This window comes from Streptomyces sp. NPDC029216 (genome assembly GCF_040648015.1).
Lineage (GTDB): Bacteria > Actinomycetota > Actinomycetes > Streptomycetales > Streptomycetaceae > Streptomyces.
The window spans coordinates 1-44,113 of the sequence record NZ_JBEZWL010000057.1 but is presented as its reverse complement, the minus strand read 5'-3'; the positions used below and the strand labels follow the sequence as shown (position 1 = coordinate 44,113).

The window sequence follows — 44,113 nt, the reverse complement described above, 5'->3', positions numbered from 1 at the left end:
GCTCGGGGCCGGCGGCCGCCGGGCCCTGGGAAGCCGTCATCGCCGCGGCCACCAGGGCCGAGACAAGTGCCGCGGCCGCGCCCCGGCGCAGGCCGCGTCCGAATATTCGTGCCGACATGAGCGGGACCCTCCACTGGACGTCCGAACGTCCGCGTGACCCTACGTCAACTCCCTGCACAGGGCACGCACTACGGGCAGCACATTCACCACATCCCCACGTCCCTGCGCAGCTCACGCATACTGTCCCGGCAGTCGGCAACCCCAGGGAGGCACCGTGCCGTTCACTCTCAGCCACGCGGCCGCGGTACTTCCGGCCATCCGCCGCACGGGCCGCGCCCGGGGGCCGCTGGTCGCCTCGGCGCTGGTGCTGGGGTCGTTCGCGCCGGACTTCTTCTTCTTCGCGGACGCGGTCGTCGGCGGCCTCATGGGTTACGGCACGTTCACCCACTCCCTGCTGGGCGTGGCCTCGGCGGACGCCGTCATCACCGCCGCCCTCGCCGCGTACTGGCTGCTGCTGCGCGAGCCGCTGCTCGCGCTGCTGCCGCCCTCCCGGCGGGGGCGGGTGCACGCCTTCGTCCGCGGCGAGCACTGGCGGGGGCTCCGACTGCCCGTGCTCGCCCTGCGGTTCTACCTCTCGGCGGTCACCGGCTCGCTCACCCACGTGGTGTGGGACAGCTTCACGCACGGGGACCGCTGGGGGACGAACGCGCTGCCGTGGCTGGCCCGGCCCATCGCCCTCGGCCTGGCTCCGTACACCTTCCTCCAGTACGGCACCTCCGCGGTCGCCGCGTGCGCCCTGCTCTGGTTCACCGTCAGCGGCCTGCGCCGCCTGCCGTCACGGCCCGCGCCCCGGTCGGTGCCGGTACTCGGCCGGGCGGAGAAGTGGGGCGCGCTGCTCCTGGTCGGCGCGTGCGTCACGGCCGGGATCACCCTGCGGGTGATGCGCTTCTTCACCTTCTACGACCGCATCCGCAGCCCCCTCGACATCATCCCGACCCTCTGCTTCGGAGCCGGCGGCGGACTCGCGGTGGGCCTCCTGCTGTACGGGGCCCTGGTGCGAGCACGCCACCACCGCGGCCGGAACGACGCCCTCCCGGACCGGGAAACGCGAACGCCCGTCCCCACCGCGTAGGCGGGGACGGGCGCGCGGGCGCTAGTGCGCGGCGGACTCCCAGTCGCCGCCCACGCCCACGGACACGTCCAGCGGGGCCCGCAGCTCGACCGCGGCGCCCATCTCGCGGCGCACCAGCTCCTCGACCCGCTCCCGCTCGCCGGGGGCGACCTCCAGGACGATTTCGTCATGGACCTGGAGCAGCATCCGCGACGCCAGACCGGCCTCGCCCAGCGCCTTGTCCACGCGCAGCATCGCGACCTTGACGATGTCGGCGGCGGTGCCCTGGATCGGGGCGTTCAGCGCCATCCGCTCGGCGGCCTCGCGGCGCTGGCGGTTGTCGCTGTTGAGGTCGGGCAGGTAGCGGCGGCGCCCGAAGACCGTCGCCGTGTAGCCGGTGGCCCGGGCCTCGTCCACCACGCGCTGGAGGTAGTCGCGGACCCCGCCGAACCGCTCGAAGAAGGTCTCCATCAGGCCGCGCGCCTCGGCGGGCTCGATGTTCAGCTGCTGGGCGAGACCGAACGCCGACAGACCGTAGGCCAGGCCGTAGGACATGGCCTTGATCTTGCGGCGCATCTCGGCGTCGACCTGGGAACGCTCCACCCCGAACACCTGGGAGGCGACCGTGGTGTGCAGGTCCTCGCCGGAGTTGAAGGCCTCGATCAGGCCCGCGTCCTCCGAGAGGTGGGCCATGACCCGCAGCTCGATCTGGCTGTAGTCGGCCGTCATCAGCGACTCGTAGCCCTCGCCGACGACGAAGCCGCGGCGGATGGCCCGGCCCTCGTCCGTGCGCACCGGCACGTTCTGCAGGTTGGGGTCCGTGGACGACAGGCGGCCCGTGGCGGCGGTGGTCTGGCTGAAGCTGGTGTGCACCCGGCCGTCGGCGGCGATCGACTTGACCAGGCCCTCGACGGTCACGCGCAGCTTGGCCTGCTCCCGGTGACGCAGCATGATCACCGGCAGTTCGTGGTCGGTCTGCGTGGCCAGCCAGGCCAGCGCGTCCGCGTCCGTCGTGTAGCCGGTCTTCGTCTTCTTCGTCTTGGGCAGGTCCAGCTCGCCGAAGAACACCTCCTGGAGCTGCTTGGGCGAGCCCAGGTTGAACTCGTGCCCGACGGCCGCGTGCGCCTCCTTCACCGCCTGCTGCACGGCGCCCGCGAACTGCTGCTCCATGCCCTCCAGGTGGTCGCGGTCGGCGGCGATGCCCGCCCGCTCCAGGCGGGCCAGCAGCTCGGAGGTGGGCAGCTCCATCTCGTGCAGCAGCTCGACGGCGCCGACCTCGGGCAGCTTCGCGGTGAACGCGTCGCCCAGGTCGAGGACCGCGCGGGCCTGCGCCATCAGCGCGTCCGCCTCGGCGGTCTCGTCGGCGCCGAACGCCAGCTGCCCGTCGGAGGCCGGCGGCTGCAGCTCACGGCCCAGGTACTCCACCGACAGCACGTCCAGCGCGAAGGAGCGCCGGCCCGGCTTGACCAGGTAGGCGGCCAGCGCCGTGTCCATGACGACGCCCGCCAGGGTCCAGCCGTGCTCCGGGAAGACCCGCATCAGGCCCTTGGCGTTGTGCACCGTCTTCGGCGCGGACGGGTCGGCCGCCCACGCGGCGAAGGCCCGCTCGTCGGCCTCGTCCAGCTCGGACGGGTCGAACCAGGCGGCCGCACCGCCCGCCGCGGCCAGCGCCACCTCGGCGACGCTGCCCTGGCCCAGCCCCCAGCTGTCCACGGTGGAGACGCCGAGGGGGCCGCCCGCGTGCGCCGCGAGCCACGGCGCCAGCTCGCCCGCGCCCAGCACCGACCCGTCCAGCTCCACACCCGCCGCCGGAGCCGGCGCCTCCTCCTCGGCCGCGCCCGGGTCCACGGCCAGCAGCCGCTCGCGCAGCGAGGCGTTGCGGATCTCCAGCACGTCCAGCACCCCCGTGACCGCACCGCGGTCGTAGGGGGCGCGCTCCAGGTCGGCCGGGGTCTTGGGCAGCTCCACGTCCTTGACCATCTCGGTCAGGACCCGGTTGAGCTTGACGGACTCCAGGTGGTCGCGGAAGTTCTGCCCGGCCTTGCCCTTGACCTCCTCGGCCCGCTCCACCAGCTCCGCGAACGAACCGAACTGGTTGATCCACTTCGCCGCCGTCTTCTCACCGACGCCCGGGATGCCCGGCAGGTTGTCCGACGGGTCGCCGCGCAGCGCCGCGAAGTCCGGGTACTGGCGCGGGGTGAGCCCGTACTTCTCCACGACCTTCTCGGGCGTGAACCGGGTCAGCTCCGAGACGCCCTTCGTCGGGTACAGCACGGTCGTGTGCTCGGACACCAGCTGGAAGGAGTCCCGGTCGCCGGTGACGATCAGCACCTCGAAGCCCAGGGCCTCGGCCTGCGTCGCCAGCGTCGCGATCACGTCGTCGGCCTCGAAGCCGTCGACCGCGAACCGCGGCACCTTCATCGCGTCCAGGAGCTCGCCGATCAGCTCGACCTGCCCCTTGAACTCGTCGGGGGTCTTCGAACGGTTCGCCTTGTACTCGGGGAACTCCGTCGAACGCCAGGTCTTGCGGGACACGTCGAACGCCACCGCGAAATGCGTGGGCGCCTCGTCGCGCAGCGTGTTCGCCAGCATCGACGCGAAGCCGTAGATGGCGTTGGTCGGCTGGCCCGTCGCCGTCGTGAAGTTCTCCGCGGGCAGCGCGAAGAACGCCCGGTACGCCAGGGAGTGCCCGTCCATGAGCATCAGGCGGGGGCGGTCCGCTGCGGTCGTCTGGTCGGTCTTCTTCGATGCTGTCTCTGCCACGCCCCCGATCCTAGGCGCCCCCACCGACAAATCCGCCGTCGGCGATGTCGGCGGAGCGTGACAGGATCGGGGTGTACGAGAAAACTGCTCGAAGGGGAGCGACATGGCCACCAAGCCGCCCGCAGGTGATCCGGTACAGGACGCGCCGCACGTCGGACCCCCTCGGCACGCCGCGGCCGGCCTGCCCGCCATCGGCCACACCCTCAAGATCGCGAACGAGCAGATGGGCCTGCTCCGCACCGCGCAGACCCTCCTCAAGGTCAACCAGAAGAACGGCTTCGACTGCCCCGGCTGCGCCTGGCCCGAGGGCGACAAGCGGCACACCGCCGAATTCTGCGAGAACGGCGCCAAGGCCGTCGCCGAAGAGGCCACCCTGCGCCGCGTCACCCCCGCCTTCTTCGCCGAGCACCCCCTCGCCGACCTCGCCGGGCGCTCCGGCTACTGGCTCGGCCAGCAGGGCCGCATCACCCACCCGATGTACCTGCCCGAAGGCGGCGACCGCTACGAGGCCGTCAGCTGGGAACGGGCCTTCGCGATCATCGCCGAGGAGCTGAAGGCCCTCTCCTCCCCCGACGAGGCCGTCTTCTACACCTCCGGCCGCACCAGCAACGAGGCCGCGTTCCTCTTCCAGCTCTTCGCCCGCGAGTTCGGCACCAACAACCTGCCCGACTGCTCCAACATGTGCCACGAGTCCTCCGGCTCCGCACTCAGCGAGACCATCGGCATCGGCAAGGGCAGCGTCTCCCTCGAAGACCTCCACCGGGCCGACCTGATCATCGTCGCCGGACAGAACCCGGGCACCAACCACCCCCGCATGCTCTCCGCCCTGGAGAAGGCCAAGACCGCCGGCGCGAAGATCATCTCGGTGAACCCGCTGCCCGAAGCCGGCATGGAGCGGTTCAAGAACCCCCAGACCCCCCTCGGCATGATCAAGGGCACCGCCCTCAACGACCTCTTCCTCCAGATCCGCATCGGCGGCGACCAGGCCCTCTTCCGCCTCCTCAACAAGCTCGTCATCGAGACGGACGGCGCCCTCGACGACGACTTCATCCGGGAGCACACCCACGGCTACGACGCGTTCGCCGCCGCCGCCAAGGAAGCCGACTGGGACGAAACCCTCAAGGCCACCGGCCTGACCCGCCCCGAGATCGAACGCGCCCTGGCCATGGTCCTCGCCTCGAAGCGCACCATCATCTGCTGGGCCATGGGCCTCACCCAGCACAAGCACGCCGTCGCCACCATCCGCGAGGTCGTCAACCTCCTCCTGCTCCGCGGCAACATCGGCCGCCCCGGCGCCGGCGTCTGCCCCGTCCGCGGCCACTCCAACGTCCAGGGCGACCGCACCATGGGCATCTTCGAACGCCCCGCACCCGCCTTCCTCGACGCCCTCGACCGCGAGTTCTCCATCACCTCACCGCGCGCCCACGGCTACGACGTCGTCCGCGCCATCGAGGCCCTGCGCGACGGGCACGCCAAGGTCTTCTTCGCCATGGGCGGCAACTTCGTCGGCGCCACCCCCGACACCGACGTCACCGAAGCGGCCATGCGCAACGCCTCCCTGACCGTCCACGTCTCCACCAAGCTCAACCGCTCCCACGCGGTCACCGGCCGGCGCGCCCTGATCCTGCCCACCCTCGGCCGCACCGACAAGGACGTCCAGGCGAGCGGCAAGCAGTTCGTCACGGTCGAGGACTCCATGGGCATGGTCCACGCCTCCCGCGGCAACCTCGCCCCCGCCTCCCCCCACCTGCTCTCCGAGCCCGCCATCGTCGCCCGCATGGCCCGCGCCGTCCTCGGCACCGCCTCGAAGACCCCCTGGGAGGACTTCGAAGGGGACTACGCCGCCATCCGCGACCGCATCGCCCGCGTCGTCCCCGGCTTCGGGGACTTCAACGCCCGCGTCGCCCGCCCCGGCGGCTTCCAGCTCCCCCACGGCCCCCGCGACGAGCGCCGCTTCCCCACCAAGACCGGCAAGGCCAACTTCACCGCCGCCCCCGTCGAGTACCCCGAGGTCCCCGCCGGGCGCCTGCTCCTGCAGACCCTGCGCAGCCACGACCAGTACAACACCACCATCTACGGCCTCGACGACCGCTACCGCGGCATCACCGGCGGACGCCGCGTCGTCATGGTCCACCCCGACGACGCCGCCGAGCTCGGCCTCGCCGACGGCTCCTACACGGACCTGATCAGCGAATGGAAGGACGGCGTCGAGCGCCGCGCCCCCGGCTTCCGCGTCGTCCACTACCCCACCGCCCGGGGCTGCGCCGCCGCCTACTACCCCGAGACCAACGTCCTGGTCCCCCTCGACTCCACCGCCGACACCAGCAACACCCCCGCCAGCAAGTCCGTCGTCGTGCGCTTCGAACCGGCCTGATAGAACGACCCCAGGACCACATGGTTAACGAGCGTTGACGAACGGAGCAGGCCCATGGCCGACGAGCAGCAGCACGCCGTGAAGTTCCCCCAGGAAGTCCTGGACGAGTACGCGGCCCTGGGCATAGACCTGCCCGCCCTGTTCTCGGCCGGCGCCCTCGGCGAGCGCATGGAGATCAAGATCCTGGAGGCCTCGGCCGACCGCGTCGTCGCCACGATGCCCGTCAAGGGCAACACCCAGCCCTACGGACTCCTGCACGGCGGCGCCTCCGCCGTCCTGGCCGAGACCCTCGGCTCAGTCGGCGCCATGATGCACGGCGGCAGCAAGAAGATCGCCGTCGGCGTCGACCTCAACTGCACCCACCACCGGGGCGCGCGCGAGGGGATCGTCACGGGCACCGCCACCCCCGTCCACCGGGGCCGCTCCACCGCCACCTACGAGATCGTCATCACCGACGACCAGGACCGCCGCGTCTGCACCGCCCGCCTCACCTGCCTCCTGCGCGAGACGGAGTCCTGAACTCCGCCTCCATGAACGACACGGAGCCTTAACAACGGGGCCGAGACGACCCGTTGTGCGCTCCCCCGGCGCCGGTCTAGCGTTCCCCGTATGGGAACCGGACCGGCGCCGCGGCACATCACCGCCGCCCCCACGGCAACGCCACCCCGATGACCGGGAGCGGGATAGGCCCGCTGGAGCCCGGGGAGGGCACCTGGGACCGGGAGGGCGCGCGTACGGGGCCCCGTACGCCTCCCCCTCCCCGCTGGACCGAGCGCCCGCGCGCCTTCTACGGCCGCCACCGCCGGGCCGTCCTGACCGCCGCGTCCGCGGCCGTCCTGGCCGCCGCGGCCCTCCGGATCCACGCCACCCGCCCCGAGCCGCCGGTGGCGCTCCCGCCGCCCGCCCCCTCCCAGTCCCTCTCCCTCACCTACGGGAATCCGGTCGAGCCGGCCCCCGACGGCGCCGCCTTCGCGTTCACTGTCCGTGTGCGGAGCTCGTCCGGTCCCCCCGTCATCGTGGAGCGGATCGGCCAGCCGTCACCGGCGCTGAGCGTGACGATCCGGCCACGCCTCCCGGCCGCGGTCGCGCCGGGAGAAGTCCGCGAGCTCCTCGTGCTGATTGAGGCAAAAGACTGCGTGCATGTAGCACGGAATTCTGGACTCCCATTCCTGGAAGTAACCCTGAGTAATGGAATCCAGAAAGAGGATCACAGTTACATCCCCGGTGACCGATATGCCAGGGATCTTTCCGTCGCACTGACCAGGGCATGTCCCGAAGATCGAGACAAGCCCTCCACCGCGCCGTCATGACCAAAAACCCCTAGAGTCCTGGCGTGTCAGCACCAAACCGCCGCATGCTCCTGCCCCATCTCAGCATCCGGACAAGACGAACCGGCCTGAATTCCCCCGTTCCCCCCGCACACATCCGCTATGTATTACGCCGTGGCATAACAAGAGAGTCACATCATTGGCCTCAGCCCTCCATATCCCCCGAAGAGCCGCCTAGAGTCACGCCCAGTTACCGCGACCGCCGGATTTCCTCAGTTCGGTTCCCCGCGTTCGACTCGACGCGTCCCACCGGGGGCGCGGCGCCAGGAAAGGACTGATTGTGCGTTCTCGTCAGCTCATCGCCGTGACCGCCGCCCTCGCCGCGGGCGCTCTCACTCTCACCGCCTGCGGCTCGCGCAACGACAACGGCGGCTCCGCCGGAGGCGACGGCAACACCACGGTCGTCATCGGCGTCGACGCCCCGCTGACGGGCGACCTCTCCGCCCTCGGCCTCGGCATCAAGAACTCCGCCGACCTCGCCGCCAAGCAGGCCAACGAGAAGAAGTACGTCAAGGGCATCACCTTCAAGGTCGAAGCCCTCGACGACCAGGCCCAGGCCTCCTCCGGCCAGCAGAACGCCACCAAGCTCACGGCGAACAAGGACGTCCTCGGCGTCGTCGGCCCCCTCAACTCCTCCGTCTCCGAGGCCATGCAGAAGGTCTTCGACGACGCCAAGCTGACCCAGATCTCGCCGGCCAACACCAGCCCCTCCCTGACCCAGGGCCCCAAGTGGGCCGAAGGCCAGAAGGCCCGCACCTACAAGAGCTACTTCCGCACCGCCACCACGGACGCCATCCAGGGCCCCTACGCGGCGCAGTACCTCTTCAACAAGGCCGGCAAGAAGAAGGTCTTCATCATCGACGACAAGAAGACCTACGGCGCCGGTCTCGCCGGAACCTTCAAGGGCGAGTTCACCAAGCTCGGCGGCCAGGTCGTCGGCGAGGGCCACATCGACCCCGAGAGCAAGGACTTCTCCGCGATCGTCACCCAGGTCAAGTCCTCGGGCGCCGACGTCGTCTACTACGGCGGCGAGTACCCCGCAGCCGGCCCGCTCAGCAAGCAGATCAAGGCCTCCGGCACCAACATCCCGCTCGTCGGCGGCGACGGCATGAAGGACAAGAAGTACGTCGAGCTCGCCGGCCCCGGCGCCCAGGGCGACCTCTGCACCTCCGTCGGCGCCCCCGTCGAGAGCCTCCCCTCCGCCAAGGAGTTCGTCGACAACTACAAGAAGGCCGGCTACAAGGACGACTACTCCGCCTACGGCGGCTACTCGTACGACTCCGCCTGGGCCGTCATCGAAGCCGTCAAGAAGGTCGCCGACGCCAACAACGGCAAGCTGCCCTCCGACGCCCGCGCCAAGGTCCTCGAGGCCGTCCAGGGCGTCAACTTCGACGGCGTGACCGGCAAGGTCTCCTTCGACGAATTCGGCGACGCCACCAACAAGCAGCTCACCGTCTACAAGGTCGACGGCGACGACTTCAAGACCGTCGAGTCCGGCACCCTCGCCGGCTGACCCGCCTAGCCCTCACCCCTCACCTGCCGCGCGGGGCGCCGCACCACAGCGCCCCGCGCGGTGTCACATCCGTCGAAAGACTCGGAGGACCTGCGGTGCACGAACTGCCGCAACAGCTGGTCAACGGCCTGCTACTGGGATCCATGTACGGGCTCGTCGCCATCGGCTACACGATGGTCTATGGCATCGTCCAGCTCATCAACTTCGCCCACGGCGAGATCTTCATGACCGGCGGGTTCGGAGCCCTCACGGTCTGGCTGATGCTCCCCGGTGGCACCACGATGTGGATCGCCCTGCCGCTCATGCTCATAGGCGCCATCATCGTCGCCACCCTCATCGCCGTCGGGGCCGAACGCTTCGCCTACCGGCCCCTGCGCAGCGCACCCCGCCTCGCGCCGCTCATCACCGCCATCGGCCTCTCCATCGTCCTCCAGCAGGTCGTCTGGGCCTGGTTCCCCAACGCGAAGTCCTCCGTCAAGTTCCCCGAACTCCCCGGCGGCGCCTTCCACATCGGCAGCATCACCATCCAGACCGGTGACGTCTTCCTGCTGATCGCCGCCCCCATCTCCATGGCCTTCCTCGGCTTCTTCGTCAAGAAGACCCGCACCGGCCGCGGCATGCAGGCCACCGCCCAGGACCCCGACACCGCCAAGCTCATGGGCATCAACACCGACCGCATCATCACGGTCGCCTTCGCCCTCGGCGCCACCTTCGCAGCGGTCGGCGCCGTCGCCTACGGCCTCAAGTACGGCGAAGTCAACTACCGCATGGGCTTCATCCTCGGGCTCAAGGCCTTCACCGCAGCCGTCCTCGGCGGCATCGGCAACATCTACGGCGCCATGATCGGCGGCCTCGTCCTCGGCCTCGCCGAAACCCTCACCACCGCCTACATCGCCGACGTGCCGGGCATGCAGCAGCTCGGCGGCCAGTCCTGGGGCAACACCTGGGCGTTCGTACTCCTCATCCTCGTGCTCCTCTTCCGGCCCCAGGGCCTGATGGGCGAGCGCGTGGCGGACAGGGCGTGAGAACCATGACGACCACCACCACCGACACCACGCAGCAGACGGCGGCCACCGGCCGCAAGGGCATCTCCTTCCCCGAGAAGACCGCCCGCGCCCTCGCCACCGCCGGCGGCGCCCTCACCGTCCTCTCCTGCTTCCTCGCCTGGACCTGGACCTCCGCCTTCCCCGGCGACCTCACCGTCTACGGATACCCCGGCGGCCTCCAGTGGCTCGTCCTCGTCGGCGGCGCCCTCACCACCGTCTTCGGCCTCGCCTCCTACGGCACAAAGGGCCTGCGCTGGATCGCCCCCGCCGGAACCGACGCGGCGATCAAGCTCTGCGCCCTCGGCACCCTCCTCACCGTCGCCTACACGGCCTGGGCCATCAGCAACACCCTCGGCGGCCTCGTCAACCTGGAGCCCGGCGGCTTCGTCGCCATCGCCACCGCACTCCTGGCCTACCTCGGCGCCCGCTCCCTCCCCTTCGAGCGCCCGGTCACCGAACTCGCCGACCCCGAAGACAGCTGGTGGGAGCAGACCAAGCACAACATCGGCAACAGCTGGGCCGTCACCAAGGCCGCCCACGCCAGCGGCACCGCCAAGCCGGCCCGCGCCCTCCCGGCCTACGCCGAGATCCTCATCATCACCGCCGTCCTCGCCGTCGGCCTCGGCGTCTTCACCTACGGCGTCACCACCCCCTACCAGGAACTCTTCATCGGCTTCCTGATCACCGCCGGCTTCGGCTTCGCCGCCCTCAACAAGGCCGGCCTGGTCGCCCGCTTCACCGCCCTCACCACCAAGCACCGCAACGTCGCCCTCGTCGGCGCCTTCGTCGCGGCCGCCGCCTTCCCCCTCACCCAGACCGACGACCAGTACGCGACCCTCGGCGTCAACATCCTCATCTTCGCCACCGTCGCCCTCGGCCTGAACATCGTCGTCGGCCTCACCGGCCTCCTCGACCTCGGCTACGTCGCCTTCCTCGGCGTCGGCGCCTACACCGCGGCCCTGGTCTCCGGCTCCCCCAACTCCCCCTTCGGAGTCCACCTCCCCTTCTGGGCCGCCATCCTCCTCGGCGCCGCAGCCTCCATGGTCTTCGGCGTCCTCATCGGAGCCCCGACCCTGCGCCTGCGCGGCGACTACCTCGCCATCGTCACCCTGGGCTTCGGAGAGATCTTCCGCATCTCGATGAACAACCTCGACGGCGTCTCCGGCCCCGACCTCACCAACGGCCCCAACGGCGTCGCCGGTGTCCCCAACGTCGACCTCTTCGGGTTCGACTTCGGCGCCACCCACGACTTCTTCGGATTCGCCGTCGGCCGCTTCGCCAACTACTTCCTGCTGATGCTCCTGGTCACCCTCATCGTGATCATGGTCTTCCGCCGGAGCGCCGAATCCCGCATCGGCCGCGCCTGGGTCGCCATCCGCGAAGACGAAACCGCCGCCGAAGCCATGGGCATCAACGGCTTCCGCGTCAAGCTCATCGCCTTCGCCCTCGGCGCCACCCTCGCCGGCCTCGCCGGCGCCGTACAGGCCCACGTGAACTACACCGTCACCCCGGACCAGTACGTCTTCGCCAACGCCGTACCCCCGAACTCCGCGTTCCTCCTCGCCGCGGTCGTCCTCGGCGGCATGGGCACCATCTCCGGCCCCCTCGTCGGCGGCGCCCTCCTCTTCATGATCCCCAACAAGCTCCAGTTCCTGGGCGAGTACCAGCTCCTCGTCTTCGGCATCGCGCTCGTCATCCTGATGCGCCTGCGCCCCGAAGGCCTCATCCCCAACCGGCGCAACCAGCTCGAACTCCACAAGGACCTCGAAGCGCCCACAGTCCTCGGCAAGGCAGGGGCCTGATCCATGACCACCACCACGACCGAAACGGCCACCGCCGAGACCGTCCTCGACGCCCGCGGTGTCACGATGCGCTTCGGCGGCCTCACCGCCGTCAAGAACGTCGACCTCACCGTCCGCAGCGGCGAGATCGTCGGCCTCATCGGCCCCAACGGCGCCGGCAAGACCACCTTCTTCAACTGCCTCACCGGCCTCTACATCCCCACCGAGGGCGAAGTCCGGTACAAGGGCACGGTCCTGCCCCCCAAGTCCTTCAAGGTCACCGCGGCCGGCATCGCCCGCACCTTCCAGAACATCCGTCTCTTCAACAACATGACGGTCCTGGAAAACGTCCTCGTCGGACGCCACACCCGCACCAAGGAAGGCCTCTGGTCCGCCCTCCTGCGCCTCCCCAGCTTCGGCAAGGAGGAGCAGGCCAGCCGCGAGCGCGCCATGGAGCTCCTGGAGTTCATCGGCCTCGCCAACAAGGCCGAACACCTCGCCCGCAACCTCCCCTACGGCGAGCAGCGCAAGCTGGAGATCGCCCGCGCCCTCGCCAGCGACCCCGGCCTCATCCTCCTGGACGAGCCCACCGCCGGCATGAACCCGCAGGAAACCCGGGCCACCGAAGAACTCATCTTCGCCATCCGGGACATGGGCATCGCCGTACTCGTCATCGAGCACGACATGCGCTTCATCTTCAACCTCTGCGACCGCGTCGCCTGCCTCGTCCAGGGCGAAAAGCTCATCGAAGGCACCGCCGGCGAGGTCCAGAGCGACGAACGCGTCGTCGCCGCCTACCTCGGCGAACCCTTCGAAGGCGCCCCCGGCGCCGAGGAAGCCGCCGAAGTCGAGGCCGCCGAACACGCCGCCGAAGCGGAAGCCGAGCCCGAAGCGGAAGCCGAGGCCGAAGCCGAAGCCCCGGCCGACGCCGAAGCCGACGCCGACGCGCACAGCACCACCAGCACGGACGGAGAAGCCAAGTGACCGCCCTCCTGGAGGTCGAAGACCTCCGCGTCGCCTACGGCAAGATCGAAGCCGTCAAAGGCATCTCCTTCACCGTCGAAGAAGGCCAGATCGTCACCCTCATCGGCACCAACGGCGCCGGCAAGACGACCACTCTGCGCACCCTCTCCGGACTGATCAAGCCCAAGGGCGGCCAGATCAAGTTCCAGGGCAAGTCCCTCAAGAAGGTCCCCGCACACAGCATCGTCTCGCTCGGACTCGCCCACTCCCCCGAGGGCCGGCACATCTTCCCCCGCATGAGCATCGAGGACAACCTCCTCCTCGGCGCCTTCCTGCGCAGCGACAAAGAAGGCATCCAGAAGGACGTCCAGCGCGCCTACGACCTCTTCCCCATCCTGGGAGAGCGCCGCAAGCAGGCCGCCGGCACCCTCTCCGGCGGCGAACAGCAGATGCTCGCCATGGGCCGCGCGCTCATGTCCCAGCCGAAGCTGCTCATGCTCGACGAGCCCTCCATGGGCCTCTCGCCGCTCATGATGCAGAAGATCATGGCGACGATCGCCGAGCTCAAGGCCTCCGGCACCACGATCCTGCTGGTCGAGCAGAACGCCCAGGCCGCGCTGTCGCTGGCCGACCAGGGCCACGTCATGGAGATCGGCAAGATCGTCCTGACCGGCCCGGGCCGCGAGCTCCTCGTCAACGAGGACGTCCGCAAGGCGTACCTCGGCGAGGACTAGCCCGCACCCTCAAAGCCGTGAGGCCCGTCTCCCCTCGGGGGGAGACGGGCCTCACGCATGCTCCGGGACTACTTCCCGGCGGCGTTCTGCTTCTTCTCCTCGGCGTCCTCGATGACCGCCTCGGCGACCTGCTGCATGGACATGCGGCGGTCCATGGAGGTCTTCTGGATCCACCGGAACGCGGCCGGCTCGGTCAGCCCGTACTGGGTCTGCAGGATGCTCTTGGCGCGGTCGACCAGCTTGCGGGTCTCCAGACGCGCGGAGAGGTCCGCGACCTCCTTCTCCAGCGCCTTCAGCTCCGCGAACCGGGACACGGCCATCTCGATGGCCGGGACCACGTCGCTCTTGCTGAACGGCTTCACCAGGTACGCCATGGCCCCGGCGTCCCGCGCCCGCTCGACGAGGTCGCGCTGCGAGAAGGCGGTGAGCATGAGGACCGGGGCGATGGACTCCCCCGCGATCTTCTCGGCGGCGGAGATCCCGTCGAGGACGGGCATCTTCACGTCGAGGATGACGAGGTCGGGGCGGTGCTCCCGCGCGAGCTCGATGGCCGTCTGGCCGTCGCCGGCCTCGCCGACGACGGAGTAGCCCTCCTCTTCGAGCATCTCTTTGAGGTCGAGACGGATGAGCGCCTCGTCCTCGGCGATGACGACGCGGGTCGTCAGCGGCGGAACGTGCGACTGGTCGGCGTCGGGCGTGGGCGTCGACTCGTGCTCGGCGGTCACGGAGGCTCCTCTTTGCGGGGCATAACAAGCTCCCCCGAGCCTACCTAGCTCCTGTAAGGTGGTGCCACGCAGGGATCCCTGTTCCCTACGTTTCTTAGGCCCCAGTACTCCAATTGGTCAGAGAGGCCGCTCTCAAACAGCGGACAGTGTGGGTTCGAATCCCACCTGGGGCACTCTTCCTTAAATTCCAAGGTCACGCGATATCCGTGTGGCCTTCACCCGTTTTAGGGAAGCTCGCGGAATTGCGGCACGTGGGCGAATTGCACACGTCAGCGTCGATCGCATGTACGACATCGCGACACGCAAGCGCACCCTCGCCATGCTCGCCGAGGGGCGCAGCATGAACTCCGTCAGCAAGGAAACCGGGATATCCCGAGCCGCCATCCGCTCCTGGCAGACTCGCATCGACCCGCTCCCCCGCCTGAACCAATCGGCACCCTGCGCCGGCCCGGCTGACGAGTCCGCCTACGCCTACCTCCTCGGCCTCTACCTCGGCGACGGGTGCATCAGCCCGCACCCGCGCGGCGGGCACCACCTCCGCATCTTCTGCGACAACGCCTGGCCCGGACTCATCCAGCAGTGCCGGGCAGCTGTCCTTGCGGTGCGGCCGACCGACAAGGTCTACGTGTTGCAGCGCCAGGGCTGCGTGGCCGTCACCAGCTACGGGCGGCACTGGACCTGCCTGTTCCCGCAGCATGCCCCCGGCAAGAAGCACGAACGCCGCATCGCCCTCGAACCCTGGCAGCAGGAGATCGTGGACGCTCACCCGTGGGAGTTCATCCGGGGGCTCATCCACTCCGACGGGTGCCGGATCACCAACTGGACCGTCCGGAACGGGAAGCGGTACGAGTACCCGCGGTACTTCTTCACCAACAAGTCCGACGACATCCGGCGGCTCTGCACCGACACCCTCGCCAAGGTCGGCGTCCAGTGGACGGTCCTCGCGCGGGGCAGTGACCCCTTCAACGTGTCCATCGCGCGGAAGGAATCCGTCGCCCTCATGGACGCCCATGTCGGCCCGAAGCACTGAGCAGGCCGTAGACCGTGCAGGGGCGGTTCAGGACCGTGTCCTCGCGTAGGGGGGTGAAGCCCAGGCGGTGGGCGACGGCGGTCGAGGCCGTGTTGCCGTGGTGGATCATGGCGGTGATCTGGTCGAGGCCCAAGGGGCCGAAGCCCCAGGCGAGGACGGCGCGGGCCGCTTCCGTGGCGTAGCCGTGGCCCCAGTGGGTGCGGGCGAAGGTCCAGCCTATTTCGGTTTCGTCGAATTCCTTCCACCAGTTCAGGCCGCAGCGGCCGATCGTTTCGCCGGTGTCGCGGAGTTCGACGGCGCAGAGGCCGTGGCCGCGTTCCTTCCACTGTTGCTGGATGTCGTGGAGGCGTGCTGCCGCTTGGGCGTGGGTGTAGCTGCCGACGAAGCGGCCGACTTCTTCGTCGGCGTGGAGGCGGACCCACCAGTCGGCGTCGTGTTCGGTGAGGGGGCGGAGGTGGAGGCGGTCGGTGGTGATCACTGGGTTTCGCTTTCCTTGCGGTGGATGGCGGTGTGCGCTGCTTCCGCTGCGCCGAGGCCGAGTATGAGGAATGCCGCGCCGATGGGGCCGAGCCAGTGGGCTCCGAGGGTCGTGATGCCGGCTTGGCCGGCGAGGGGTGCGAGGGAGACGCCGGTGTAGACCGTCGCGGAGGCGAGGCCGGTGAGCAGGGGTGCGGCGGTGGGGAGGGCGGTGATCAGGCGGTGGGTTTGTGGGGCGAGGAGTCCCCATCCGCTGGCGCCCCAGATGGCGAGGGCGGCGAGGGTGGTGGGGAGGTGGGCGCTGGTCCATGGGAGGAGGGCGAAGTTGATGGCGGCGATGGTGATGGCGGTGTTGATGATGCGGCGGCTGCCATAGCGGTCGGTGAGGGTGCCTGAGGTGAGGGTGCCGGCGGTGGCGGCGAGGCCCCAGACGAAGAGGAGGGCGGCGAGGGTGGTGCCGTTGTTGTGGGTGGCGCGGTCGAGTGAGGGGCCGATGTAGGAGTAGACGGTGTAGAGGCCGGTGTAGGCGAGGAGGGTGGTGAGGAGGGTGAGGCCGATGCGCTGGTCGGTGAGGGGGGTGAGCCGGGTGCGTAGGGGGATGGTGGGTGGGGTGGGGAGGGTGGGGAGGAGGGTGGTTCCGGCGGCGGCGAGGAGGCCGAGGGTGGTGACGAAGAGCATGGTGGTGCGCCAGTTGCCGGTGAGGCTGGCGAGGGCGGTGCCGAGGGGTGCGCCGAGGGCGGTGGCGGCGCTGAGGCCGGTCATGACGGTGGCGATGGCGCGGCCGCGGCGTTCGGGTGGTGCGAGGGCGGTGGCTGCGGCGATGGCGGCGGGGGTGATCATGGCGCCGCCGAGTCCGGCGAGTGCGCGTGCGGCGAGGGCTACGCCGAAGACGGGGATGGTGGCGGTGATGAGGTTGCCGGTGGTGAAGATCGTGAATCCGGTGAGGAAGAGGGTGCGGCGTGGCCAGCGGGTGGTGAGGGTGGCCATGACGGGGCCGAGTAGGGCGTAGGTGAGGGCGTAGGCGGTGAGGAGCCAGCCGGCGGTGGTGGTGGGGACGTCGAGTGAGTGTGCGGCGTCGGGGAGGATGCCGGCGATGACGAAGCTGTCGGTGCCGATGGCGAACATGGCGGTGGCGAGGGTGAGGGTGAGGTGGGGGCGGTGCACGGTGGTGGGGGCTCCAGGAGGGTTGATGTAACTGGTTTGGTTACGACGGTGTTCTGAAAAGAGGCCGGCCCGCGGGTGGGGGCCGGCCGGTGTGGTGGGTGCGGCGGGGTCAGGGGGCGAGGGTGTCGCGGAGTACGTCGGCGATGGTGACGGAGGCGAGTTCGCGTTTCATCGATTCCTCCGCGCGGTCGTAGGCGTCGCGCAGTACGGGTGGGATGCCGGTGCCGACGGGGCACTTCTGGTTGGGGGTGGTGGCATGGAGGGCGAGGAGGGGGTCGGGTTCGACGGCGAGGTAGACGTCTCTGAGGGTGATGTCCTCGGGTGTGCGGGCGAGTCGCCAGCCGGCGCCGACGCCGCGTCGTGATTCCACCAGGCCTGCGTCGCGGAGGTTGCCGAGGGTGCGGCGGATGACGACGGGGTTGGTGTTGACGCTGTTGGCGATCTGGTCGGAGGTGACGATGCCGTCGGGGCGCCTGGGGCAGACGAGGGCCATCCACGTCAGGGTGTGTGTGGCCACGGTCATGCGGCTGTTCGCGCTCATCGGCCTCTCCTTTCACCCTTGTCGCAACTGATTCTGTTACAACAGGTGCCCGCGCGTCCAGTCCGGCTGCCGAACCTAGCCTTGAGTCTCCAGTGGGTGGAGACCTCAAGGTGGGGACATGGACGGCGCGGCGGAGTTGTTTCCGATCGGGGAGCTGGCCCGGAGGTCCGGGCTGGCGGTGCGGACCATCCGCTTCTACTCCGACGAGGGGATCGTCGCGCCGGCCGGTCGAAGTCGTGCCGGGTACCGGCTGTACGACGTCGGCGCGCTGGTACGTCTGGAGCTCGTGCGGACGCTGCGTGAGCTGGGTGTGGATCTGCCCAGCGTGCGGCGGGTGCTGGATCGGGAGTTGTCGGTGGCCGAGGTGGCCGCGGTGCACGCCGATGCGGTGGAGGTGCAGATCCGGGTGTTGCGGTTGCGTGGGGCGGTGTTGCGGTGGGTGGCCGAGCGCGGGTCCAGTCCTGAGGAGGTCCGGTTGGTGCACGAGGTGACGCGGTTGTCGGCGCAGGAGCGTCGTCGGCTGGTGGACGTGTTGGTGGAGGGGGCGGAGGAGTCGGTGGCGGCGATGGTGCGGGTGGCTGCGCCGGATCTGCCGGAGGATCCGTCGGCGGAGCAGGTGGAGGCGTGGGTGGAGTTGGTGGAGCTGATGGGTGATGAGGGGTTCGGGGAGGTGTTCCGGGCCGGGCCTGGGGTCGAGGGGCCGGTGGATCCGCGGGTGGAGCGGTACTGGCGGCTGGTGTGGGCGGTGAACGGCTGGCAGGTGGTGCCGGGGTGGGTGCCCTAGGTTGGGGTGACCGATGAGATGAAGGGGTTGCCGCGATGAGCGAGAAGGCTCGGAAGCTGTTCGATGCGCTGGATCTGAACCATGACGGTGAGCTGACGCGGCTGGAGGTGATTTCGGCGCTGCGGTCGAAGGGGCCGACGCTGGCGGCGCGGGGGGATCTGCCGTTCTGGGGTCTGGGGGACGCGGACGCGTCGTCGGCTCTGTTCGATGCTGCGGACAAGAACGGTGACCAGGTGCTGACGTTCGAGGAGTTCGAGGCCGAGGTGGATCGCCGGTTCGGCTGGTAGGGGGGTTTGCCCCACCTGGTGTCGGGTGGGTAGCGGGATGCCGTGGGTGGTCGTCTCCGGGAAAGGGTGGGTGCAGCACGTTTCGGTGGTGTTCCTGCGATTTTCCTGGAGTCGGCGCGTGGGTGAGATGACGAGGCAGAGGCGTCGGAGGCTGGCGGCCGTGGTGGCGGTCGGGGTTCTGGCGGTGGGGGTGGGTGCGCAGCCGGCGGCGTTCGCGGCGGGTCGGCCGGATTCCGTTCAGCGGGGGCTGGATGAGCTGGTGCGGGAGGGCGGGGTGCCTGGTGCGCTGGCGGCGGTGTCGGATGGGGAGGGGCGTGCGCGGACTTACACGGCCGGGGTGGGTGATGTGGTGACGGGTGCGGTGGTGCCGCGGGACGGGCAGGTGCGGATCGGGAGCAATACCAAGGTGTTCACGGCCGTGGTGGTGTTGCAGTTGGTGGGTGAGGGGAGGCTGGGGCTCGACGACCGGGTGGAGGAGCATTTGCCGGGGGTGGTGCGCGGGGAGGGGTTCGACGGGCGTCGGATCACGGTGCGGCAGCTGCTCCAGCACACGAGCGGTATTCCGGACTATGAGGCGGAGGTGGGGGATGCGATCGAGCAGGGGCGGTATGTGGAGCCGCGTGAGCTGCTGGAGATCGCGTTCCGGCATCCGGCGACGTCGCGGGACGGGAAGACGTTCGGGTACAGCAATACGAATTATGTGCTGGCGGGTCTGATCGTGGAGAAGGTGACGCGGCGGTCGCTGGCTTCGGAGATCGACCGGCGGGTGGTGCGGGAGCTCGGGTTGCGGCACACGTACTTTCCGGCGCCGCGTGAGCGGGGTATCCGGGAGGCGCATCCGCGGGCGTATCACCAGGACGTGGTGGGTGGGCCGTTGCGGGACGTGACGGAGATCGATCCGTCGGCGGCGTGGGCGGCGGGGCAGATGGTGTCGACGAACTCCGATCTGAACCGTTTCTTCGGTGCGTTGCTGGCGGGGGACCTGTTGGAGCCCGCGCAGCAGGAGGCGATGATGCGGACCGTGCCGGTCGGGGATTCGGGTGCGGGGTACGGGCTGGGTTTGATGAGCCGGCCGTTGTCGTGTGGTGGGGTGTACTGGGGGCACGGCGGTGACATCACGGGGTTCGAGATCCGGGGTGGGGTGGCCGGGGACGGGCGCGCGGTGAGTGTCGCGGTGACGGTGGATCCGGCGGATTACGCGGTCACGAGGCGGTTGGAGGCTTTGGTGGACCGGAGTCTGTGCCGTCGTTGAGGTCGGGTGTGCACGGAAACGCCGCCGGGGCCCTTTTTCGGGTGGGCCCGGCGGCGTTTTCATGTGCGCGTGGGTGTCAGTGGACGGGGTCGCCGATGTGGTGGATGCGGACGAGGTTGGTCTTTCCGCTGACGCCGGGGGGTGAGCCGGCGGTGATGACGACGATGTCGCCGGTCTGGCAGCGTCCGATGCGCAGGAGTTGTTCTTCGACCTGGGCGACCATGGCGTCGGTGGAGTCGACGTGGGGGCCGAGGAAGGTTTCGACGCCCCAGGTGAGGTTGAGCTGGGAGCGGGTGGCGGGGTCGGGGGTGAAGGCGAGGAGGGGGATGGGTGAGCGGTAGCGGGAGAGCCGGCGGACGGTGTCTCCGCTCTGGGTGAAGGCGACGAGGTATTTGGCGTCGAGGAAGTCGCCCATTTCGGCGGCGGCGCGTGCGACGGCGCCGCCCTGGGTGCGGGGTTTGTTGCGGTCGGTGAGGGGCGGGAGGCCCTTGGCGAGGATGTCCTCTTCGGCGGCTTCGACGATGCGGGCCATGGTGCGGACCGTTTCGACGGGGTGTTTTCCGACGCTGGTTTCGCCGGAGAGCATGACGGCGTCGGTGCCGTCGATGACGGCGTTGGCGACGTCGGAGGCCTCGGCGCGGGTGGGCCGGGAGTTCTCGATCATCGAGTCGAGCATCTGGGTGGCGACGATGACCGGTTTGGCGTTGCGCTTGGCGAGTTTGATGGCCCGCTTTTGGACGATGGGGACCTGTTCCAGGGGCATTTCGACGCCGAGGTCGCCGCGGGCGACCATGATGCCGTCGAAGGCGGCGACGATGTCGTCGATGTTTTCGACGGCCTGGGGCTTTTCGATCTTCGCGATGACGGGGAGACGTCGGCCTTCCTCGTCCATGATGCGGTGGACGTCTTCGATGTCGAGGCCGGTGCGGACGAAGGAGAGGGCGATGACGTCGGCGCCGGTGCGCAGGGCCCAGCGGAGGTCTTCGATGTCCTTGTCGGAGAGGGCGGGGACGGAGACGGCGACGCCGGGGAGGTTGAGGCCCTTGTGGTCGGAGACCATGCCGCCTTCGATGACGCGGGTGTGGACGCGGGGGCCGTCGATGGCGGTGACTTCGAGGGTGACGCGGCCGTCGTCGACGAGGATGCGTTCGCCGGTGGTGACGTCGGTGGCGAGGCCCTGGTAGGTGGTGCCGCAGGTGTGGCGGTCGCCGGGGTGGTCTTCGACGGTGATGGTGAACTCGTCTCCGCGTTCAAGGAGTACGGGTCCTTCGTGGAAGCGGCCGAGGCGGATCTTCGGGCCTTGAAGGTCGGCGAGGATGCCGACGCTGCGGCCGGTTTCGTCGGAGGCCTTGCGTACGCGGTGGTAGCGCTCCTCGTGTTCGGCGTAGGTGCCGTGGCTGAGGTTGAAGCGGGCGATGTCCATTCCGGCTTCGATCAGGGCTTTGATCTGGTCGTACGAGTCGGTGGCGGGGCCCAGGGTACATACGATTTTCGCTCGGCGCATGGGGCGAGCGTATGCCCTACCGAGGGGTAGGAAATGAGGTGGGCGTGTCTGCTCAACAACCTTTGGGCAAAGGGTTGTTGACATTTGTTGAATGTGCGTGGGGATGCTCCGATGAGCACCCCCACGGGGTCACCGCTTCGGCGTTTCGTACGGGTTTCAGAGCCGGGGCGGGGTCATCGTGAACCGGGCGTTCACCTGGGCGTAGACGGTCTGCCGCTGGGGTTCCAGGTCGAGGGGCGGGGCGCCCGCGTCCTCGGCTCCGGCGAAGGTCATGGAGCGGTAGGCGCCGGCGGGGGCGGCCATGGCGAGGGGGGCGGCGTTCTCGGCGCCGAGGTCGGCGAGTTCGACGAGGGCGGCGAGGTCGGCGCCGAGGGCGTGGGCGTATTCGCGGGCGCGCTGGACGGCTTCGAGGACGGCTTGGCGGCGGGCTTCGCCGTGGGCGGGTGAGGTGGGGCGCAGGGCCCACCAGGGGCCGTCGACGCGGGTGAGTTCGAGGTCGGCGAGGCGGGTGGTGAGTTCGCCGAGGGCGGTGAAGTCGTTGAGTTCGGCGGTGATGTGGACGGTGCCGTGGTAGGCGCGGACGCGTTCGCCGCGGCCGTGGCGGGTGAGTTCGGGGGTGATGGAGAAGGCGCCGGTTTCGAGTTTCTCGACGGGGTCGCCGTAGCTCTTGACGAGGTCGAGGACGGTGTTGTTGCGGCGGGTGAGGTCGTCGAGGGCGGAGCGGCGGTCGGTGCCGCGGGCGCTGACAGTGATGCCGATGCGGGCGATTTCGGGGTCGACTTCGAGGCGGGCTTCGCCGCGGACGGCGACGCGGGGGACTTCGGGGGTGCCGTAGGGCTGGTGGTCGGTCCGGGTGGGGTGCGTGGCGTCCTGGGTCATGGTTTCACTGTCGCACCGTCGCCCGTGCGGGTCTGGTCATCGGATCGAAACCTGGGTGGGGTGTTGCGTCTTGTTACCCATCGGTCAGAATCTACGCGCGTTGTCCACGCGTTTTGACGCTGTACTGACACACGCCTGACTAGGGGAGATGGCATGGGGTTCGACCGTAGGACGTTCATGGGGGCTTCGGCCGCGACGGGTGCGGCCGTGGCGCTGGCGGGGGCTTCGGCCGCGCCGGCCGCTGCGGCGCCGGCTGCCGGTGCGCCGTCGGCGAAGCAGCGGACGTACTCGTTCACCGTGATGGGGACGACCGACCTGCACGGGAACGTCTTCAACTGGGACTACTTCACGGACAAGGAGTTCGACGACAAGGCGCACAACGACGTCGGCCTGGCGAAGATCTCGACGCTGGTGGAGCAGGTGCGGGCGGAGAAGGGGCGGTGCAACACCCTCCTGATCGACGCGGGTGACACCATCCAGGGCACGCAGCTGTCGTACTACTACGCGAAGGTGGACCCGATCACGGCGCGGCGGGGTCCGGTGCACCCGATGGCGCAGGCGATGAACGCGATCGGCTACGACGCGGCGGCGATCGGGAACCACGAGTTCAACTACGGCATTCCGGTGCTGCGCAAGTTCGAGGAGCAGTGCCACTTCCCGCTGCTGGGGGCGAACGCCCTGGACGCGAAGACGCTGAAGCCGGCGTTCGCCCCGTACAGCATGCACCGGCTGCGGACCCCGCACGGGCGGGACGTGAAGGTGGCGGTGCTGGGGCTGACGAACCCGGGGATCGCGATCTGGGACAAGGCGAACGTGCAGGGGAAGATGACCTTCCCGGGTCTGGAGGAACAGGCGGCGAAGTACGTGCCGCGGCTGCGGTCGATGGGTGCGGACGTGGTGATCGTGTCCGCGCACTCGGGGTCGAGCGGTATGTCCTCCTACGGTGACCAGCTGCCGTACATCGAGAACGCGGCGGGTCTGGTCGCGGAGCAGGTGCCGGGGATCGACGCGATCCTGGTGGGTCACGCGCACACGGAGATCCCGGAGTACCGGGTGAAGAACAAGGCGACCGGCAAGGACGTGGTGCTGTCGGAGCCGCTGAAGTGGGGGCAGCGGCTGACGCTGTTCGACTTCGAGCTGGCGTGGGAGCGGGGCCGCTGGTCGGTGGCGAAGGTGTCGGCGAAGGTGCTGAACTCGAACACGGCCGCCGAGGACCCGAAGATCGTGAACCTGCTGTCGGACGAGCACCGCAAGGTGGTGGCGTACGTCAACCAGGTGATCGGCACCTCGAAGGTGGCGATGTCCTCGGCGGACGGTCCGGTGAAGGACGTGCCGATCATCGACCTGATCAACCATGTGCAGGCGGAGACGGTCAAGGGTGCTCTGGCGGGTACGGAGTGGGCGGCGCTGCCGGTGCTGTCGCAGGCCTCGTGCTTCTCGCGGACGGCGTCGATCCCGGCCGGCCAGGTGACGATCAAGGACGCGGCGGGCCTGTACCCGTTCGAGAACACCCTGGAGGCGCGTCTGCTGACGGGTGCGCAGCTGAAGGACTACCTGGAGTACTCGGCGAGGTATTACGTGCAGACGGCGCCGGGTGACGTGGTGGACCCGGCGAAGATCACGAATGCGGAGGCGACTCCGGACTACAACTACGACGCGGTGTACGGGCTGTCGTACGACATCGACATCGCGCAGCCGAAGGGTTCGCGGATCTCGGGGCTGTCGTTCCAGGGGAAGCCGGTGGATCCGGCGGCGCGGTTCGTGCTGGCGGTGAACAACTACCGGGCTTCGGGTGGCGGCAACTTCCCGCACGTGCCGCAGGCGAAGCAGCTGTGGGCGAACTCGGAGGAGATCCGCAACACGATCATCCAGTGGGTGAAGGCGAAGGGGACGATCGACCCGGCGCAGTTCGCTTCGGTGGACTGGAAGCTGACGCGGGCCGGGGTGCCGGTGTTCTAGTACTGCGCGTCTGTCGTTCGGGGCCGGGTTCCGCCGTGTGGCGGGGCCCGGCCCCGGGTGCGTTCAGGGGTGGTCGACGAGCGGGAGGAGGTCGACAGCGGGGCGGGGGCGGGTGTGTTCGCGTTGTTCGAGGCCGAAGGTGGTGAAGGCGGTGCGGTCGGGCTGGGGGTAGGGGTCCTTGCCGGTGAGGGTGTTGAGGATGGCGGCGCTGCGCCAGGCGGCGAGGCCGAGGTCGGGGGCTCCGACGCCGTGGGTGTGGCGTTCGCCGTTCTGGACGAAGACGGTTCCGCTGACGGAGGGGTCGAGGACCATGCGGTAGCGGTCGTCGATGCGGGGGCGGCCGGAGGAGTCCTTGCGCATGTAGGGGTCGAGGCCGGCGAAGAGGCTGGTCAGGGGGCGTTCCTTGTAGCCGGTGGCGAGGACGACGGCGTCGGTGGTCAGGCGGGAGCGGGTGCCCTGCTGGGTGTGTTCGAGGTGGAGTTCGACCTTGGTGGTGGCGACGCGGCCGGCGGTGCGGACGGTGACGCCGGGGGTGAGGACGGTGTCGGGCCAGCCGCCGTGGAGGGTGCGGCGGTAGAGCTCTTCGTGGATGGCGGCGATGGTGGTGGCGTCGATGCCCTTGTGGAGCTGCCACTGGTCGGGGACGAGGCGGTCGCGGACGGGTTCGGGGAGGGAGTGGAAGTAGCGGGTGTAGTCGGGGGTGAAGTGTTCGAGGCCGAGCTTGGAGTACTCCATGGGGGCGAAGGAGGGGGTGCGGGCGAGCCAGGTGAGGCGTTCGCGGCCGGCGGGGCGGGCGCGCAGGAGGTCGAGGAAGACCTCGGCTCCGGACTGGCCTGATCCGATGACGGTGACGTGTTCGGCGCCGAGGATGCGGGCGCGGTTGTCGAGGTAGTCGGCGGAGTGGATGACGGGGACGGTGGGGGCGTCGGCGAGGGGGCGCAGGGGTTCGGGGACGTAGGGGGCGGTGCCGATGCCGAGGGCGAGGTTGCGGGTGTAGGTGCGGCCGAGGGCTTCGGCTTCTCCGTCGGCGTCGAGCTGGGTGTAGTCGACTTCGAAGAGGTCGCGTTCGGGGTTCCAGCGGACGGCGTCGACCTGGTGGCCGAAGTGGAGTCCGGGCAGGCGGCCGGCGACCCAGCGGCAGTAGGCGTCGTATTCGGCGCGCTGGATGTGGAACTGCTCGGCGAAGTAGAAGGGGAAGAGACGTTCCTTGTGCTTGAGGTAGTTGAGGAAGGTCCAGGGGCTGGCGGGGTCGGCGAGGGTGACGAGGTCGGCGAGGAAGGGGACTTGGAGGGTGGCTCCGTCGATGAGGAGTCCGGGGTGCCAGCGGAAGTCGCGGCGCTGGTCGTAGAAGGCGGTGGCGAGGCGGTCGGCGCCCTGGGCGGGGAGGCCGTGGCTGAGGGCGGCGAGGGAGAGGTTGAAGGGGCCGATGCCGATTCCGACGAGGTCGTGGGGTGCATCGTGCTGGGCGGTCATCGGTGGGTTCTGCCTTCCAGGTGGGCGATGAGGGTGTCCAGGTCCCGGGCCGTGGTGTGGGGGTTGAGGAGGGTGGCTTTGAGCCAGAGGCGGCCGTCGGCGGTGGCGCGGCCGAGGACGGCGGTGCCGTCGTGGAGGAGGGTGCGGCGCAGGGTGGCGAGCCGGTCGTCGTCCGTGGGGGTGGGTCGGAAGAGGACGGTGGTGATGGTGGGGTGTGCGTGGAGTTCGAACCCGGGGTGGGCGTCGAGGAGGTCGGCGAGGTGCCGGGCGGTGGCGCAGGTGCGGTCGATGAGGCGGGCGAGGCCGTCGCGGCCGAGTGAGCGCAGGGTGGCGGCGATCTTGACGGCGTCGGGGCGGCGGGTGGTGCGCAGGGAGCGGCCGAGGAGGTCGGGGAGGCCGGCTTCGGTGTCGTCGGTGGGGTTGAGGTAGTCGGCCTGGTGGGCGAGGGGGGCGAGCAGGCTGGTGTCGGGGACGGCGAGGAGGCCTGCGGCGACGGGTTGCCAGCCGAGTTTGTGCAGGTCGAGGGTGAGGGAGCGGGCGCGGTTGAGGCCGGTGAGCTTGGGGCGGTGGTGGGGGCTGAAGGTGAGGGTTCCGCCGTAGGCGGCGTCGATGTGGAGTTCGGCGCCGTGGTGGTCGCAGACGTCGGCGAGGGCGGGGAGGGGGTCGATGAGTCCGGCGTCGGTGGTGCCTGCGGTGGCGGTGACGAGGACGGGGCCGGGGGTGTGGGTGAGGGCGGCGTCGAGGGTGGCGGGGTCGAGGGTGCCGGTGGGGGTGGGGAGGGTGTGCGTGGGGGGCAGGCCGAGGAGCCAGGCGGCGCGGGGGATGGAGTGGTGGGCGTTGGCTCCGTGGATGACGGTGAGGCGGGGGCCGTGGCGTTCGCGGGCGAGGAGGAGGGCGAGCTGGTTGGCTTCGGTGCCGCCGGTGGTGAGGAGGGCGTCGGGGTGGGGGGTGTCGTAGAGCTCTGCGGCGAGGGCGGTGGTGAGGTGTTCCTCGATGGCGGAGGCGGCGGGGGCCTGGTCCCAGGAGTCGAGGCTGGGGTTGAGGGCGCTGACGGCGAGGTCGGCGGCCGCGGCGACGGCGAGCGGGGGGCAGTGGAGGTGGGCGGCGCAGAGGGGGTCGGCGGGGTCGGCGGCGCCCGCGCTGAGGGTGTGGACGAGGGTGGTGAGTGCTTCGTGGTCGCCGGTGCCGTGGGCGGGTAGGACGTCGCCGAGTGCGGCGCGGACGCGGGCGGCGGTGGTGTGGGGTCCGCCGGCGGGGAGGGGGCCGCCGCGTTCGGCGGCTCCGGTGCGCAGGGCGGTCAGGACGGTGTCGAGGAGGGGCCGCAGGGCGTCGGCGCCGGCCCGTCCGCCGGCGAGCGGGGGCGGGGGCAGCGGCGCGGTCATGGGGCCTCCGGGGCTGGACGGGGGTGGGGGTCCGCGCCTGGGGGCGGCTGCTCGGTGGCCGAGGCCGGGCGGGACACCCGGGCGGTACAACGATCGGACACGAATGGGGTAACCGCCGGGGGGCGACGGGGGTGATTTCCGGCAGTCCGGCCGGTACGGCTGCCGGGGCGGGGGTGCACGGCGGTGGGCCTGCGGGTGGGGTGGGGGTGGCTGGAAAGGGATGGGGAAGTCTTGGGGTTCGGGGCTCTGTGATGCAGGTCGTGGCGGGGCTACAGTGCGGTCGGCACGGGGCGCGCGTGCTCTGCGGGAGGGGACCCGATGGCTGGATCCGGAGTGTTGGCGAAGGTGGTCGGAGCCGTCGGCGGGAAGACGGCGGCGGTGGTCGCCGCGGGGGCCGTGGTGGTCGCGGGCGCGGCCGGCGCGGGCGTGTGGTGGACCTCGCAGGGGCCCGGGCCGGTGGTGGTGGTCCAGCGCAGTACGTCGGTGTCGGTTCCGGCGGGCGGGGAGCGGCTGACGGTCGCGGGGTGTCTGCCGCACGAGACGGCGCTGGGGGGCGGGTATGCGATCGCCGGGTCGGGTTTCGCGACGAACAGCCATTTCATCGGGGGTGCGTGGCTGGCGTCGGCGTTCAACCCGGGTGACGCCCCGTCGACGCTGACGTCTTCCGCGCTGTGTGTGAACGCGAAGCCGGAGATGCAGGGCGGCCTCGACTTCCAGTGGAACGCGTACGCGTTCCTGGACAAGTCGAACAAGCTCGCCGGTCCGGGCGGCATTCACGACGTGACGACCGAGGGCCCGTTCAAGGGGGTGACGACCACGACCGTGGCCACCCCGCACTGTTCCGGCGGATTCACGATGGTGGGCAGTGAGTTCAAGGCCGACCGGGTCCTGCCGGGGCGGCCGGTGGCGCCGGTTCCGCTGGACCGGCTGACGCCCCAGGCGGGTGTGCCCGGTCCGGGCGGCGCCGCCGGCGGTGGCAGTGATTTCGTGGTGAGGGTGAATCCGGGTACGGAGTTGAGTTCCCGTCCGTTCCCGCTGAAGGACTCCACGGACGTGCTGCGCATGACGCAGCTCGTGGCTCCCCAGCCGCCGCAGGCGAACTTCGCGGTCGGGGTGCGGCCGGTGTGCGTGCGGCTGAAGAGCGTGTCGGTGGTGACGGCCCGGGTGGCGGTCGCCGCGGGCGGCAGCGCGCAGGCGACGGTGGGCTGTCCGAAGAACCGGCTGCTGCTCGGGGGCGGTTTCAACTTCCCGGCGGCCAATGAGACCGGCGCGCTGGAGGCGCCGCAGCGGTACTTCGGGGACGGCTGGCTGTTCGCCGGGACGGACGGCCCGGCGGTGGCGGGTACGCCGTCGGGTGGCCGGGTGCGGGAGTGGCACGTCACGGGGGTGAACCAGCAGAAGGCGGGCGGGCTGTACCACGATTCGGCGTGGGTGGAGCACAGTGACGCCGAGACCTCGACGGGCAACGTCTACCTGGACGCCCAGGCGCACGGCGGGGACGACCAGATGCTGCGTCCCTCCTCGGTACCGGACGCCCAGCCGCTGATCGCGAGTGCGGTGTGCGCGACGATCGACGCGAAGGCGACCTCGCCGTCGAAGGGGCCCGCGCCGACGTCGGTGGGGCGGCCGGACGTCCCTTCGGTGCCGGGGGTGACGGATCCTTCCGTTCCGGCGTCGGGGTCCCCCTCCGCCTCTCCGTCCGCGTCTCCGTCGCCGTCGCCGTCCACGGGTCACAGTGCCCCGCCCTCGTCCGGCTCCCCGAACTCCCCCTCCCCCGGCCGCCCCACGAACGGCGGGAACCCGCAGCCGTCGACGAGCGCTCCTGGGCAGCCGCAGCCTCCGGCGGTGGCGATCCGGCAGCCGGGTGGCGGCGGGAAGCTGCGGCGCGGGTGTGAGGAGAGCTTCGCCGGCTCGGCGCGGACGCGGCCCGGTGACCGGGCCATCACCGATCCGCAGTACACGTCCTGGCAGGTGAAGGGGCCGAACGGGCCGGTGGCGGTGGGGGCGGGCCCGTCGGGCAGCTTCGTGGTTCCGCTGCTGCCCGACGGAACGTATCCGCTGGTGTTCACGGCGACCGATCCGGGCAGCGGCCTGACGGCCAGTGCCCAGGTGTCGGTGCAGATCGTCGGCTGTCTGCGCTAGGCGGTCGCGCCGCGGACCCGGAGGGTGCGGGCGAGGTCGTCGAGCTGGTCGACGAGGACGCGGCGCATCATCGGGGTGATCTCCGGGTCCTCCAGGGCGACGTGGCCGGCCTGGAGGTTGGTCTCGTCCACGTGGTGGACGGGGAAGGCCCAGCGGCCGGCCGCCTCGCCGATGGCGGGGCCGCGGCGGGCTCCGACGGCGATGGCGTCGGGGTAGTAGCGGGTGACGTAGTCCCGTACGAGTTCGGTCTGTTCGGGCTGCCAGAAACCCTGGGCGGTGGCGCTGAACAGGTAGTTGGACAGGCTGTCGTCGTGGAAGAGGCGCTGCCAGGCGGCGGCCTTGGCCTCGGCGGTGGGCAGGGCGGCGCGGCAGCGGGCGGCGCCCTGCTGGCCGGTGGCGCTGGGGTCGGCGGCGAGGGCGGCGTCGATGGCGGTCTCGTCGACGGCGCCGAGGACGGCGAGGCGGGCGAGGATGCGCCAGCGCAGCTCGGGGTCAAGTTCGGGGCCGCCGGCGACGGTGCCGTCGGCGAGCCAGGCGGCGATGGTGTCGGGCTGGGTGGCGCTGTCGATGAGGGCCCGTACGGCGGCCAGGCGCAGGCCGGGTTCGGCGCCGTCCTCGGTGCGGCGCAGGAGGTTGCGGGCGATGCCGGTGAGGGTGGCGAGGGCGGCGGTGCGTTCGGCGGGGGCGGTGTAGAGGTCGGCGACGTGGTGGCGGGCGAAGGCGAGGACGCCCTGGACGATGGCGAGGTCGCTCTCGTCGGGGAGGTGGGCCTCGGCGGTGAGGAGGTAGGCGGCGGGTTCGAGTTCGCCGTCGCGGACCATGTCGCGCAGGGAGCCCCAGACGACGGCGCGGGTGAGCGGGTCGGGGATGCGGGAGAGGTCGCGCAGGGCGGTTTCGAGGGAGGTTTCGTCGAGGCGGACCTTGGCGTAGCTGAGGTCGCCGTCGTTGAGGACGAGGAGGTCGGGGCGGGGGCCGCTCGCGGAGAGGACCTCGTCGGTGGGGACGTCGAGGTCGAGGAGTGCGGTGCGTTCCAGGAGGCCGTCGGTGGCGCGCACGTAGGTGCCGGCGGTGATGTGGTGGGGGCGGCTGCCGTGGCGGTCGACGGTGAGGGTCCAGCCGCCGGTGCTCTCCTGGATGCGGGGGGTGAGGGTGTCGATGCCGGTGGTGCGCAGCCAGATGTCGGCCCAGGCGTGGACGTCGCGGTCGGTGTGGGCGGCGAGGGAGTCCACGAAGTCGGCGAGGGTGGCGTTGGCGAACTTGTGGCGGGCGAAGTGGGTGTTGATGCCGGCGAGGAAGTCCTTCTCGCCGAGCCAGGCGACGAGCTGGCGCAGGGCGGAGGCGCCCTTGGCGTAGGAGATGCCGTCGAAGTTGAGGAGGGCGGAGGCGGTGTCGGGGACGTCGTCGGGGCCGGGGGCGACGGGGTGGGTGGAGGGGCGCTGGTCGGCGGCGTAGCCCCAGGGCTTGCGTTCCATGCCGAACTCGGTCCAGGTGCCGGTGAAGCGGGTGGCTTCGGTGAGGGTCTGGTAGCCCATGTACTCGGCGAAGGACTCGTTGAGCCAGATGTCGTCGAACCAGGCGAGGGTGACGAGGTCGCCGAACCACATGTGGGCCATCTCGTGGGCGATGACCATGGCGCGGCGCTGGCGTTCGGTGTCGGTGACGGCGGAGCGGAAGACGAACTCGTCGCGGAAGGTGACCAGGCCCGGGTTCTCCATGGCGCCGGCGTTGAACTCGGGGACGAAGGCCTGGTCGTAGGAGTCGAAGGGGTAGGGCTCGGTGAACTTCTCGTGGTAGCGGTCGTAGCAGGCGGTGGTGACGGAGAGGATCTCGTCGGCGTCGGCGTCGAGGTGGGGGGCGAGGGACTTGCGGCAGTGGATGCCGAAGGGGAGGCCCGCGTGTTCGGTGGTGACGCTGTGCCAGGGGCCGGCGGCGACGGCGGCGAGGTAGGTGGAGATGACGGGGGTGGGGGCGGAGGTCCAGATGCCGGCTCCGTCGCCCTCGCGGTCGCCGGTGCGGGTGGTGATGCCGTTGGCGAGGACGGTCCAGTGGGCGGGGGCGGTGACGGTGAACGTGAAGACGGCCTTCAGGTCGGGCTGGTCGAAGGCGGGGAAGACGCGCTGGACGTCGTCCATGAACATCTGGGTGTAGACGTACGTCTCGCCGTCGGCGGGGTCGGTGAAGCGGTGGAGGCCCTCGCCGGTGCGTGAGTAGCGCATGCGGGCGTCGATGCGCAGTTCGTGGGGGCCTTCGGCCAGGCCGGTGAGCGGGAGGCGGTTGCCGGTGAGGGCGGCGGGGTCGAGGGGGTGGCCGTCGAGCGTGGCGGAGCGCAGTTCCTCCGGCTTCAGTTCCACGAAGGTGTCCGCGGGGGTGCGGGCGCTGAAGCGGATGACGGTGGTGGAGTCGAAGGTCTCGTCGCCGGTGGTGAGGTCGAGGGTGACGGCGTAGTGGTGGACGTCGAGGAGCTGGGCTCGGAGCTGCGCTTCGTTGCGCGTCAGTGCGGACATGGGGCCCATGCTGCCGGATGGGGGGCCGCTGTCCTAGGGGTCCTCCGGCCGGTCGGGGCGGTCGGGGCGGGGTGGGGTTCCCGCCCCGGGGGCCGTCAGTCCTCGCCGGCGGCGATGGTCTCGTGGTGGCGGATGACCTCGGCGATGATGAAGTTGAGGAGCTTCTCGGCGAAGGCCGGGTCGAGCTTGGCGTTCTCGGCGAGCTGGCGCAGCCGGGCGATCTGGCTGGCCTCGCGGCCGGGGTCGGCGGGGGGCAGGTGGTGGCGGGCCTTGAGGTGGCCGACCTGCTGGGTGCATTTGAAGCGTTCGGCGAGCATGTGGACCACGGCCGCGTCGATGTTGTCGATGCTGTCGCGCAGGCGGGCCAGTTCGGCGGTGACGTTCTCGTCGATCGCGGCGGGGTCGGTGCCGCTGTCACGGTCGCTGGTGTTCATGGTCAACGAGCTTACGTGGCGGGTGCGCGTGTCATCCCTGGCATGTCGCTGGGTGAGACGGGCCAGAGGTCACAGGGGCAGGGTGGCGGTGACGAGCCAGCCGCCTTCGGGGGCGGGGCCTGCGGTGAGGCGGCCGCCGAGGGCTTCGGCGCGTTCGGTCATTCCGGCGAGGCCGTAGCCTCCGCCGCGGGCCTTCTCGGAGAGCCGGGCGGGGTGTCCGCCGTCGTCGGCGACGCGTACTTCGAGGCCTGCGGGGACGGTGCGCAGGCCGATGCGGACGGCGGTGGCGGTGGCGGCGTGTTTGCCGATGTTGGTGAGGGCTTCGAGGACGATGCGGTGGGCGGTGGCGGCGACGTCGCCGGGGATGCGGTCCTCCAGGCCCTGTTCGATGTAGAGGACGACGGGCGGGCCGGTGAAGCGGCGGGTGAGGTCGCGGATGTCGGCGAGGCGGGCGACTGGGGTGGTGGCGGGGGCCGTGGTGGTGCCGTCGTCCTCGCGCAGGACGCGGACGAGGCGGCGCATGGCGCCGAGGGCCTCGTCGCCGGCGGTTTCGATGCGGCCGAGGACCTCGGCGGCGCGTTCGGCGGTGACGCGGGTGAAGCGGGCGGCGCGGGCCTCGACGACGATGCCGGTGACGTGGTGGGCGACGAGGTCGTGGAGTTCGCGGGCGAGTTCGAGGCGTTCGGCGGTGCGTACGGCGTGCAGTTCGCGCAGCCGCTGGACGGACTGCAGGCGCAGCAGGAGCGAGTAGGCGGTGACGACGACGGCGAGGACGGAGAAGAGGAGGGTGAAGCGGCCGGGGTCGCTGTCGCGTACGGGTACGGCCATGCAGCCGAGGCCGAGGAGCGGGCCGAGGACGGCGGCGGTGCGGGCGCGGGCGTGCAGCAGGACCTGGGAGAGGAGGACGAGGAGGGCGATGGCCTCGCCGGCGCCCCAGACGACGGTGGGCCGGTGGCCGAGGACGAGCAGGAGGGTGACGGTCCAGGTGGTGGCGGCGGCGAACCAGGCGCGGGCGAGGAGGGGCAGGCCGGGCCAGGGGGCGGCGCTGAGGCAGACGAGGATGCCGGAGGCCCAGACGGTGGCGTGCGGGGGGCTGGGCTGGCGGGCCAGGACGATGCCTTCGAAGGTGACGAGGGCGAGGAGGAGGACGGGGAGCAGCAGCCGGATCCCGTCGGCGGCGCGGGGGTGGCGGCGGGCCCAGGAGGCGAGGGGGCTCACGGGGCTGGCCGGGGGTTCACGCGGCGCCGGCGGCGGTGCCGCTTTCCCAGGCCCACGCGGCGATCTCGACGCGGTTGCGGGCGGTGAGCTTGGCCTGGACGTTGGCCAGGTGGGTTTTGACGGTGGACAGGGAGACGTAGAGCTCGGCGGCGATCTCGGCGTTGGTCAGTCCGCGCGCGAGGCAGCGTACGACGTCCTGTTCGCGTTCGGTGAGGGGTTCGGAGGGGCGGCGGGCGGCCTGGGGGCCGGCCATGCGGGGGGCCATCTCGCGCAGGAGGCGCACGGTGATGGCGGGTGAGACGAGGGCGTCGCCGGCGGCCGCGGCGCGTACGGCTTCGACGAGCATGGCGGGGCTGGCGTCCTTGAGGAGGAAGCCGCAGGCGCCGCCGTGGAGGGCCGCGTGGACGTATTCGTCGAGGTCGAAGGTGGTGACGATGACGATGCGCGGGGTGTCCTGGCCGGAGAGGCGGCGGGTGACTTCGAGGCCGTCGAGGCGGGGCATGCGGATGTCGAGGAGGAGGACGTCGGGGCGGTGTTCGGCGACGGCGGTGAGGGCGGCCTGGCCGTCGGCGGCGTCGGCGACGACCTTCATGTCGGGCTGGCTTTCGAGGATCATCCGGAATCCGGTCCTGACCATGTCCTGGTCGTCCGCGATGACCACGGTGATCGTCATGCGCTGCCTGCCCCACTGTCGCCCGCTGCCGCCGGTGGACCTCCTCCGGCCGGTGCCGGGCGGGCGCCGGGACGGCGCCTGGAGGTGCCCTCCCATGGGACCCGGGGGTGCGGCGGGCCGCAACCGGACGGCGGGGGGCCTCGCCCTTCCGGCCGGTTCGGGTCCGGCCGGAAGGACGAGGTGCGTGGGTGGGACGGGGTGGGGCCGCGGCCCGGTGCTGCGGTGGGGTTACAGGCCGGCGGCGGCGTTGCGGATGTCGGCGGCGAAGGTGGAGACCTCGGTGTAGACGCCGGGGTATCCGGCGCGGGCGCAGCCCTCGCCCCAGCTGACGATGCCGACCTGGATCCAGGCGTTGGTGTCGTCGCGGCGGAACATGGGGCCGCCGGAGTCGCCCTGGCAGGTGTCGGTGCCGCCCTGGTCGTAGCCGGCGCAGATCTCGTCGGAGGGGACGAGGGAGCTGCCGTAGGCGGTCTGGCAGGCGGCGTCGGAGACGAAGGGGACGGTGGCCTTGAGGAGGTAGCGCTGCTGGCCGCCGCCTTCGCGGGTGGCGCCCCAGCCGGCGACGGTGAAGGTGCCGTTGTCGTAGGCCTTGGTGTCGGCGATCTTCAGGGTGGGGAGGTTGACGGGCTGGGCGAGCTTGATGAGGGCCCAGTCCTTGCCCTGGCCGTTGTAGCCGGGGGCCTGGAGCACCTTGGTGGACTTGACCTTGATCGCGCTGCTGCTCTTGAGGTCGACGACGCCGGCGGTGGCGGTGATGGAGGTGTTGTCGCCGGAGCCGTTCACGCAGTGGGCGGCGGTGAGGACGATCTGCTGGGTGTAGAGGGCGCCGCCGCAGCCCATGGAGAGGCGGACCATGAAGGGGAACTCGCCCTGGGCGGCGCGGGTTCCGCCGACGACGGGGGTCGGGGAGGCGCTGGCGCCGGCGGGCTGGAGGCTGACGGCGGCGAGGGCGACGGCTGCGACGGCGAGGCCGCGCTTGAGGGTTTTGGCGAGGGTGGGCACGGTCGACACACTGCCTTTCGTGGGGGGTTGGGCTGTGCGCGCCATCCGATGAATGACGAGTCCATGACACCTCTGCGTCCGGGGGCGCAACAAGAACGTGTTTTCGGACAATCTCCGCCACCCGGCGGTGCCGCCACGGAGATTCACCCGGCGGCCACGAAAAGTTTCCTACCGGCCAGTAGACACAGATGGGATTCTGGCCAACCCTGGGCACGTACATGTCAAGTCGTGACCGAGGAGCGCCCCCACATGCGCAGCACCCGCCGCACCCGCACGTCCCGTACCGCCGCCGCCGGCGTGGCCGCAGCGGCCGCCGTGATGACCCTGCTGCCGGCCGGCGCCGCCGTCGCGGCCCCGGCCGCCACTCCCGCGCCGGCTCCGGCCCCGGCGGCGGTCACGGCCTCCGCGCCGGGCGGCAACGCGGCGATCCTCGGGATCGACTACGCCACCTGGCAGCGCGACGTGGCCGCGGTCGTCGACGCCGCCCGCCCCGCCATCGAGCAGCGGATCGCGGCCTCCCCGGCCGGCGAGAAGCCCGCGATCGTCCTCGACATCGACAACTCCTCCCTGGAGACCGACTTCCACTGGTTCTGGACCTTCCCGACCCCGGCCATCGAGAAGGTCCGCGCGCTGACCCAGTACGCGAACCAGCGCGGGGTCGCGATCTTCTTCGTCACCGCCCGCCCCGGGATCGTGTACTCCCTGACCGAGCGGAACCTGAAGGCGGTCGGCTACCCGGTGACCGGGCTGTACGTGCGCGACCTGCCGGCCCTGTTCAGCCAGGTCAGCGCGTACAAGACGGCCAAGCGGGCCGAGATCGAGGCCCGCGGCTACACGATCATCGCCAACATCGGCAACAACGAGAGCGACCTGGCCGGGGGCCACGCCGAGCGCACCGTCAAGCTCCCGGACTACGGCGGCAAGCTCTCCTGACCCGGCGGCCGCCGATTCGTGCGCCGGAGGCGGTTCGAATCGGCGGTATAGCGGGTAGTCATATCCCATCGCACGAGTGCCGGGCCCGGCCCCTCGCCAGGGGGCCGGGCCCGGTGCCCGTTTTCCGGGCCGCTCGCTCCTCCCTGACCGCTACGCCTTCCTCGGCGCGGGGCAGGTCTGCCAGGCGAGGTGGTAGAGCGTGCTCACGCTGGCGTCGGTGGAGTCCATGGCCATGAAGCTGGTGGCCGTCTGCGGGTTCGAGGTGCCGGCGTTCACCCGCAGCTCGGTGTTGATGTTGAAGTTGCGCTTCTCCCCGCACGGGGACCAGACGAGGTCCGCGTACTCCGTCTTGTCACTGGTCTGCCAGTTGTCGTTGAGCGGGCCGTTGAACTGGTGCGTGCGCTGGGTCGTCTGCGGCATCCCCTGGAAGTAGTAGTTCGCCCTCTCCTGGCCCCAGGCTCCGGGCTGGAGGAACGCGAACCCGCGGTAGTCCGCCTGGACGATCGCGTAGGTGAACCCGCTCGGGACGTGGACGCGGAGGTTGAGCTGGCAGTTCTTGCGGAACGCCGTCGGCGGGGCGCCGGGGCCGACCTGGGCGAGGTAGTCGCTGTAGGTGACGGTGAAGGCCGTGTTGTCGGGTGCGACGGCCACTTCCGCGGTGCCCTCCCGGCAGCCGGAGCCGTTCACCGTGGCGAGCTCGATGACGATCTTGTCGGGCGGGACGGTGATCGGCGGCCGGCCGCCGCGGCCCGGGACGGCGGCTCCCGCCGGGGCGGAGGCGGCGATCAGGGCAGCGGCCGCACCGGCGGTGAGCAGGGTGCGGGACAGGGAATGAGACATCGTTGTCACTCCTGGTTCCTGACTCCTGGGTCCCGGCCTGGGGCCGGGGGGTGTGCTGCGGGCGCCCCGCATCAGGCCGCGGGGCACTCCTTCCACTCGAAGTGGTAGACCGTGCTGACGCTGCCGTCCGTCGAGTCCATGCTCATGAAGCTGAGGTTCTGCGGGCTGGACGTGCCGCCGTAGACCCGCAGTTCGGTGTTGACGTTGAGGTTGCGCTCCTCACCGCAGGGGGCCCAGACCAGGTCGGCGTAGTCGGTCTGGTCGCTCGCCTGCCAGTTGTCCGTGTAGGGGCCGTTGAACTGGTGGGTGCTGCGGGCCGTCTGGGCGTTGCCCTGGAAGTAGTAGTTCGCGCGCTGCTGACCGTAGGCGCCGCGCTGGAGGTGGGCGAAGCCGCGGTAGTCGGCGCGGGCGATGGCGTACGTGAACCCCTGGGGGACGCGGATCCGCAGGGCGAGCTGGCAGTTCTTGCGGAACTCCGTCCCGCCGGAGCCGGCGCCCGTCTGGGCGAGGTAGTTGCTGTAGGTGACGGTGAAGGCGGTGTTGTCGGAGGCCGCGGCGACGTCGGCGGTCCCCTGGGGGCAGCCGGAGCCGTTGACGCCGGCTACCTCGACGGTGACGCGGCCGGGCGGGGGGACCGCCGCCTGTGCGGGGGCGGCGAGGGCCGACAGCGCCGTGACGGCGGCGCCGATGGCCAGTCTGCGGAGGGGCATGGGTGGTCTCCCTTCACGTGGTGGAGTTGGGCATGCACATGCCACCACGGGGGTGGGGGGCGGGGAACGGCCCGATACGGCCAAGGGCTGCCTCCGGGGTGCGGGGGCGTCGCCGCTGGCCGGTTCCCACGACCCTCGGCCGGGGCCCGGCCCGCCCATCGGCCGGTCGCCCCCGGGTGGCGGCCCCGCCCCCCGGCACGATGTCCGGAACCGCCCCGCGTGCCCGGGGGGCCGCTGCGCGGAGCCGTCTCCCCGCCCCGCCCCTTCACCGTTTCTCCCCCAGCTACCGCTGGGGGAGGAAGGGCGGGTAGGGGACCAGCCCCGCGCAGCGGCGACCCCGGCAGCCCCGGCGGAGCCACCGGCTACCGGGACCCGTACGCCGGCAGCGGTGGCTCCGCTGCGGCGAGGAGTTTCTGCGCGGCCTCCCCCGCCTCCGCCGGGGTCCAGCGGGCGCCCCGGTCGGCGGTGGGGCCGGGGCGCCAGCCCTCCATGACCGTGACGCGCCCGCCCTCCGCCTCGAAGACCCGGCCGGTGACCCCGGCGGCGGCGTCCGAGCCCAGCCACACCACCAGCGGGGACACGTTCTCCGGCGCCATCGCGTCGAAGGCCCCCTCGGCCGGGGCGGCCATCGTCGCGGCGAAGGTCTCCTCCGTCATCCGGGTCCGCGCGGCCGGGGCGATCGCGTTGACCTGGACCCCGTACCGTCCCATCTCGGCCGCCGCGACCAGCGTCAGGCCGAGGATCCCCGCCTTGGCCGCGCTGTAGTTCCCCTGCCCGACGGAACCCAGCAGCCCCGCCCCCGAAGAGGTGTTGACGACCCGGGCCGCCACCGGCCGCCCCGCCTTCGCCTCGGCCCGCCACCACGCGGCCGCCTCCCGCAGCGGCAGGAAGTGGCCCTTGAGGTGGACCCGCATCACCGCGTCCCAGTCGTCCTCCCCCAGGTTGACGAGCATCCGGTCCCGCAGGAACCCGGCGTTGTTGACCAGGGTGTCCAGCCGCCCGAAGGCGTCCAGGGCGCACTCCACCAGCGAGGCCGCCCCCTCCCCCGTCGCGATGTCCCCGCCGTGGGCCACCGCCTCCCCGCCGAGCGCCCGGATCTCCTCCGCCACCCGCGCGGCCGGGCTCCCGGGGCCCGGCAGCCCGTCGAGTCCGACCCCGAGGTCGTTGACGACGACCCGCGCGCCCTCCGCCGCGAAGGCCAGCGCGTGGGCGCGGCCCAGCCCCCGGCCGGCGCCCGTCACGACGACCACTCGTCCGTCCGCGATGCCCATGTCAGTTCTCCTCCGTCTTCGCCGTCGAGTCCGTCCGGTTGGCCGTCGCCGCCGCCAGGAACGCCGGGCGTTCCCCGCCCCCGTGCACCAGCAGGCTCGCCCCGCTCACGTACGCGGCCCGGTCCGAGGCCAGGAACACGGCCGCCTCGCCCACGTCCGCGGGCTCGGCCAGCCGGCCCAGCGGCACGGTCGCGCCGACCGCCGCGACTCCCGCCTCGTCGCCGTAGTGCAGGTGGGCCAGTTCGGTGCGGACCATGCCGAGCACCAGCGAGTTGACCCGCACCTCGGGGGCCCACTCCACGGCCATGGAGCGGGCCAGGTTCTCCAGGCCCGCCTTCGCCGCCCCGTACGCCGCCGTGCCCGGCGAAGGGCGGGTCCCGCTGACGCTGCCGATCATCACGACCGAGCCGCGGCTCTCCCGCAGCCACGGGTACGCGGCGAGCGAGGCGGTCATCGGCGCCACCAGGTTGAGGGCGACGACCCGCGCGTGCCGTTCGGGCCCGCCCTCCCCCAGCAGCCGGTACGGGGTCCCGCCGGCGTTGTTCACCAGGCAGTCGAGCCGCCCGTGGCGCCGGGCGACCGCGCCGAGGAACTCCTGGACGGCGTCCGGATCGCGCAGGTCCACGGACGTGAAGGCGGCCTCCCGTCCGTCCTGCGCCACCGGGCCGTCCGGCGGGCGGCGGGCGCAGACGGCGACCTCCGCCCCGGCCGCGAGGAACGACCGGGCGATCCCGGCGCCCACGCCCCGGGTTCCGCCGGTGACGACCACGACCCTCCCCTTGAGCTCCATCGGCTGCTACCTTCCTCACCTAACAAATGTTTGGTGGAAAGGTAGCTGATCCGCTCATGGGTGTCTCCACCTCCAGCCCGGACATGGGCATCGCACTCGTCACAGTGGACTTCCCGCCCGTCAACGCCCTTCCTGTGCACGGCTGGTACGAGCTCGCCGACGCGCTGCGCGCCGCCGGCCGCGACCCCGAGGTCCGCTGCGTGGTCCTGGCGGCCGCGGGCCGGGGCTTCAACGCCGGGGTCGACATCAAGGAGATGCAGCGCGACAGCGGCCACGGCGCCCTCATCGGCGCCAACCGCGGCTGCTACGAGGCCTTCGCCGCCGTGTACGAGTGCGAGGTGCCGGTGGTCGCGGCGGTGCACGGCTTCTGCCTGGGCGGCGGCATCGGCCTGGCCGGCAACGCGGACGCGATCGTCGCCTCCGACGACGCCGTGTTCGGCCTGCCCGAACTGGACCGGGGGGCCCTCGGCGCCGCCACCCACCTGGCCCGACTCGTCCCGCAGCACCTGATGCGCGCCCTCTACTACACCTCGCGCACCGCCACCGCCGCCGAACTGCACGCCCACGGCTCGGTCTGGAAGGTGGTCCCCCGCACGGAGCTGTCCGCCGCCGCCCTGGAGCTGGCGGCCGAGATCGCGAAGAAGGACGGCACCCTCATCCGGCTGGCCAAGGCCGCCATCAACGGCATCGACCCCGTCGACGTGCGCCGCAGCTACCGCTTCGAGCAGGGGTTCACCTTCGAGGCCAACCTCAGCGGGGTCGCCGACCGGGTCCGCGACACCTTCGGGAAGGCACAGGAGGAGAGCGCATGACGGACAAGACCATGACCCCCGACGAGGTCGTCGGACGGCTGCGCAGCGGAATGACCCTCGGCATCGGCGGCTGGGGCTCGCGGCGCAAGCCGATGGCCCTGGTGCGAGCGCTGCTCCGCTCCGAGATCACCGATCTGACCGTGATTTCGTACGGCGGCCCCGACGTCGGGCTGCTGGCCGCCGCCGGACGCATCCGCCGGCTGATCGCCCCCTTCGCCACCCTGGACTCCATCCCGCTGGAGCCGCACTTCCGGGCCGCCCGCGAGAGCGGCGCGTTCGCCCTCACCGAGTACGACGAGGCCATGTTCATGTGGGGCCTGCACGCCGCCGCGAACCGCCTCCCCTTCCTGCCCGTCCGCGCCGGCCTCGGCTCCGACGTCATGCGGGTCAACCCCGAGCTGCGCACCGTCACCTCCCCCTACGCCGACGGCGAGGAGTTCGTCGCCGTCCCCGCCCTGCGCATGGACGCGGCCCTGGTCCACCTCAACCGCGCCGACCGCCTCGGCAACGGCCGGTACCTGGGCCCCGACCCGTACTTCGACGACCTGTTCTGCGAGGCCGCCGACACCGCGTACGTCTCCTGCGAGCAGTTGGTGGAGAGCGCCGAGCTCGCCAAGTCCGGCCCCCCGCAGTCCCTCCTCGTCAGCCGGCACTCCGTCACCGGCGTCGTGGAGACCCCGAACGGGGCGCACTTCACCTCCTGCGTCCCCGACTACGACCGCGACGAGGCCTTCCAGAAGCTGTACGCGACCACCCCATGGCCCGAGTTCGCCGCCCGGTTCCTCTCCGGGGCGGGCGAGCACGACTACCAGAACGCCGTCCGCACCTGGCAGGAGGAACAGCGATGACCAGTCGCGCGGAGTACTGCGTGATCGCCTGCGCCGAGGCCTGGCGCGGCGACGGGGAGGTGCTCGCCAGCCCGATGGGCCTGATCCCCTCCTTCGGTGCGCGCCTGGCCAAGCGCACCTTCTCCCCCGACCTGCTGCTGACCGACGGCGAGGCCATGCTGGTCGGCCTCGACGGGACGGTGGAGGGCTGGCTCCCCTACCGCCGCCACCTGACGATGGTCACCGGCGGGCGGCGGCACGTGATGATGGGCGCGAGCCAGATCGACCGGTACGGCAACCAGAACATCTCCTGCATCGGCGACTGGGAGCGCCCGGCGCGCCAGCTGCTGGGGGTGCGCGGCGCGCCCGTCAACACCCTCAACAACCCGGTGAGCTACTGGGTGCCCAGGCACTCCCCGAGGGTGTTCGTCGAGCGCGTCGACATGGTCAGCGGGGTCGGGTACGACCGGGCGCGGGCGGCGGGGCCCTCGGCCACCCGCTTCCACCGGCTGCCGCGCGTGGTCAGCGACCTCGGGGTCTTCGACTTCGGCGGCCCGGACCGCTCGATGCGGCTGGCCTCCCTGCACCCGGGGGTCGGCGTCGAACAGGTCCGGGCGGCCACCGGGTTCGAGCTGGCGGTCGGCGAGGAGGTCCCGTACACGCGCGAACCCACCGCCGAGGAGCTGCGGCTGATCCGCGAGGTGATCGACCCGAAGGGCCTGCGCGACCGGGAAGTACGGGGCTGACATGGCGGCAGGCGAGCTGGAGACGGCGTTCACCCGGCTGGTCGGGGTCCGGTACCCGATCGTGCAGACGGGCATGGGCTGGGTGGCCGGCCCGCGCCTGGTGTCGGCGGCGGCGGAGGCCGGGGCGCTGGGCATCCTGGCGTCGGCGACGATGACGACGGAGCAGCTGCGCGCGGCGGTCCAGGAGGTCAGGTCCCGTACGGACGCGCCCTTCGGGGTCAACCTGCGGGCGGACGCCGGGGACGCGGGCGAACGCGTCCGGCTGATCATCGACGAGGGCGTGCGGGTGGCCTCCTTCGCGCTGGCCCCGTCCCGGGAGCTGATCGCCCGGCTCAAGGACGCCGGGGTGGTGGTGATCCCCTCGGTGGGGGCGCGCCGGCACGCCGAGAAGGTCGCGGCGTGGGGCGCCGACGCGGTGATCGTGCAGGGCGGGGAGGGCGGCGGGCACACCGGGGAGGTGGCCACGTCGGTACTGCTGCCGCAGGTGGTCGACGCCGTCGACGTCCCGGTGGTCGCGGCGGGCGGCTTCCACGACGGGCGCGGCCTGGTGGCGGCGCTGGCGTACGGGGCCGCGGGGATCGCCATGGGCACGCGGTTCCTGCTGACCTCCGACTCGACCGTCCCGGACGCCGTCAAGGCCGAGTACCTGAAGGCCGGCGTCAAGGACGTCACCGTCACCACGGCCGTGGACGGGCTGCCGCACCGGATGCTGCGCACCGAGCTGGTGGCCTCCCTGGAGCGGGCGGGCCGTGCGCGGGCGCTGGCCCGGGCGGTGCGGCACGCGGCCGGGTTCCGGAAGGTGTCCGGGCTGTCGTGGTCCCGGATGGTGCGCGACGGCCTGGCGATGAAGCACGGCAAGGACCTGTCCTGGAGCCAGGTCCTGCTCGCCGCGAACACCCCGATGCTCCTGAAGGCGTCCATGGTCGAGGGCCGTACGGACCTCGGTGTCATGGCATCGGGCCAGGTCGCGGGGGTGATCGAGGATCTGCCGTCGTGTGCGGAGCTCGTCGCCCGCGTCATGGCCGAGGCGCACACCGTGCTGGACCGGCTGCACGCGACTGGTCCGCACCCGCTCGGCACCCTGCCACCACCAGGGTGATCCCCTTCTCCTTCACAGGAGTCGCCCGTATGAGACGTGTCCGAATCCGCCTGGCGACCGCGGCGACCGCCGCCGCGCTCGCCCTCGGGACCCTGCCCGCCGCCGCGTACGCGTCGGCGGCACCCGCGACGGCGGCCCGTACCCGGCACCTGCAGATCGCCCAGTCCCAGGCCATCCGGCAGATCCCCCTCCAGGGAGCCGTCAACTTCCGGGACGTCGGCGGGTACGCCACGTACACCGGCGGCCTGGTCCGCCAGGGGCTGGTCTACCGCTCCGATGCTCTCAGCAGGCTGACCGCGGCGGACATCACCACCGTCGCCGGTCTCGGCCTCACGAAGGCCGTCGACTTCCGCATCCCGATGGAGGTCCAGTACGACGGCGCCGACCGGCTGCCGCCGGGGCTCGCCGCCACCTCCCGTCCGGTCAGCGACCTGGGGCTGTACGCCACCCTCGTCGGGGCGATATCCAGCGGCGACCCCGTGAAGCAGGAGGAGATGCTCGGCGGCGGGCGGGCCGAGGCCTACATGCGGGACGTGTACCGCACGTTCGTGACGAGCCCCGGGAACCGGGCGCAGTTCGCGGCGACGCTGCGGGAGATCGCGGCCGGCGACCAGGGTCCGCTGCTCTACCACTGCACTTCGGGGAAGGACCGGACGGGGTGGATGAGTTACGTGCTGCTGCGGGCGCTGGCCGTGCCGCGGGAGACCGCCGAGAGCGACTACCTCGCCTCGAACACCTTCCGCGCGGCGTACGACGCCCAGGTGCGCGCGGGCCTCAAGCAGTCGGGCCGGATGCAGAACCCGGACCTGCTGATCCCGCTCCAGGAGGTGCGGCAGGACTACCTGGATGCGGCGACCGCCCGGATGGAGGCCGACTACGGCAGCTTCTACGGGTATCTGACGGACGGTCTGGGGCTGGACCTGCGGACGCTGGCGCAGCTCCAGAACAAGCTGGTCCGCTAACCGCCGGGACACGCGACGACGCCGGGCGGCACTGCGCCCGGCGTCGTCGGCGTGATGTCCCTCGGGGGTACGGGGCTCAG

38 protein-coding genes and 1 tRNA gene are annotated in these 44,113 nt (G+C 71.2%); 21 read left to right on the top strand and 18 right to left on the bottom strand.

Annotation, left to right across the window (positions count from 1 at the left end):
- Positions 1 to 274 precede the first annotated feature (274 nt).
- The gene (locus AB0F18_RS21180; RefSeq protein ID WP_362062899.1) at positions 275 to 1,132 is read left to right on the top strand and encodes a DUF4184 family protein; all 858 of its coding nucleotides are present in this window, start codon (positions 275 to 277) and stop codon (positions 1,130 to 1,132) included.
- A 21-nt stretch (positions 1,133 to 1,153) separates the two neighbouring features.
- Here AB0F18_RS21180 and polA read toward each other — a convergent pair whose 3' ends face one another.
- Positions 1,154 to 3,874, bottom strand: coding sequence for a DNA polymerase I (gene polA, locus AB0F18_RS21175; protein WP_362062897.1), 2,721 nt, complete (start codon positions 3,872 to 3,874; stop codon positions 1,154 to 1,156).
- A 103-nt stretch (positions 3,875 to 3,977) separates the two neighbouring features.
- Between polA and AB0F18_RS21170 the strand changes: the two genes are divergently transcribed.
- From AB0F18_RS21170 to AB0F18_RS21140, 7 genes are all read left to right on the top strand, one after another.
- Complete coding sequence (locus AB0F18_RS21170) at positions 3,978 to 6,248, top strand: FdhF/YdeP family oxidoreductase (protein ID WP_362062895.1); 2,271 nt, start codon at positions 3,978 to 3,980, stop codon at positions 6,246 to 6,248.
- A 54-nt stretch (positions 6,249 to 6,302) separates the two neighbouring features.
- Entirely contained in the window at positions 6,303 to 6,767 is a 465-nt protein-coding gene (locus tag AB0F18_RS21165; protein ID WP_362062893.1) for a hotdog fold thioesterase, read from the top strand.
- A gap of 1,089 nt (positions 6,768 to 7,856) precedes the next feature.
- On the top strand, positions 7,857 to 9,089 hold the full coding sequence (locus tag AB0F18_RS21160) for a branched-chain amino acid ABC transporter substrate-binding protein (RefSeq protein ID WP_362062891.1): 1,233 nt from the start codon (positions 7,857 to 7,859) through the stop codon (positions 9,087 to 9,089).
- A gap of 95 nt (positions 9,090 to 9,184) precedes the next feature.
- Entirely contained in the window at positions 9,185 to 10,114 is a 930-nt protein-coding gene (locus AB0F18_RS21155; RefSeq protein WP_362062889.1) for a branched-chain amino acid ABC transporter permease, read from the top strand.
- Between the two features lie 5 nt (positions 10,115 to 10,119).
- Complete coding sequence (locus AB0F18_RS21150) at positions 10,120 to 11,937, top strand: branched-chain amino acid ABC transporter permease (RefSeq protein ID WP_362062887.1); 1,818 nt, start codon at positions 10,120 to 10,122, stop codon at positions 11,935 to 11,937.
- A 3-nt stretch (positions 11,938 to 11,940) separates the two neighbouring features.
- Entirely contained in the window at positions 11,941 to 12,900 is a 960-nt protein-coding gene (locus tag AB0F18_RS21145) for an ABC transporter ATP-binding protein (protein ID WP_362062885.1), read from the top strand.
- Positions 12,897 to 13,613, top strand: coding sequence for an ABC transporter ATP-binding protein (locus AB0F18_RS21140; RefSeq protein ID WP_362062883.1), 717 nt, complete (start codon positions 12,897 to 12,899; stop codon positions 13,611 to 13,613). Before AB0F18_RS21145 ends, AB0F18_RS21140 begins: the two co-directional genes overlap by 4 nt.
- A 68-nt stretch (positions 13,614 to 13,681) precedes the next feature.
- Here the strand turns inward: AB0F18_RS21140 and AB0F18_RS21135 are convergent, their stop codons facing one another.
- Entirely contained in the window at positions 13,682 to 14,338 is a 657-nt protein-coding gene (locus AB0F18_RS21135) for a response regulator (protein ID WP_362062881.1), read from the bottom strand.
- A gap of 98 nt (positions 14,339 to 14,436) precedes the next feature.
- On the opposite strand from AB0F18_RS21135, the gene AB0F18_RS21130 reads away from it, so the two are divergent.
- A tRNA-Leu gene (locus tag AB0F18_RS21130) sits at positions 14,437 to 14,511 on the top strand.
- Positions 14,512 to 14,621: 110 nt separating this feature from the next.
- Positions 14,622 to 15,368 carry a transcriptional regulator gene (locus AB0F18_RS21125; protein WP_362062879.1) on the top strand — a complete coding sequence of 249 codons (747 nt, stop codon included), beginning with the start codon at positions 14,622 to 14,624 and terminating at the stop codon, positions 15,366 to 15,368.
- Here AB0F18_RS21125 and AB0F18_RS21120 read toward each other — a convergent pair.
- The 3 genes from AB0F18_RS21120 to AB0F18_RS21110 form a co-directional block, all read right to left on the bottom strand.
- Positions 15,337 to 15,846 (bottom strand): GNAT family N-acetyltransferase, encoded by a 510-nt coding sequence (locus tag AB0F18_RS21120; protein WP_362062877.1) that lies wholly within the window; start codon positions 15,844 to 15,846, stop codon positions 15,337 to 15,339. The genes AB0F18_RS21125 and AB0F18_RS21120 overlap by 32 nt on opposite strands.
- Positions 15,843 to 17,009 (bottom strand): MFS transporter, encoded by a 1,167-nt coding sequence (locus AB0F18_RS21115; protein WP_362062875.1) that lies wholly within the window; start codon positions 17,007 to 17,009, stop codon positions 15,843 to 15,845. Before AB0F18_RS21115 ends, AB0F18_RS21120 begins: the two co-directional genes overlap by 4 nt.
- 109 nt (positions 17,010 to 17,118) lie before the next feature.
- The gene (locus tag AB0F18_RS21110) at positions 17,119 to 17,550 is read right to left on the bottom strand and encodes an Rrf2 family transcriptional regulator (protein WP_362062873.1); all 432 of its coding nucleotides are present in this window, start codon (positions 17,548 to 17,550) and stop codon (positions 17,119 to 17,121) included.
- Between the two features lie 118 nt (positions 17,551 to 17,668).
- On the opposite strand from AB0F18_RS21110, the gene AB0F18_RS21105 reads away from it, so the two are divergent.
- From AB0F18_RS21105 to AB0F18_RS21095, 3 genes are all read left to right on the top strand, one after another.
- Complete coding sequence (locus tag AB0F18_RS21105) at positions 17,669 to 18,334, top strand: MerR family transcriptional regulator (protein ID WP_362062871.1); 666 nt, start codon at positions 17,669 to 17,671, stop codon at positions 18,332 to 18,334.
- A gap of 35 nt (positions 18,335 to 18,369) precedes the next feature.
- Positions 18,370 to 18,621: an EF-hand domain-containing protein gene (locus AB0F18_RS21100; RefSeq protein ID WP_362062869.1), complete on the top strand. Its 252-nt coding sequence runs from the start codon at positions 18,370 to 18,372 to the stop codon at positions 18,619 to 18,621.
- Between the two features lie 127 nt (positions 18,622 to 18,748).
- Positions 18,749 to 19,873 carry a serine hydrolase domain-containing protein gene (locus AB0F18_RS21095; protein WP_362062905.1) on the top strand — a complete coding sequence of 375 codons (1,125 nt, stop codon included), beginning with the start codon at positions 18,749 to 18,751 and terminating at the stop codon, positions 19,871 to 19,873.
- Between the two features lie 76 nt (positions 19,874 to 19,949).
- On the opposite strand, the gene pyk is transcribed toward AB0F18_RS21095, so the two are convergent.
- Positions 19,950 to 21,377, bottom strand: a complete 1,428-nt coding sequence (pyk, locus tag AB0F18_RS21090) for a pyruvate kinase (protein WP_362062867.1) — start codon at positions 21,375 to 21,377, stop codon at positions 19,950 to 19,952.
- A 156-nt stretch (positions 21,378 to 21,533) separates the two neighbouring features.
- Entirely contained in the window at positions 21,534 to 22,256 is a 723-nt protein-coding gene (locus AB0F18_RS21085; protein ID WP_362062865.1) for an SIMPL domain-containing protein, read from the bottom strand.
- Positions 22,257 to 22,409: 153 nt separating this feature from the next.
- Here AB0F18_RS21085 and AB0F18_RS21080 point away from each other — a divergent pair, with 153 nt between their 5' ends.
- Complete coding sequence (locus AB0F18_RS21080) at positions 22,410 to 24,215, top strand: 5'-nucleotidase C-terminal domain-containing protein (RefSeq protein ID WP_362062863.1); 1,806 nt, start codon at positions 22,410 to 22,412, stop codon at positions 24,213 to 24,215.
- A gap of 63 nt (positions 24,216 to 24,278) precedes the next feature.
- Here the strand turns inward: AB0F18_RS21080 and AB0F18_RS21075 are convergent, their stop codons facing one another.
- Both AB0F18_RS21075 and AB0F18_RS21070 read right to left on the bottom strand, forming a co-directional pair.
- Positions 24,279 to 25,688, bottom strand: a complete 1,410-nt coding sequence (locus AB0F18_RS21075; RefSeq protein WP_362062861.1) for a SidA/IucD/PvdA family monooxygenase — start codon at positions 25,686 to 25,688, stop codon at positions 24,279 to 24,281.
- Entirely contained in the window at positions 25,685 to 27,058 is a 1,374-nt protein-coding gene (locus tag AB0F18_RS21070; protein ID WP_362062903.1) for an aminotransferase class V-fold PLP-dependent enzyme, read from the bottom strand. Before AB0F18_RS21070 ends, AB0F18_RS21075 begins: the two co-directional genes overlap by 4 nt.
- Before the next feature lie 330 nt (positions 27,059 to 27,388).
- Here AB0F18_RS21070 and AB0F18_RS21065 point away from each other — a divergent pair, with 330 nt between their 5' ends.
- Positions 27,389 to 29,212: a hypothetical protein gene (locus tag AB0F18_RS21065; RefSeq protein WP_362062859.1), complete on the top strand. Its 1,824-nt coding sequence runs from the start codon at positions 27,389 to 27,391 to the stop codon at positions 29,210 to 29,212.
- On the opposite strand, the gene pepN is transcribed toward AB0F18_RS21065, so the two are convergent.
- The 5 genes from pepN to AB0F18_RS21040 all read right to left on the bottom strand — a co-directional run bounded on the left by pepN (position 29,209) and on the right by AB0F18_RS21040 (position 35,088).
- Positions 29,209 to 31,716 carry an aminopeptidase N gene (pepN, locus tag AB0F18_RS21060; protein WP_362062858.1) on the bottom strand — a complete coding sequence of 836 codons (2,508 nt, stop codon included), beginning with the start codon at positions 31,714 to 31,716 and terminating at the stop codon, positions 29,209 to 29,211. The two genes, AB0F18_RS21065 and pepN, sit on opposite strands and share 4 nt — an antisense overlap.
- A gap of 95 nt (positions 31,717 to 31,811) precedes the next feature.
- Positions 31,812 to 32,150 carry a chorismate mutase gene (locus AB0F18_RS21055; RefSeq protein ID WP_362062856.1) on the bottom strand — a complete coding sequence of 113 codons (339 nt, stop codon included), beginning with the start codon at positions 32,148 to 32,150 and terminating at the stop codon, positions 31,812 to 31,814.
- 69 nt (positions 32,151 to 32,219) lie between these two features.
- Positions 32,220 to 33,368, bottom strand: a complete 1,149-nt coding sequence (locus tag AB0F18_RS21050; protein WP_362062854.1) for a histidine kinase — start codon at positions 33,366 to 33,368, stop codon at positions 32,220 to 32,222.
- A gap of 16 nt (positions 33,369 to 33,384) precedes the next feature.
- Positions 33,385 to 34,041 (bottom strand): response regulator transcription factor, encoded by a 657-nt coding sequence (locus tag AB0F18_RS21045; protein WP_362062852.1) that lies wholly within the window; start codon positions 34,039 to 34,041, stop codon positions 33,385 to 33,387.
- Between the two features lie 228 nt (positions 34,042 to 34,269).
- Positions 34,270 to 35,088 (bottom strand): serine protease, encoded by an 819-nt coding sequence (locus tag AB0F18_RS21040; RefSeq protein WP_362062850.1) that lies wholly within the window; start codon positions 35,086 to 35,088, stop codon positions 34,270 to 34,272.
- A gap of 204 nt (positions 35,089 to 35,292) precedes the next feature.
- Between AB0F18_RS21040 and AB0F18_RS21035 the strand changes: the two genes are divergently transcribed.
- Positions 35,293 to 35,976 (top strand): HAD family acid phosphatase, encoded by a 684-nt coding sequence (locus AB0F18_RS21035; protein WP_362062848.1) that lies wholly within the window; start codon positions 35,293 to 35,295, stop codon positions 35,974 to 35,976.
- 150 nt (positions 35,977 to 36,126) lie between these two features.
- On the opposite strand, the gene AB0F18_RS21030 is transcribed toward AB0F18_RS21035, so the two are convergent.
- The 4 genes from AB0F18_RS21030 to AB0F18_RS21015 all read right to left on the bottom strand — a co-directional run bounded on the left by AB0F18_RS21030 (position 36,127) and on the right by AB0F18_RS21015 (position 39,587).
- The gene (locus AB0F18_RS21030) at positions 36,127 to 36,816 is read right to left on the bottom strand and encodes a DUF4360 domain-containing protein (RefSeq protein WP_362062846.1); all 690 of its coding nucleotides are present in this window, start codon (positions 36,814 to 36,816) and stop codon (positions 36,127 to 36,129) included.
- A 71-nt stretch (positions 36,817 to 36,887) separates the two neighbouring features.
- A complete protein-coding gene (locus AB0F18_RS21025; RefSeq protein ID WP_362062844.1) occupies positions 36,888 to 37,526 on the bottom strand; it encodes a DUF4360 domain-containing protein in 639 nt (212 codons plus the stop codon).
- A 362-nt stretch (positions 37,527 to 37,888) separates the two neighbouring features.
- Positions 37,889 to 38,797 carry an SDR family oxidoreductase gene (locus AB0F18_RS21020; protein WP_362062842.1) on the bottom strand — a complete coding sequence of 303 codons (909 nt, stop codon included), beginning with the start codon at positions 38,795 to 38,797 and terminating at the stop codon, positions 37,889 to 37,891.
- Position 38,798: 1 nt separating this feature from the next.
- Positions 38,799 to 39,587: an SDR family oxidoreductase gene (locus AB0F18_RS21015; protein ID WP_362062840.1), complete on the bottom strand. Its 789-nt coding sequence runs from the start codon at positions 39,585 to 39,587 to the stop codon at positions 38,799 to 38,801.
- A 56-nt stretch (positions 39,588 to 39,643) separates the two neighbouring features.
- On the opposite strand from AB0F18_RS21015, the gene AB0F18_RS21010 reads away from it, so the two are divergent.
- From AB0F18_RS21010 to AB0F18_RS20990, 5 genes are read left to right on the top strand one after another with little or no spacing between them, the layout of a single operon-like run.
- Positions 39,644 to 40,399 (top strand): enoyl-CoA hydratase family protein, encoded by a 756-nt coding sequence (locus AB0F18_RS21010; protein ID WP_362062838.1) that lies wholly within the window; start codon positions 39,644 to 39,646, stop codon positions 40,397 to 40,399.
- Entirely contained in the window at positions 40,396 to 41,247 is an 852-nt protein-coding gene (locus AB0F18_RS21005) for a CoA-transferase (RefSeq protein WP_362062836.1), read from the top strand. The genes AB0F18_RS21010 and AB0F18_RS21005 overlap by 4 nt, the downstream gene beginning before the upstream one ends.
- Complete coding sequence (locus AB0F18_RS21000) at positions 41,244 to 41,972, top strand: CoA-transferase (RefSeq protein WP_362062834.1); 729 nt, start codon at positions 41,244 to 41,246, stop codon at positions 41,970 to 41,972. Before AB0F18_RS21005 ends, AB0F18_RS21000 begins: the two co-directional genes overlap by 4 nt.
- Positions 41,973 to 41,988: 16 nt before the next feature.
- Positions 41,989 to 43,071 carry a nitronate monooxygenase gene (locus AB0F18_RS20995; RefSeq protein ID WP_362062901.1) on the top strand — a complete coding sequence of 361 codons (1,083 nt, stop codon included), beginning with the start codon at positions 41,989 to 41,991 and terminating at the stop codon, positions 43,069 to 43,071.
- A 29-nt stretch (positions 43,072 to 43,100) separates the two neighbouring features.
- Positions 43,101 to 44,033 (top strand): tyrosine-protein phosphatase, encoded by a 933-nt coding sequence (locus AB0F18_RS20990; protein ID WP_362062832.1) that lies wholly within the window; start codon positions 43,101 to 43,103, stop codon positions 44,031 to 44,033.
- Positions 44,034 to 44,113: the final 80 nt, after the last annotated feature.

Coding starts and splice junctions, on each gene's coding strand:
- pyk (WP_362062867.1), bottom strand. CDS start 21,377: ATGCGCCGAGCGAAAATCGTATGTACCCTGGGCCCCGCCACCGACTCG.
- AB0F18_RS21170 (WP_362062895.1), top strand. CDS start 3,978: ATGGCCACCAAGCCGCCCGCAGGTGATCCGGTACAGGACGCGCCGCAC.
- AB0F18_RS21065 (WP_362062859.1), top strand. CDS start 27,389: ATGGCTGGATCCGGAGTGTTGGCGAAGGTGGTCGGAGCCGTCGGCGGG.
- AB0F18_RS21045 (WP_362062852.1), bottom strand. CDS start 34,041: ATGACGATCACCGTGGTCATCGCGGACGACCAGGACATGGTCAGGACC.
- AB0F18_RS21100 (WP_362062869.1), top strand. CDS start 18,370: ATGAGCGAGAAGGCTCGGAAGCTGTTCGATGCGCTGGATCTGAACCAT.
- AB0F18_RS21025 (WP_362062844.1), bottom strand. CDS start 37,526: ATGCCCCTCCGCAGACTGGCCATCGGCGCCGCCGTCACGGCGCTGTCG.
- AB0F18_RS21145 (WP_362062885.1), top strand. CDS start 11,941: ATGACCACCACCACGACCGAAACGGCCACCGCCGAGACCGTCCTCGAC.
- AB0F18_RS21010 (WP_362062838.1), top strand. CDS start 39,644: ATGGGTGTCTCCACCTCCAGCCCGGACATGGGCATCGCACTCGTCACA.
- AB0F18_RS21105 (WP_362062871.1), top strand. CDS start 17,669: ATGGACGGCGCGGCGGAGTTGTTTCCGATCGGGGAGCTGGCCCGGAGG.
- AB0F18_RS21020 (WP_362062842.1), bottom strand. CDS start 38,797: ATGGGCATCGCGGACGGACGAGTGGTCGTCGTGACGGGCGCCGGCCGG.
- AB0F18_RS21055 (WP_362062856.1), bottom strand. CDS start 32,150: ATGAACACCAGCGACCGTGACAGCGGCACCGACCCCGCCGCGATCGAC.
- AB0F18_RS21000 (WP_362062834.1), top strand. CDS start 41,244: ATGACCAGTCGCGCGGAGTACTGCGTGATCGCCTGCGCCGAGGCCTGG.
- AB0F18_RS21150 (WP_362062887.1), top strand. CDS start 10,120: ATGACGACCACCACCACCGACACCACGCAGCAGACGGCGGCCACCGGC.
- AB0F18_RS20990 (WP_362062832.1), top strand. CDS start 43,101: ATGAGACGTGTCCGAATCCGCCTGGCGACCGCGGCGACCGCCGCCGCG.
- AB0F18_RS21035 (WP_362062848.1), top strand. CDS start 35,293: ATGCGCAGCACCCGCCGCACCCGCACGTCCCGTACCGCCGCCGCCGGC.
- AB0F18_RS21125 (WP_362062879.1), top strand. CDS start 14,622: ATGTACGACATCGCGACACGCAAGCGCACCCTCGCCATGCTCGCCGAG.
- AB0F18_RS21095 (WP_362062905.1), top strand. CDS start 18,749: ATGACGAGGCAGAGGCGTCGGAGGCTGGCGGCCGTGGTGGCGGTCGGG.
- AB0F18_RS21165 (WP_362062893.1), top strand. CDS start 6,303: ATGGCCGACGAGCAGCAGCACGCCGTGAAGTTCCCCCAGGAAGTCCTG.
- AB0F18_RS21005 (WP_362062836.1), top strand. CDS start 40,396: ATGACGGACAAGACCATGACCCCCGACGAGGTCGTCGGACGGCTGCGC.
- AB0F18_RS21040 (WP_362062850.1), bottom strand. CDS start 35,088: ATGGCGCGCACAGCCCAACCCCCCACGAAAGGCAGTGTGTCGACCGTG.
- AB0F18_RS21015 (WP_362062840.1), bottom strand. CDS start 39,587: ATGGAGCTCAAGGGGAGGGTCGTGGTCGTCACCGGCGGAACCCGGGGC.
- pepN (WP_362062858.1), bottom strand. CDS start 31,716: ATGTCCGCACTGACGCGCAACGAAGCGCAGCTCCGAGCCCAGCTCCTC.
- AB0F18_RS21110 (WP_362062873.1), bottom strand. CDS start 17,550: ATGAGCGCGAACAGCCGCATGACCGTGGCCACACACACCCTGACGTGG.
- AB0F18_RS21080 (WP_362062863.1), top strand. CDS start 22,410: ATGGGGTTCGACCGTAGGACGTTCATGGGGGCTTCGGCCGCGACGGGT.
- AB0F18_RS21075 (WP_362062861.1), bottom strand. CDS start 25,688: ATGACCGCCCAGCACGATGCACCCCACGACCTCGTCGGAATCGGCATC.
- AB0F18_RS21085 (WP_362062865.1), bottom strand. CDS start 22,256: ATGACCCAGGACGCCACGCACCCCACCCGGACCGACCACCAGCCCTAC.
- AB0F18_RS21030 (WP_362062846.1), bottom strand. CDS start 36,816: ATGTCTCATTCCCTGTCCCGCACCCTGCTCACCGCCGGTGCGGCCGCT.